The sequence below is a fragment of the Adlercreutzia sp. ZJ138 genome, assembly GCF_011038935.1.
Taxonomy (GTDB): Bacteria; Actinomycetota; Coriobacteriia; order Coriobacteriales; family Eggerthellaceae; genus ZJ141.
The window spans coordinates 1-57,671 of sequence record NZ_JAAKEA010000009.1 but is presented as its reverse complement, the minus strand read 5'-3'; the positions used below and the strand labels follow the sequence as shown (position 1 = coordinate 57,671).

The following is a 57,671-nucleotide window of genomic DNA, read 5'->3' as shown; positions in this document are numbered from 1 at the left end:
AACAGCCATCGTGTGATCGAAATCCTCAACCGTCTGTTCGGCAAGATCCTTCGTGGGAGGAAGCGAACCGGCGTTGTTGACAAGCACGTCAAGCTTTCCGTATTCCTCAACCGTTTTCGCAATGAGGTTCTTCACATCTTCTTCGTTGGCAACGTCACAGTTGATGCTAATGGCCTCGCCACCCGCCGCTTTGATGGCGTCGACGGTATCAGCACACGGACGCCGTCCAGCGCATACCACCTTAGCACCAAGAAGCGCGAACTTCTTGGCCGTCGCCGCACCGATTCCCGAACGGGCACCGGTCACAACAACAACTTTTCCGTCATAGTTGCACATGCCAGTCATAGCTTCATGCTCCTTTTCCCAAGCCCTACCGTTGATCGACAACTCTCAGTCGGGAGGCTTGCTGCCCGACGCCCGAACCTTCCCACGCACCGGTTCGCAAAAACACCCGGCAAAAGAGCGAAATGGAACATTATCGTTCACGTCAATTCGATGATTTTGCTTCTAACCGGAATCCAATGAGACGATTGACCTGGTGTTTTTCATCTTTACTCAGATTGTGAGCAAACGAATCATCACAGTAATGACACTTCCCCAATTACAATAGAGCCATGCTTAATTGTGTTTAGCCCCCTTCCGCACCGCTCATATGCAACACACCGAGAACCGAGGTGATTTAACGTGTCACCCACACAAGATCGGCACGAACAGAAGCGCTCGTTTGCAGACAGTGCCCTTGCATTTCCCTCGTCTCTCTACTGGGCATGGGCGATTCTTTCTCTGTTCTGTCCATTGCTGTTCGAAGGATCTCAGCTCAATCCCCGCGAGTGTGAAGCGTACTTCATCGTTTGTGCGCTTACGGGAAGTGCCACTGCTTTTGTGTCGTACAAGAGCTCTAAAATCGCGCTGGGTTTTCTCTCGTCGCTCAAAACAGAGGTAGCTGTCGTTGGAGCAGCTTCCCTTGGTTCGGCGCTCATGCTCGCGGGCGTGTTTATACACGCATTCCCTTTGCTCATAATCGGCGGTGTCATTATCGGCTGCACAAACGTGTGCTTCGCTCTTGCATGGGGTCGCATGTACGCACAACGCGGGTCGGAAACTTCGAGCATTGTTTTGTGTCTCGCACTCGCCATTGGCATCGCGATCGCCGGATTGGTTACCCTGTTACCATTTCCCGCTGCTGCTGCCTGCACCATAATCATGCCCGAAGCAATTGTCGGACTGTTGGTGACAATCCGCTCGATCGTCAGCGTATCTGACAAAGACAGTGATGCCCAAGCATGGGAACAAGGCGAATCGATCGGCGGATCGGCCATATTCATTACGCCCAAAAGCGAGACGTATGGAACGAGCACGGCCGAGCAGATTTTCTGGAAAACGTCGCGTCTAATTCTGGGTATGTCTCCTTCGTTGGCGTCGGCATGTGTGCTCATAGGAGTTTGCGTCGGTTTCCTCAATGGGCAGATCATCGCTTTGAGCGAAAGCTTTTTTGCATCGGGTACATTTACCGCACTCGATGCATTCACCCCTGTTCATCTTGTTGTCCTCAGCGTTGTTGTGCTGGCTTTTTGGGCAAGCATGTTCTTCGCGCCTCGCATCGCCTCATCAGCACTCATGGTTGTTGCAGTCGTGGGCTTAGCGGGGTATCTTTGCGCTCCCACCGCCGAATTGACGGGGCTTCTCATCCTTTCCTACCTGCTGACGCTTTTAGGACTCGCCGGGCTTTTCGTGGCAGTTTGGCTTGCCATGACGGAACTATCCTACCAGGTGGGAAACGATATCGCGGTTGGCTTGGGCGCCGGCTTGGCACTGGCCGCACTTGGCACAGCGCTTGGCACAGCTTTACACATCGCGCTTGGATTAGCCCCGGTTACTGCCGTAGGAACAACCCTCGTGAGTAGCGCGACAGGGTTGCTTTACGCCTGCTCCATTTTGCTGCTTTTCGTGGGAAACTCCGAATTGTGGGGTCTTGTCAAAGAGTACGCATTCATGACACCCCGCTCCGCCAACCCCAACCACAACGATCTGACGGGATTCCGTCCCGACTTCGCGAACCGAATCGGACGTCTTGCCGAAGAGCATGGGCTAACCGAACGCGAAAAGGAAGTTTTGTCTCTTTTGCTAACAGGACGTAGCCGACCACGTATCGCCGAAATACTCGTGCTGTCGGAAAACACCGTGAGTTCGCACATTCAGCATATCTATCGCAAGTTCAACGTGCACAGCAATCAAGAGCTGCTCGACGATATTCTAAACACGAAGTAGCCGAAGCCTGGAAAGATACCGGGCACAGTGATCCCTTTGAAGTACTGATTAATTCCGTCAGCCTTGCTCTGACGGAATTAATCAGTACTTCCCTGGGCAGAGCGCATGACTGCGTAACGTGAAGGTGCGCTGGTGGTTCTATCGGCGCTTCCTGAGCTACGTTTTTCGTTAGACGCGCCCTTTGCGATCATCTTGGATTCGCCTTTTGTGATCGCTTTGGGCGCACCTTTTACGATCGTTCTGGGAACGCCTTTTGCGATCGGTTAGACCTCTTCGTAGATTTCTATAGCAGGCTCTTCTTCAAGCATCGACCCCATAAGAGGCGCGTACTTCTTGAAATGGCTGGTTTCCATATGCGCAGCCAGCGCCTCTTGACTTTCCCACATTTCAAGGATGACGAACACATTCGGATTCTGAACGTTCCGGTTGAGCGTATAGTGTACGTTTCCAGCATCGTTTTGCGATATCTGGATCATTTGCTTGCCCGTTTCAACAAACTCATCGATCTGCGATTCACGAACCACATGACTCGCTACAACTTTGACCATTGTCGACCTCCTGTCCGATGTCTACAAAACAGGTTTCAGAGTAGTCGACAGCGATCTGTAACGCATCCTCTTAAACCGATGAACTTGCGCCTTATACCGATGATCCTTGCCACGCTGTACGGCTACTCACGTGATCCGAATGCGCAAGCGAACGTACCTGCATTTCGCACACCTGATCGCATTTTCTCTGCTCCGTCGGAACGTCTTCCCCTATTGCATTCCCTCATCATTGGTTTTCAATGAGAAACACCCCACCAAAATAGAGTGGCATCATGCGACATAATTGCTTGTTTCGAGTCGCTTCATATTTCGGACGATCGCATGTCAGACGTTGTAGCATTGCCGCAAATGAGTTTTCGTAGAGTTTCAAGTAAGATCAAGTGAGAAAGCAGCAACTCAGGAGCAACCCCAAAACAAGACGAGCAGGCACAAAGCTGGCGCAAAAGCTGACAGATCCCAGCTGCCAACGTACAAGAAATAGCATGTGATTTGCTAGATTCCCGAAAGAAATGAGATGAGCAGTGCAAGAAATCCGATACTTCTTACGTAAGGTCAACCGCTATGCTAACAGCCATGAGTTATTTCGTGACACATAAGACAGCATGCGAGTTTTGGCACGGAAAAGGAAGTCTCCCTTCTTCGGAGAAGTTCACGACCGTGAAATATCGGCCAGTTTCCCATGGTCTACATGTAAGCAAAAGCGAAGCTTGCAATATCTGCGATATGTTGGGGCTTTCGCAAGAGCACCCCATTCACACAGCGGTTTCCAGAGCCCAAGACCGACGTCCTTCGCGCTTTTTTTGCCCACACGTGTTGAATCTCGATTTACCCCGTGGCAGTTTCGTTGAAGTGGCGAAAGGGATCAACGTCGCAAGCCCCGAGCTGATGTTTGTCCAGATGGCGGAAACTTTGTCTCTGATCGAAACCATCCAGTTGGGTTACGGGTTATGCGGTTCATACGCAACGCCAACCGAAGAGTCGACCCTTTCAGATGACGACGCAGAAAGAGGCTTTGTTCGCCGAAAGCCACTTACAACACAAAAAGATATCCTCCGCTTCATTGATCTTGCATCCAAGCTGCGAGGAAGTCGAAATGCGCTACGAGCGGCAAGGTTTGTGCGCGACAACTCGGCATCCCCTATGGAGACGAAGCTCGCGCTGTTGCTATGCCTACCTCGCATGCTCGGAGGGTACGGAATACCGTTTCCCGTAATGAATGCGGATGTTTTTGTTCCTTCTGGAAACTACAGTAACGCGCAACGAACACAACGGCGACGCTGCGACCTGTATTGGCCAGATGCACGCTTGGCGTTGGAGTATGACTCTGATGCTTGGCATGCAAATGACAGAAGCCGCCAGCTCGATTCTCGGCGAAGAGTGCGCTTAAATTCCGCCGATGTGTTTGTAGTGACGGTAACGAAGGGGCAGCTTTACGACGCGAACGAAACAGACGTGATCGCGCGATTTGTTGCTCGTCGGCTAAACGTGCGGCTTCACTCTTCAGTGAAGGGAGCAATGTCAACTCGCTATGCCTTGCGATGCGAACTACTGGGAACGAAATAAGGATTTGAGAGCAGCCAATCCCGTCCGCTACCACTTTTTTTACGAAATGCGCGATTGAACAAAGTTAGCCGTGTCTTCTGCCCTTTTTTCTACGAAATGTACGAACAAAGGATTGTTTCCAGAGGACGGTAAGTGTGAGGGAAAATCAATGTTCATTCCTGAACAGGGGAAACGTGGTTATTGTCTGAGCGGAGAAGGAAAGCGTGTCGTTTTCGCCCCACTTTCGCGTGCTTCGATTCGTGCATTTCGTGAAAAAAGTTCCCGAAGACACGGCTAACTTTGTTCAATCGCGCATTTCGTAAAAAAGTGGCAGTTTATAGAGCATTCGAGTGAACCTATAAGGCAGAAGAATAACTCGAGACGTCACTTCTTGCCCGAGTCTACACACCAAGCACGATCACCTGTACAGCGGGTGGTTTTCCATCTTTCGCACTTCGCTTAGAGCTGGATGGCACTCAGCACAAAAGAGACGAGCCCTCACTGGACTCGCCTCTTTTGGAAACGTTCTTTGCGCTTGCTCTTCGCGAGCTATTGTTTGTCTCTTGCTTACTCGGCAGCAAGCGGAGAAGGTACGCTGTATACGCGCGCTGCATTCTCGCGATCCAGGTCGTAAAGCGCCTTGGTGTCGTTGCCGAACAGCTTCATGCGAGTGACCATGGTGTCGGCGTTGTCTTCCTCTTCCTGCTGCTCTTCGATAAACCAGTCGAGGAACTTGCACGTACGGTAATCCTTAACCTCCACGGCGGCGGCATAGATGTCGTTGATGAGGCCGGTCACGTAGCGCTCGTGCTCAGCTGCGGCCTCCAGCGGCTCCAAGAAGTTGGAGAACTGCTTGTCGGGCTGATCGATGGCCAAAAGCTTCACCGCGCAACCATTCTCGTGCAGATAGTTGCGGAAGATCATCGCATGGTCGCGCTCTTCCTGCGCCTGGATTTCATACCAATTTGCAAAACCGGACAGGCCCTCTTCCTCGTAGTAGTCGGCAAACGACAAGTATAGGTATGCCGAGTACAGCTCTTTGTTGATCTGGTCATTCAGCAGTTCGTAGACACGATTGTCCATGATAGCCTCCTTCTTCGCCGGCAAGCCCTTTCGCTTACAAGCATTGTTTCGTGCTCATTCATAATACCCTTCATCAACAAGCGAATAGCAGGCAAACGGAGATTCACCAAAGATGCGCGACCCTTGGGTTCTCAGCCGCTCGAACGCTCGTCCGTTCGGCGCGCAGCCCCCCCAGCGCGTAGCCCCCAGTGCGTGGCACCATCTCCTTCGATCGCTCGATCCGCGGCTCACAGCCGCTCAGCCGCTCGATCCACTCGGATACTCGCCGCCCACTTGACCCCAACGCACCCCAGCGCACCTGCTTTCAACGAACCTGCCTTCGCATTACAAATAGAAAACAGTTTCACGACATCTATCACATTCTGCCTGATAGATCTATTCCCTTACACTTCGTAACGATTTACCGCCAAAATCCGTGCTAGTATTCCCCCAAACCACTCGGGACCTTGCGGTCGCGCCTTCTCCTACGCCATGTTCTGCATCGCGCTTAGGGGCACGTGTGTCGCCTGTGCCCGCGCTCGCCAAATGAGCCGCCAAGGAGGCAGCACATGCTTAGTAGATTCAGCGTGAAGAAGCCGTTCACCATTGTCGTATGCGTGATCGTCGCCCTTATCCTCGGGGCCGTATCGCTCTCAAAGACCAAGATCGACTTGCTTCCCGAAATGGACATCCCCTATCTGACAGTCATCACCACCTACCCGGGCGCCACAGCAGAAAAGGTCGAAGACGAAGTAACCGACGTACTCGAAGGAGCCTTGAGCACCGTAAATGGCGTGACAAGCGTGATGTCATCGAGCGCCGAAAACTTCTCGATGATCTTCCTGTCGTTCGAAGACGGTACCAACATGGATTCGGCACTCGTGAAAGTGTCATCGGCCGTAAACGAAATTGCGTCGACGCTTCCCGATACAGCTGGCACCCCCAACTACATGGAAGTTAGCATGGACATGATGGCAACCCTGTATGTTTCTGCCACCTACGATGGGAAAGACATCTATGACCTGTCGTCCTTTGTCGAAGAGAAGGTGATGCCCGAATTCGAGCGTGTGAACGGTGTGGCCGACGTATCACCGCTCGGCAGCGCTGAGCGAACCGTGGAAGTTCGCTTGTCCGACAGCAAGATAGAGGACATCAACAACCGCCTTTTGTCGAATGTGAACAGAGAGCTTTCTAACGCCAAAGCATCCATCGAAGAAGGCGAGGCGCAGCTCAACGAAGCCGACGCCCAAATTGAATCGCAGTTAGAAGCGATGCAAAACGCCGAAGGCACAACGTCTGACCAGCTGGGCGAGGCGTCTTCGGGGCTGACGCTGGCCATTGCGGCAAAAACCTCAGAAATATCGACCCTGCAGGCCCAACTCGATTCGGGAGCTGCCGAACTGGCAAGCCTCGGCAACCAACTGCAAGGCTACGGCGAAGAAATGGCGCAGCTGCAGGAGAAGATGCAAAGCGGTGTCCCCTTAACCGAAGACGAGATGAAACGCTTCGCCGAGCTGCCCCAACTGATATCCGATACACAAGCGAAACTGGAAAGCGGCCAAGCTGAGCTTGAGTCTGTGGGGCAAAAGCTGCAAACCGCCGCAGCCGAGCTGCACGAATACCAAAGCCAGCTCGCGCAGGTGCAGTCGGGCAGCGTGTCTGCCGCTAGCCAGTTCGGCGGTGCGACAGGACAGCTGGCAGCCGCACAAGGCTCGATAGCAGCCAACCGCGCACAGCTTGCAGACGCTCGCGCCCAGTACGAAAACGCACGCACAAGCGCCATCGAGCAGGCCAACATTGATGCGCTTGTGGACAAGAAAACGCTCGCACAGCTGATTATGGCGCAGAACTTCCAAATGCCCGCAGGCTACCTGAATGCCGGCGACAACTCAGATGAGCAGTGGTTGCTGCGTGTGGGCACCAACATCACCAGCCTTGAAGAACTCGAGCGGCTGCTGCTGGTAACTATTGATGGCGTGGGCGACGTGCGCTTGGCCGACGTGGCCGACATCACCGTTGTCGACAACGTGGGTGACGCCTACATGAAAACCAGTGCTGGCGAACCAGCACAAAACGCCGTGATGCTGTCGGTGTTCAAAACCTCCACAGCCAACACAAGCGAGGTGTCGGCTTTGTGCCACGACACTATCGACAAGCTGCAGGAACGCTACCCCGGCTTGCACTTGAACGTTATGAGTGACCAAGGCTCAGTCATCTTGCTGTTCATTGAGTCCATCCTGAAATCACTCATCATCGGCGCGCTTTTGGCCATGATAGTACTCGCCGTGTTCCTGCGCGACTGGAAGCCAACGCTGGTGGTGGCGTTCTCTATTCCCTTCTCGGTATTGTTCTCGCTCGTGCTCATGTACTTCAGTGGGCTAACTATCAACATCATGACCTTAGGCGGCATCTCGCTTGCTATCGGCATGCTGGTTGACAACTCCATCATCGTACTTGAGAACATCTACCGCATGCGAGCAAAGGGCATGCCTGCACCGCGCGCCGCCGTACAAGGCGCCAAGCAAATCGCCGGCGCCGCCATAGCGTCCACGCTTACCACCATCTGCGTGTTTTTGCCCGTAGTGTTCACCGACGGATTGGTGAACCAGCTGCTGCTGCCCTTCGCGCTCACGATTGCGTATGTGTTGGCGTCGTCGCTGCTCATAGCGCTGACGCTTGTTCCCACCATTTCGTCGTTCATTTTCAAAAACTATCGCCCGCGCAACACCGCCTGGTTTGAACGAGCGCAAAACGTCTACGGTCGCAGCCTCAGATTTTTCCTGCGCCATAAAGCGGCGCCACTGCTGGCTGCGCTCGCACTGCTGGTTGCGGCCATTATTGGCGTAGTGAACATGGGTATTGTGCTTATACCAACCATGACGGCCGACACTGTTGAAATGAACCTCGCTATGCCCGAAACCGTTAAGAAAGAGCAGATGTTTGAAGCAGCTGACGAAATGCTTGTGCGCCTGGCCGGTATCGAAGGCGTCGAATACGCAGGGGCCATGGACGCAACGAGTTCTTTGTCGCTTCTCTCGAGCGATGCAGCAAGCGGTGCCGACAATATGGAAAGCAGCATGCTTACTTTATACCTGCAAACCGACGATTCCGTAACCACGGAAAAACAGGTGCAGGCCATCATGAAGAAGGCCGCCGACATTGTTGTTGAAGTGTTCGGCGGCATCAACGAGGAAACCGCCGAACTGGCAAAACAAATAAGCAGCGACGCATCGGCAACCGACGCCATGAGCTCAATGCTAGGCACGGGGCTATCGCTTACACTGTCGGGCGACGACCCCAAAGTGCTCGACGAAATTAGCCAGCAGGTGATGGATGCAATCGAAAGCATTGAGGGCTACACCGAAGTTGACAATGGCACGAAGAGCCTCGACAAGCAGATAAGCCTGATCATCGACAAGGACAAGCTCACTCAAAAAGGCTATACCGTCGCGCAGCTGTACGCCGACTTGTCCGACCGCCTTACCACTGAAACGGATGCCACCGAAGTCACCTTCGACGGAACCGACATGAAAGTGAAGATCATTGACGAAACCAAGGTGATCGACGCTGATAAGCTGTTAGACACCAAGGTGAACATCACTGACGCTGCTGGCAAAACCAGCACCGTGAAGCTGGGTGACATAGCAACCACCGAAGAGGGTACTGCCTCGGCCGCTATATCGCACACCGACGGCAGCCGCGTGATGACCATTACCGCCGAAGTGGAAGACGGCTACAACAACGCACTACTGTCGCGCGATCTAACTGACAAGCTTGACGCCATTGAGCTGCCCGACGGTTACAAGCTGTCGTTTGGCGGCGAAATAGAGAATATCGACACCATGGTGAACCAGATGCTGTTGTTATTGCTGCTGGGATTCGTGCTGATTTACCTGGTGATGGTCGCGCAATTCCAAAGCCTACTGTCGCCGTTTATCATTCTGTTCACCGTGCCGCTTGCCTTCACCGGCGGCTTGTTTGCCCTGGTAATAGGCGGCGAACAATTAAGCATGCTAAGCCTTATGGGTTTTGCGGTGCTCATGGGCACCATCGTGAACAACGGCATTGTGTTTGTCGACTACGTGAACCGTCTGCGCATCGGCGGCATGGACAAGCGCGAGGCACTGGTGGCAGCGGGCAAAACCCGCATGCGGCCTATTCTGATGACCGCGCTCACCACTATCTTGGCCATGATGCCCATGGTGTTAAGTGGCGCGGTGGGTGCATCAATGCAACGCGGCATGGCCATGGTGGTTGTGGGTGGCTTGCTGTACGCCACGTTCATGACGCTCTACATTGTGCCTATCATGTATGATATTCTGTACCGTAGGAAGCCGAAAAACATCGACGTTGGCGACGACATCGATGACGAGGTTGACGACGCCGCCGATTTCTTGGCGCAGCTTAAACGAGAAGCGAATGAGACAGGCGTTGTCGATAAAACGGCCGCAACCCGTGTGTAAACAGCCCTTTCGTAAGCGCAGGAGCACCAATTATGTTCTTTGTCCGACTCTCGAGAATCGTGCCTCTGCTGATTGCGCTCGCTCTTCTGGCAGCCATCGTATACCTTGTCGCGCGCGCGGTGACCTCTCCACCGCGCGCGAAGGAAATTCTCATTCGGCTGTTCACCTGGATCACGCTGGTTCTTTCGGCTGTGTTCGGCCTGTTCAGCTTGTACGCGCTGTTTGAGCACAACGCCCCCGTGCTCGACTTGGCAGCAAGCTTTTTGATAACCGCGCTTATTGGGCTGGCAGCCATTCGCATAGCCAACCACGTGTTCTTAAAGCACAACCCCGGCTACCGCTCAAAGCCTATGCGTGCAAACACGAAGTGGCGCTGGCCCTGGCAGCAACGCTAGCGAAGCGGAAGCACCGCTGCTCGCGCACCACCGAACGCCGTAGTGCGCGCCCACCAGCCCTTTCGCTTCGCTGCTGCCGTCAATGCGCATGCCGCTTCAAAGCTATCGCACACAGCAAACGTGGTCGCGCCGCTGCCGCACAATAGCACATCGGTCACACCGGGAAAGCCCGCCGCCCACGTGCGAACTTCCGCAAGAAGAGGCATCAATCGCTCTGATGCGGGTGCCAAATTGTTAAACAAAGGAACGCTGGCAGCTTCGCACGCCGCATTCACGCGATCGAGCAGTTCCTCATTTATTTCCTGCGGGCATTCGTCAAATGCAGCATAAGCCTGCGCGGTCGACACGCCCCCTTCGGGCTTGATGAGCGCCACGTTTTTTGTCATGGGCTTTAAGCTGCGAACGAACACATCACCTGTGCCCTCGTAAAGCCCGCACCCGCCATACAGGAAGAAAGCAACATCGCTACCGAGAGAGCGGGCCGCGGCCTCCAATGCGGGGTTATCCGCATCGACACCCCACAGCCGTGCCGCACCAAGCAGCGCCGCCGCCGCGTCGGATGACCCGCCGCCCAGCCCTCCCTCATAGGGAATGCTTTTCTCTATGCGAAGGTCGAGCGCGCACGCCTCGGTGTAGTTCAGCTTGCGCGCGAACGCGTCAACCGCCTTTGTAACCAGGTTCTTCTCGGCCGGAATGTCGAGCTCAGGCACGCCACCACGCGGTATGGTGCTCACGTGCACCGAAACGTTGTCGCAAGGCCCCACCACTGCAGCGCACGCCCGGCCCTTCCATCCTGCCGATTCGGAAAGCGGCACGCGCCCTATATGCAGCACATCGTGCAGGTTGAGCGCGTGCATGAGACTTATCGCATCATGGTAGCCATCAGCACGGCGGCATCCTATGCCTAAGAACAGGTTCACCTTCGCCGGCGCAATGACACGCAGGTACCCAAGCGACTGCAACGACCGCGCATCGAATTGCGAGGTGCGTGCAGTGCCCACCATGTCAACCAGCTCGCCGCGAGTGCGCGGGTCATCCTGTAGCTCTACCATGCTGTTCTGCATTGCTATTCCTCGTGTTTTCTCGTTGTCTCTCGTTGTTTCTTGTTGTTCTTTATTTCTTTCCCCTGCGTTCGGCGAAAAAGCGCTTCAGCTCGCCGGCGCATTCTTCCGCCAGAACGCCCGACGTAACTGCAAACGTGTGGTTGAGCCGACTGTCGGCATGCACGCTGTACAGCGTGCCCAACGCACCGGCCTTGCTGTCGGGAGCACCGTACACGCACCGGCTCACGCGCGCTTGATGCATAAGCCCAGCGCACATGATGCACGGCTCAAGCGTCACGTACACCGTACAATCGGTCAAGCGCCATGCGTCAAGTTCACGCGCTGCTTGCTTCATAGCCAGAAACTCGGCGTGCCCAGCAGGGTCTTTCGTCGATTCGCGCAGGTTACACGCCCGCGCGATCACGCGAGGCGCGGCCAACGACTTGCGCGTTCCCCTATCTATTGGCTCATACACCACCACAGCACCAATGGGCACCTCACCCAAAGATGCTGCGCGACGAGCCTCCGCAAGTGCCATTGTCATGTAGTCTTCATCAGTCATGCCGCCATTATATGGTATCCTGCACAGTGCGTTTGTGTAGCTTAACAAACCGCGAACGAAGCGCATGCATGCGTCGTTCCTGAAGCTAGCAAACGACATCCTGAAGGTGGAGGCGTGGCCGAGTGGTTGAAGGCGGCAGTCTTGAAAACTGTTGACGTTCACGCGTCCGTGGGTTCGAATCCTACCGCCTCCGCCATTGTACGCACAGAGCCCCAACAGTGGGGCTCTTTTCATTGCTGAAAACCTCTCAGAGGATTCGAACCGCAAGGTCGGGCGCCGTTCAGAAAACAGCCCCGTGGGCTGTTTTTAGGCGACCGCCCGAAGGCGCTTGCGCCGAGGGGGAAGAGCGTTCGCCGAAGGCGGACGCGGGAATCCTACCGCCTCCGCCATTGTACGCACAGAGCCCCAACAGTGGGGCTCTTTTATTTTCGTGAGTTCCCTGTCACTGCATCCAAACCTTATCAAGTCGTTTTATCGTATCCACGAAGTCTGCGGGCAGGAAGGCGTTGATGCCGTTTTTCTCCACCATGTCCTGACACCACTGCGGCCACCGTATCCCAGGCTTATCAAACGACTCCGGCGAATTCCCCTGCCCACTTTCAAGCCTGAAGCGATAGTACGACCAGGCGATCGATCCCGCGATAGCCGCCTGGGTGTCGGCATCACCGCCAAGCGAAATAGCGCCTCTGATGGCGTCCTCATAGCTTTCCGCTTCCAGGAAAGCAACGATAGCCTGCGGCACGGACCCTTGACACGTCTCGTTAAAGCCGTAACCCGCACGAATCTCATCAAGCGTAAAGTCCAGATTGTAGTAACCGCCCTGCACAAACGCGCGTATTTCCTCCTTTGTGTGCCTGGTTTTCGCAAGGAACACCGCCCCCGCAACCGCCTGCGCTCCCTTTATCCCTTCGGAGTGGTTGTGCGTGATCTCCGCCGAAGCGCGAGCAAGATCGAGCGCCTCTTCCAACGTCACCGCTATAAGACCGCACGGGCTCACGCGCATAGCCGACCCGTTGCCGAAGCTTCCGTACGGGGAGGGGTCGGCGCTTCCAAGCCAGGTAGCAAACCTGCCGCCATAGCCCGCATCGGGATACGCCAATGCCATGCGCCGCATCTCGGGCACAAGCAGCTCCTTGAACGACGCACCTGTCTTTCGAGCCTCAAGCAAGGCATTTGCCACAGCAACGGTGAGCACCGTGTCGTCAGTGAAGCGGCTGCCTTTCGCAAACAGCGGCATATCCTTCGTCTTCACGGGATAAAACTCGTACCGCGATCCTGCTATGTCTCCGATTATGGCTCCGTACATGACCGACCTTCCTTCCACTTTGAACCGCCGAACAGCATAAATCATACGCGACAAAACCGCACAGCAGGTAAACCGCAAAGGGACATCGCCGCAACACTCTTCCTTCCTTTTCCCACAATCCTGATGGGCGCAAAACACTCTTGTCTACCGAGATGACAAAAGAGTCTTTAGAGTTAAGTAGGGGGTATAAGTTCGAACGGCGGACTGCCAACCTGTCGGCAGACCCGAGTCCTATCTACCTGCCGCCATCCTGCGAATACCTTGAATACTCGATGCTTCTTCGAGTATCACGATGAGGTCGGCTGCTTGGTAGAAAGCACCCCTTTTGGCATTGCCCAACTTCGATAAGATACCCCGCTCGCAAGCGGCTTCAATGAGGTTGCGAGCAGCTCTGTCCGTAATCGCAAGCCCCTCGGCAACGTAAGCTACATTCACGACCGGCCGCTCCATCAAAAGCGCCGGCAGGCGATGGGCGGCAGAACCCTTTCTCTCTTTTGTGATTTCGCGCCATCTCGCGAACACGGTATCCACGCTCACCGCGATGCGTGCACCCACAACAACCGACAGCTCAAGAGCGTCAACCATACACTCAATGATGGGCTCCACCTGGCCGTCATGGTAGGCGGAAAGCGCCTCTGTATACCGGTTGACATCGTGCAACAAACCCGCCGACAGAGGCAGTGTCGCATGAGGCAGCCTGCCCAGAATTGCCGAAAAGACGACATGGGATTATCGTCTGACTACCAATTAGATTGTCACTTCGCGTAACCTTACAGAAGCCCGGCCATATACAGCGGCAGATACGTGCGATTACCCTCCACTCGAAGTTGCTTGGGGTGGAGCACTATCTCGCCGCCCACACGTTTGGCGTACTTCCCTCACTCGCGAACTTAAAACGCTTTGACGCAGTGGAAAACTGCCCAGGGATCTTACTCTCATTCGTCGAACGAAATGGCGTCCAGCTTAAAGCCAGACAAGCTCCCTTGTTCCGACAGCAGGCGCATGGCCATGCATAAGGTCAGATAATACACGGACTTGCCGCTTTTCTCGCCTTGGCTCATGCTGGCTTCGGAAAGAGCGTACTTATACGGTGCACAGAATTCCCCGAAATGTACGATTCGGAAAGCAACACCCCCACCCACTGCCACTTTTTTCCCGAAATGTACGATTTACGAGCTATTCGGAAGATCAGCCTGAGTCACCGAGAATGAACACGTGCGTTTGAACAGGGGAAACGAGAAACACTGTTTTCAAATAGAGAACAACAATCCCCGTTTTGGCCTCCAGAATCGTACATTTCGGGAAAAAAGTGGCAGAAGAGGCGGCTAACTTTACAAAAACGCGCATATCGTGAAAAAAGTGGCAGTGGCGAACTCTGGTTTTGCTCAATCGAGCATCTCGTACTTGAATCTTCACACCACATGCAACGCCCGCAAAGGACAGCGAACACACGGTCACGGGTAGTCTTCGCTGCCCGTTGCACGAGAAGAGACCGGAATGGACTGATGGACGCTCCTTACGAAAGAGAGCGAAAGGGATTGGAGGGCGGCACTACTTGCCGAGCTTTCCGTAGAGAAAGCCGTGCTTTCGTGCCGCCATGTCCGCTTTGATTGGGGCTGCCCACGAAGCGTCAACGTGACCTGTTTGGCGCGCCATGCAGGTGGCGTCGGCCATTGCGGCATAACCGGCGTGCGTACCCACCCCATCTGCGCAATAGGTGGCAGCGTGATCTGCGGCAATGCCGATGCGAGAAGCTTCCGCCGCAGCGTCGATATTCGCACCCATGAAAATGAACTCCCAACCCTTCTTCTTTTTCTTCTCGATCATCTTCTTCACGTCTGCGTAGCTGTACTTGCAGCTCGCGTTCTCAAGGCCGTCGGTGGTGATGACGAACACCACGTCCTTGGCGCGGTGGCTCTTCGGCAGAATCTTCTGCACCTTGGACACATGATCGATTGCGCCTCCCACCGCATCGAGCAGCGCCGTGCAGCCGCGCACATAGTACTCCTTGCCGGTAATCGGCTCCACCTCGCGAATATCACGCCGATCACAGATGACGTCGGTTTGGTCGTCGAAGAGCACCGTGGAAACGACAGCATTGCCCTCCATTTCTTGGTGCTTTGCGAGCACCGAATTGAATCCGCCGATGGTGTCGGCCTCAAGCCCCTGCATCGATCCGCTGCGATCGAGGATAAACACGAGTTCGGTATAGTTCTTCATGGTTGGTTCCTTTCGTCTCTGGATTACCTGACGAAAGGAACTTTACGCGCTTGCGGTGCGCGGTAGGTAAACCGCGAAGCGACATCGTGCGCGGCAGGGTGCACGGCTCTCGCAACGCACGACAAGGCACACGGCTCTCGCAACGCACGACCTACGCGACGGATTGCACGGTAGCACACTTGCGACGAATGGAGGCGCAGGTCGCAAAGCTACCCAAGAATCGGCTGGTCGTAGGCGAAAAGCGCCTCGTTTACCTGGAAGATGTCGTGAACGTTGTTCACGAGAAAGTACTCCACAATGACATCGAACTTTGAACTGTGCGAGAGTGCGAAGCCGGCTCGCGCAAGCAACGCCACCGCATCGTCGCGATTAAGCCCAAGCGCGAACGCAAGCGCACAGGCAGTCTTCTTCGTGGGCCGATAGTTGTCATCCTTGCGTATTTTCGCGAACAGCTGCCGACTCATATTCGCACGCTTATACACTTCAACGTCGGTCATGCCGCGCTCATCTATAAGGCGCAGCACCGTTTGCGCAAACGACTCATCCAGCCGTTCGAGCCGCTTCGCCAAGCTTTCCGGAGCGGCGGCACCAACGCGCGCAACCCCATCGAAGTGCCTCGGCAGGGCGCTTCCGAACGCAACTTCCTCGAGCGAGACATCCTCAAACGCGGCCATATCCTCGAGCGCAGCAGCATCCCCCGCCATCGCCGGCTCTTGCTCACGCTCTTCCCGAGAAGATGCCGGAGGCTTAACCTGCGACATATCAAGCCGTGCATCAGGCCGTGTGTCGCCGCCACGAGTTCTTCGCCTTCCAAAAAGGCCCCGGCCTTTGTCCCGGCTCTTGAGTCTGCCCCCGCGCTTCGATTCGGGTAAAGAAGTGGAAGGTGATGCCGAAGTCGGCATCGTCGGCAAAGTCTCGCGGTCTGCACTTTGCGCAGAGCGTACGCTCCGTGCTGAAGACATGCCCGGTATTGAAGGCACACCTGGCGCGAAGCCTCTGTCGAACCCTCTAACCTGCGGCGGATAACCGTCGAGCGCTGCGGTTCTCTCAAACGCGTGATCTCCAACATACACGTCATCGATGTACTCGGCAATCGAGTCAAATAGGGCCCGGCCCATGCGCATGGACTCTCGGTCGTAAAGCACCAGCCAAACGTCGATCTCATTGCTGTCCAAGAAGTCCTGAATCGCGCGGGTTTCGATGTCGATAGCATGCCCCACCGGGTAGCCAAAGGCACCTGTCGCCAAAAGCGGCATCGCGATACTTTCAGCACCCGCAGACACCGCCACTGCAAGAGCCGCGCTCACACACGAGCGCAGAGCACCTGCCTCACCAGAGTAGCCTCCCCTCCATACGGGGCCCACCGCATGCACAATCATTTTTGCAGGAAAGTCGAACGCAGGCGTGACCACAGCCTCACCAATCGCGCACCCGCCTATCGTGTCGCAGGCATCCTGCAAGCGACCCATTCCCGCAATGCGCGCTACGGCTTCGCCAGCACCCCCACCAATGAGCAGCATCGTGTTGGCAGGCACGACAATCGCGTCCGTGCGCATATTCGCTATGTCATCTCGCACGATGTGCAGCGGCATATTTGTTCACGCTTCCGCTCGACAATATTGCTGGGTGAATCATAGCTCGCAACGCGAACCTTTGCACAGGAAATCCTTCGTTTACGACAGCAGCTCTAACGCAGCCTTGTATTTCGCAATGCGCCCTTCGCCAACCTCGTCTGGATTATCGAAACGCCCTCGCTCCATGTTGTGCTTCAAATCGGCAAGCTTGACCTTCACCGCAATCGGGTTGTTCGCGATGTTGGCAACGTAATCCATATACGGCACGTCGTCTTCATGCGTGAGGTAGCGCACAGCCTCCACCACTTCGTAGCTTATTCCCTGTGCCAGCAGGTCGTCAAAGGTGGCGTCGGTGTCTTCTACCACATCGTGAAGCAGCGCAGCGCATGTTGAGGTCTCGTCGTCCATCTGCTCTGCCAGATGGAACGGGTGGAAGACATACGGTGCACCTGCCTTATCTACCTGGTCCTTATGCGCGTCGAAGCAAATCTTCAGCGCCTTGTTCGTCATGGGCGTGTAAATCATGTGATTGGCTCCTTCCCTCTTCCTTCCCGCTTTTCCTCTTTCTCGCTTATCGGCAAGCTTACGGCAATCTGCCGAGCAAAACCAGCAGAACTGCTTCGACAATCAGAGGTAAAACAGGTTCACCGAGCACACGAAACGCCACGTACTACAAGACCTTAAGACCTTCTTCAACCGTGACAACAAAAGGTCTTACGCATAAGTAACTAACTTGTGTGTAAGACTTCTGGCAAGCATCTGCTCAGTACGACAAAGTCCCACACCAAACAAACCTTACAGCAGACCAATAACCTTACCTAAAGATACATGCCCTCGGGCCAGCTTGGTGCCGTTGGCAAAAACATGCTGTGGTCGCACTTGTTCAAGCGGCGTAACCACAAAATCGCGCTCTAAGATGCGCGGATGCGGCAGCGTAAGAACAGGATCGCTACTCACAACGCCCTCGTAGTCCAAAATGTCCAGATCGATGGTACGCGGCCCGTTTGCCTCATGTCTTACACGACCAAGATCGTTCTCGATATCGTGCAACACATCCAGCAATTCCATCGGTTCAAGTGAGGTCTCAATCACTGCAACTGCGTTAGCGAAGACGGCCTGGTCTTCTTTGTAGGCAGGTTCGCTTTCAACGTAGTCACTGACGCTGCAAACCCGTACACCAGCAATCTTTCGCAAAGCGTCAACGGCAGCGTCCATCTGCTTGCGACGATCACCCACATTAGAGCCTAAAGACACAAGAGCTGTTTTGGGACTCCGTATAACCGCGCCCCTATCGTTCTGTGTGTCTTTGACAACCAAAGACACATCCTGTGCACGTTCAGCCGCCCTAACAACATGCAGCGCCAAGATACTTGAAGAAACTACACCGACTCCCCCCGGAACAGGGGTGATTGCATCTACGATTGGTTCAGCTTCGTCAAAGCGAACATCTCCAGCAATAGAATTGCTTTCCTTGCTGCATCCTATGCCCACATCAATCACTGTTTGGCCCGGCTTGAAGCACTCTTTCCCAAAGTGTTCGGTGCAACCCGTAGCGAACAAAACGACATCTGAACTCTTTATAATCCGAGCAATGTCCGCTGTGCGATCATTGCAAATAGTGACAGTCGCACCTGCATTGCACAATGTTAGCCAAAGTGGGCGGCCAACAGAAAGACCATCTCCCACAACAGTTACGTTGCGCATGTCCACCTGAATATCGTAATGTTCTAAAACTGCAAGTGTTGCCTCCACAACGCAAGGAACGAAACCTTGAACGGCTCCACCGCACACGAACAAAATCGACTCCGGGCTCATGCCGTCAACATCCTTGACAACGGGGATACTACGAGAAACGTCCGTCCAATTGGCAACGCCCGTGAACGGCTTACACACAACAATGCCGTGAATATTGTTGTCGTTCGCGAAGTCAGAGATTGCGAGCATGAGTTCCTTTTCAGAGGAATTGCCCGAAAGAACGCGCTCTATTGTCTGAATGCCCAGCCTTTTGCAGCATTTCTGCGTACCACGAGAATAAGCGTTAGCGTCCTCTTCACCGTCCGCCCTGATTATAGCAAGTGTAGGAATAACGCTCTTCTGAGTTAGTAACGCAACACGATTTTCCGTTTCTTGATCAATGGCCGCAGCAACTTGAGCCCCGTCTAAGATGAACGCCATTCCTCCTCCTTCTTGGAAATCACAGCAAAGCCGCTCTAAACACAATGGGACGTATTTGAAGACCATTACTATAATTCAATATTATATCTAATTATTTAGTGAATGATTGAATCTCGGTTACATTTCGTCCTAGTTATATCGAAGTTCTTTCGAATTAGTTATTATAATTTATATTGATTAACTAATTGATACCGAGATAACGTCAGGCGAGCTTATCGTAGAAGTCTCCAGAAGGGGTTTAAACAATGGCTTCAGAGTCAAAGCAATCTGTTGACAACGTTATATCCGAAATGCATCGACCTACCAAATTCGCTTCTTTCTCAATCGCATCGAGCACTGATGCACGAGGCGATACTATTACGGCTACTCCGAAAAAACGAAAGAGGGGCCGCCCACGGAAAACGAACGAGGGAACTTTTGACCAGTCGAAAGTAATCCTGAACGCAGCGATAGAGCTTTTCGCAAAGCAAGGCTATCAAGCCACCACGATGAGCCAGATTGCAGAAGCAGCCGGGTACAATCAATCTTCCCTCTACTATTGGTACAAACGCAAGGAAGATCTTCTCAACGCTATTCTGGAGAAAACAGACTTCTCGCTACGAACGGCATCTCGAATCGCCTCGCTCAACGGCGACAAGATAACGCAGCTCTACTCGGTTTTGTATTCCGATGTTTACATGATGTGCTCTCTCCCCTGCGACTTCCATAATTTGGAAGATGTAGCGGTTGACACCAAAGGGGCCCTTGACGGCTTTTTCACGAACTACCAACAGCTCGTTAGCGCCATTCGGCTCATTATTGAAGAAGGAATATACCAGGGCGATTTCATTAAGGTCGATCCTGCTCAAGCGACCTTTAACGCCCTTTCGCTCAACGAAGGAATCCAGCACCGTTATCACTACACTCAACGTTATCCAGACGCGAAACGCTCTATGATCGATGGCTCCGTTATGCCAATGTTCCTCGAAAAAGAACAGCTGGCACATCACGCGGCCTCATCAACATTGAGTCATCTTGCCCCCAACTGCAATCCAAACAAGATACGCATCCAGGCCCGAGACAACAACTGGATCTAAGCAAACACTAATCAGTAGAACTTTCACGATCGTTGTGGGACACCTTGCCACGCAGCCCGGCGCCCCACAACGTATGCAGCACATCAGCAGCACATCACCTGACGGCGACGACCCCGCCCCCAAGCCCGATAGCTCCCGTTATGCTTTCTGACGTCCGTAGGCAGCCCAATACATAAGCCCAATGAGCACCGCGCCGCCCACGATGTTACCCAGCGTAACAGCCGAGATGTTGCTCAGCAGCCCCATCATGGTAAGCGCCGACACGTCAGCCGCACCACTGTACGCAAACCCACTTGCTTGCGTGATCATTCCCATGGGAATAAGGAACATATTGGCAACACAGTGCTCAAACCCGCAGGCAGCGAAGGCAAAGACGGGAAAGATCGACGTAAACATCTTGTCCACAACGGTGCGTCCCGCAAAGCCCATCCACACAGCGGCGCACACAAGCGCGTTACACATGATGCCGCGGAAAAACGCTACACCCCACGGCAGCGCTGCTTTGCCAGCGGCAACTGATATCATCGCATCGCCCACGCCGCCGCCGTTCATACCGGCAAAGTTCGCAAACAGCAAGATAACTACCACCAAAAGCGAACCAACCAAGTTGCCCACATAGACTATACCCCAGTTTTTCAGCATCGCACCCCACGACACCTTCTTGTCAGCCACGGCAGCAACCATCAGGTTGTTTCCGGTGAAAAGCTCAGCGCCGGCAATAATCACGCACACCAGGCCCACCGAGAACACAAAGCCGCCCAGAAGCTGCGATGCGGCAAATCCCAGCTCAGCATCGCCTTTCACCAGTAACATAAACGTGCCACCAAACGCGATGAACACACCTGCCAATACCGAAAGCGCGAAGCAGCGCAAAGGCGCCATACCGGCCTTGCCCACCGCAATGCCCTCGGCCTTCTGAAGCAGAGCAGCCCCCGACACACAGTCGGGCTTGGCCGCCAACACATCCTCTTTCTCGATCGTCATATTCCTTTCTCCTTCTTCCTTGTTCCTTCCCGTAACAATACAGATTTGTCGAACCCCAAGCAGAACCTAGGGCTTTCTTCAGAAACGAGTCGCATTTGACCTGGTCAAATGCGACAGAAACGATCGACGCTCTCCTAGTGAAACGCTCTCCTAGGGAATCAAAACGTAGAACACAAGGTAGCCGATCAGCATGAAAGCAACTCCTAAACTAAGGCAGATGTTCGGGATAATGCTGCCCGGAACTTCCGGCGGCTCCGTTTGACCCTTGGGAATAAGATCCTGATAAAGACCTTCGGGGAATGTGCCTTTGTCAACCACATAATGGCGGAACAGGTAAAGCGGGATCGCCAAAAGCGCGAGCGCCAAGCCAATGAAAAGCACATATGAGCCCCAAACGTTGGAACCAGCCCCAACCAAGAACATGTTAAAGAACGCGAGCAGCACGCATACAACAAGCAACGTGTCGGGAATCTTAATCGTACGTTCGATATCCGGGTTATCCATCCTATGAATCCATGCACCCGTGAGCACCAGGAAGTGACACAAAATGTAGTTCATCGCCGTAATGGCCAGCAAGAACAAATAGTCGTTGAACATAAGCAAGATCAAATCGACTACAAAATTGAACCAGATGGCCGCCGTCGGAGATCCGTTCTCATTCGCATGCGACAGAAACTTAGGCAGAATTCCATCCTTGGCACCCTGATAAAGCGTGCGCGCAGTATCGGCCATTGCAGTCATGGAGCCAAGCATCAGGGTAAACACGAGCATGACCACTACCACGCCGCAAAACAGCGGGTTAGACGTAACCATGCCAGCCATTGCTTCACCAACACCTGCCCCAGAAACAATCTCGGGACGCATCATATACTCGGTGCCTAAGCAACCTTGGAAGATCAAGGGCACCATAATGAAGAGAACAATCGCTATAAGTCCAGAAACGAGCACTGCCTTGGGAGCATCAGAGGGACTCTTCATCTCACTCATATAGCATGCAGCCGTTTCGCTACCATAACTTGCCCACGCAGCCATAAACACCGCGCCGAAAAACAGCTTTATACCCTCTGCATCCCAGCTACCGTTTACGGGAGCGAACGGCTGGAAGTTATTTAGGTGAACTTCTCCGGTAAATATTGGCACCATGACAATGACAAGCAAGGGAATAATGCCGCACAGAGCCATAATGATCTGAGTTTTCGCAGACGAAGAGGCACCACCCTTTTGAATAAACACGACAGTGGTCATCAGCAAGGCAGCAATAACAAACTGCGCATTGATTCTTAAGAGCAATCCATCCTGGATAAAGTCAAGATCAAGCAAAACAATTTGCCACGTTGCGAGAACACTATCGTCGGGAACGAACAGGCCCATGAGATAGCTAGCAGCGAGCGCAACACCAATGGGCAGAATGGGAATCCATGCCACCCAATGCGACCATGGCGCAATAACACCAATTTTCGGATAACGCCACATCCATGCTGTAGACCCATAGATGGAGATACCCCCCGTTTTACTGGGGTGCATGCTTGCGATTTCTATATATACCGTGCATTGAATAACGCCGATGATAACCGAGACCGCCCAAGCAAGGGGCGCAGCCGCACCCAGAATAGACGAAACACCGCCCATATTAAACAAAACAAGCGCAGGGGCTCCAAGAGCTAAAAAGACCACCTGCTTCCACGACAACGTACGGGTCATTGAGCTTTGCGAACCCGCCGTTGTATCATCGACATTCTGGGAAACCGAACTACAATCCACGCCTTCCATTTGACAGCCTCCTCACCCAAACAAACCAGTTCCAACATTTCAACTGCACGAAAGCAGACAACAAAAAGACGCGGGAGAGAACATCGCCCTCTCCCGCCAAAAGTTCTCAACTCAAACAAGCTACCGAAGCTTATGAATCAGCGTTTGCAGAATCCGTAGCCACACTGACCTCACCAGCACTTCTTTCGCTTACACCACCGTCTTGCGAGGCAGCTTCCATGTCTTCTGACATCTCGGGAGAGCCCTTCATGTACATCATCAAAACAGCGAAGACGACGAACATCATAAAAAGCATCGACACGAAACTGGGATCACTCAGGCTCAATGCAGGATGGTTGAAGAAACACCACATGAGCGCAAACACGAGCGTTGCCGCAAGGCAAAAGAGCAATCGAGTCACTGGGGTTCCCATCGGAGCCCGACGCATACGCCCTGGCCTCTGATGCTCCTGAGACGCAACGTCCGCAGCGCAAGAAGCATGAGATGCATCAGTTTGGCAGTTTTCACGCGTAGCCGGAGTGCCGAAGAAAATACCAATCGGCGTTATCGTGCGCGGAAGACTATGGTACAAATCCACCTGTTCGCGCGAGTTCTCTTTGTCATCAGTGTTGTTACCGGCATTGCGTTCGCATGAATCACTCTGAGTCATAACATCCTCTTCTGCCAACATTCGGGCGTATTCGTCGAGGGAAAACACTGGTTCATTTCCCTCAAGCTCAGTCTTAAGCAGCGTCTTCTCCTGATTTCTGCCCCGTTTTCGCGAGTTTACGTGCCTTTTTCTCTTCCTTGTATGCAGCGATTTGCTCAAGAGAGAAGTCGACAAACGCATTTTCGCGTTCAGGATCATCGGACGTGAAGAACTGGTTGCCAATGAGCAGAGCCGCAATCGAAGCAATCAGCGCAACGATAACGGGATCGGCCCAGGTAAGATAGCTCTCCGGGAAAGCGACGATGCAGAAAATGGCGGTAACGGCACCGACGATCATCGAAACCAGTGCAGACTTCGCGCTTGTCTTCCTCGAATAGAAGGCCGCAATGGTAATAGGAGCAATTGCAGGAACGAAGATTCGATAGCAATGGTAAGTCAGATCCATAAAGCCAGGCAGGACAATGGCCAACGCCATACCCACAACACCTACGGCAAACGTGAGGATCCTCGACATCTTCAGCAGTTGCTTCTCACTCGCCTTCGGATTGATTGCCCTTTGGTACAAATCCCTCGCAAGAATGGAAGAGCAGACAACCAGTTCAGGCACTGCGCCAGAAATAGCAGCGGCCATCAAAGCAACAAGAATGATGCCTGCAAGTCCCGGAGGAAGCAAATGACGGATCATCCAAGGCATCGACATTTCATGCTCGATGTCGGGATTAAGAACGTTCGCGCACATGCCAATCAAGGCAAGCATAATCGCACCAACAACGATCAGCGCGGTAACAGCATAAAGAACGTTCTTGGCGGTTCTGTTGTCCTTTGCGCACCAAACGCGAATATAAACATCGGGGCCAACAATGCCCGTCATGCCGGTTACAACCAGCGTTGCCACGATATAGCCCAAACCTTGGAACACTGTAAAGGGCTCGCCGCCAACAGATGTTGGGATAAGCGAGAACATGCCCGGATCAAGGCTCTCATACAGGCCACTGAAGCCACCAACCGCACTAATGGAGATGGGGAAGAGAATAACGAGGCCGCCAACAAGAATGACAAACTGCACGAAGTCGGTCATGGTAACCGCCCACATGCCGCCTACGCTCGTATAAACCGTGAATATGCCCGCAGTCACCAGAATGGACACCCAGAGCGGCCAACCGAGCAACACCTCAACAACGCGAGCGCCCGCCACGACAAAAGCCGCAAAGAAGAACACCCACGCGAAAAACGTGATGATGGAAGAAATAAAGCGCACTCTTTCGCCATACCTGCGAGCAAAAATGTCGGCAACGGTATATTCGTTCATCGCCCTCAAGGGAACCACAAAGGTCAAACCCAAAGCGGTAAAGCCGATGCCGTAGGCGACATAGTACCAAATGGCACCAATGCCGTAGTCATGGCCCATACCAGCAACACCAATGGCGCTACCGCCAACAAACAGTGCCGACATTGTGCCAACGGCAAGCGGGAAACCAAGGCGACGGCCAGCTACAAAGAAGTCATCGAAGGTTTTAATGAAGCGAGCGCAGTATATGCCCAAGCCAAGCATTGCAGCCAAGTAGATGATCATGATGATCGTATCGAGATTTAAAAAACCCACAAGCTACCCCAACCTTTCTACCTTTCGTCTTCAAACGAGCCTGCGCTCTTTCCAGAACGTTTCTTTACTGCATGAGAGACAAGCCTATTCTAGAAACTGCGGCGATTTTTTTCAATAGTTCTTTCCATATTGTATTGACAAATAGGCAAAAAAATCAATTCCTTATTGAAGAATGCGAGCACACGAGTGCTCACAGCTCAAGATTCAGTATTGAGAATTGAGAAACATTCGAAAAAACCTACTAAACGATCTCTACCGTAGGCAGCTTGATATCGTGCGGTTCGCACGGAACATTTTCGAAATACTGCTCTTCGAACGCCACGCCAAATACCTTTGCGTCGGGCCTTAGGCCACAGAAGAACCTGTCGTAGTTGCCCCCTCCATAACCAAGGCGATTACCTTGGCCGTCAAAAGCAACAAGCGGAGATACAACAACGTCCATTTCTTTCGGATTTACACGAACATACGCTTGAATACGAGGGTCGCCCTCATCAATCAAGCGCGAAGGGTTTTTCAGAAAAGGTGCACGGCGCTCTTCGATTTCTCCCCAATCCATTTCGAAAAACACCATTTCGCCCGCGCTTCGTTCAGCACCTTCAGCATGGAAGGAAACCATGCACGGAAGACACACGCGACAACCTCGCTCCCAGGCTTGACGAATAAACATGCGCACATCAAGCTCGCTTCCAAACGGGTAAAACGCAGCAACTACGGCCCCAGGAACAAGTGCCGACTCGTACGTACAAATCAACCGTTCGCATAACTTCTGGCTTCTTTGCGCCCGCTGTTCAAGGGGAATGCTGCTTCGGGCGGCAATAGCTTTTCGACGAGCCTGTGCTTTGCTGTCGGTCATGTTCATGGCTTACTTCCAATACTCGAATCGTGCAACGCTCATACTACAAAAGGGAGTTCACTTAGCGAGGAGCGCTTGCATCATCGGTAACCTTCAAACCAATGACGCAGCAAATCAAAATAACAATCAGAATAATCTTTGCAGCGGAAACAGGCTCGCTGCCGGTGATCATTCCGTAAATGACCGTCAGAGAAGCCCCTATACCTACCCAAACCGCATAGCACACGCCGATGGGCAGCGTTTTCACCGCATACGCAAGGCCTATCATGCTGAGCGCCAAAGCTCCAAGAAAAACAATGGACGGGAGTAACTTGGTAAACCCTTCTGATTGATCGAGCGCCAACGCCCAAACAGTCTCAAGCATCCCAGACACAACAAGCACAGCCCATGCCATAACTACACCTCCAGATAAAAGCCGATCACTTTGTGCGCCGTCTTTTCTTACCTGGTACAGCTGCCCTCGTCAGGATTGATAACCTATGCATCCGCCACGAATACTGCCTTATGAAGCATGTGACGGGTCTCTCCTTACCCTACGGTTTTATTTAACGATTCGGATAGTAGATTGCGCAATTGGTTGCGGTTTCGTACATTTCAACACTTTGAACGGGAAAACCCATCTCCACCAACCTGTCGCTAAAATAGCGGGCAAGATTTTCGGAAGTGCTGCGGAACGGCAACACCGTCATGCGGAATGTCTCGTTTTCCAAGCACGCCATTGTCTTCTGCTCAAGGGAGCCTTCTTCCACAATAAAGGTATGATCGAACTCGTTCGCTAAGCTGCGAAGCGCGCGTTTAAATACGCTGAAATCAACAACCATATCCTTAGACTGCCCCTCGGCCTGCAATTCTTCTTGCTCAATGTAAGCAACAACGCGCCAGCAATGGCCATGAAGATTTTCACACTTTCCGTCGTAATCGGTGAGAAAATGCGCCGCATCAAACTTGGCTTCCGTCCGCATTCCGTACATCTTCTATCCTCCAATTCACGCAATAACGCCCACGTCACATTACATGGACGGGTCATATCGTCTAGGGAAAACACTGCTAGGTGCCGCCTTGTCCTGTACTTGCAGGGTTGGCGACACTAATCAGTAGCTCCCTCGTACTGCCTCATGGCTTCTCTATAGTCCTTAAGCGCATACAAGCTTCCAAACGCGCACACAACGCCCTGCTTCCCAGCGATTTCACGTGCAGTGGTTAAGGCCTGAACTCCGCTACTCGTGCACACCACCCGCTTGCCTTCCGAGCACCCCAACGTATCCCATGCTTTAACAATGACGTTGGCAAGTGTTTTCGCTTCCAACGCACGAGGGTTGTCAGGAGTTGAAACCACGAACGTATCAGACATGGGCGCAACCGTATCCACCATGCTCACATAGTCTTTGTCAGCGAGCACCCCCATTACGAAAACGCACTTTTCACCTGGTAAAACATCATTTAAGGTAGAAACTAGAACCTGGGCACCTTGAGAGTTGTGACCTCCGTCGACAATGGTAAGCGGGTTTTTACCAACCACCTCGAAGCGCCCCGGCCAACGCGCCACAGCAATTCCTTCCTTCAACGCTCGATCAGTAATACTCCAGCCCTTATCTCGTAACGCATAGGCAGCCTCTATAGCCAAAGCGGCGTTGTAGGGTTGATAGGAAGCGAGCAAAGCCGTCTCAAAAGACGTGCCACCATACGAGAACGTGCGCATTGGCAGAGCTTGACCATTCGACGAGCATTGCCCTCTGTTCAACTGAAAATCACACGGCACAATTTGCTCGTCTTCGCAAACCTTCAACGTTGCATGCCTTTGTGCAGCAACAGATCGAAGAACAGACAACACTTCTTTTGTCTGAGAGCATGTTACAACCGTAGAACCCTCTTTGATAATGCCCGCTTTTTCTTCGGCTATAGCTTCAATTGTCGAACCCAGATAATCCGTATGATCCAGACCCATGCGGGTTATCACACATACCTCGGGCGATTCAATAACATTCGTAGCGTCCAAACGCCCACCAAGGCCAACCTCTAATACAACGATGTCGCAATTATTCTGCGCAAACCAGAGCAAGGAAGCCGCGCAAATGAGCTCAAATTCTGTTGGGTGTTCCGGCATCGCATCGGCTGCCTCCTTAATTTTGAGCGTCACCTCACTCAAATCGCGACCATCGATGCATTCTCCGTTGATCTGCATCTGCTCTTCCAAGCGCTCAATGTAGGGGCTTGTAAGCATTCCGACCTTATACCCTGCTTTTTGCAGAATAGACGAGGTGTAAGCGCAAACCGATCCTTTTCCGTTCGTCCCAGCAACGTGAACAAAACGCAACCTATCCTGCGGGCGACCCAACAACTTAAGCAGGCCCTGAATCCTCTCAAGACCAAGCCGAACATTAAGCCATCTGGGTTCCTTTAAATATGAAAGGTAATCAAAAGCCATTGCTCTACCTTAGTTATTCCTCGTTCAAAAGGGCAAAGACACGGGATGTTTTGCATCTTGAGCGCTGGTGCTCACTCATGCAAACATACCGCCGCCATGCGCCACCAGCAGATAACAAAAGTATATTGAGTGGAGTTGTGAAAATCAATACATTATTTAAAAGACTATTTAATTACTGAGCCCGACAGTTCCCCGCTCACAGAATGCTAAACTGCATCCTCGAGCAACGAGATGAGCTATCTGCATGTAGTATAAGGTCATGACACTCCCGTTCATGCATCGAACATGACAAACAGGCGTTTATGGCTTCATGCTTGTCAAGAACTCTCACGTGCTTTGAACAGATTGGAGGATGGCGCATGTCGAAAAAAGATACCGAAACTGCAAAGCCAAGACGTGGTAGGCCCCACAAAACGGATGCAGCAAAAGATGCACAAACGTCGAAAATCCTTGACGTCGCCGTCAAGCTTTTTTCGAAACAAGGGTATCAGCCAACCACTATGAGCCAGATTGCCCAAGCGGCCGGATACAATCAATCGTCTTTGTACTACTGGTTCAAATGCAAAGAGGACATCGTGGCTGCAATTCTGAAAAAGACGGATGCGTCACTCAAGGTAGCCACAGAGATCGCCACGCAGCCAGACGACAAAATCGCCCAGCTTTATGCTGTGCTGTATTCCGACATGGTTATGATGTGCAGCTCCCCTTTCGATTTCTACGATTTGGAAGCCGTCGCATACACATCGAACGAGCCTCTGCAATCATTCTTCATCACGTATCAGCAGCTAACAGAAGCGGTTGAGCAAATATTGCTGGAAGGAATGAAAACAGGAGAGTTCATTCAAGTAAACGCCGCAGATTTTGTTATTGACGCGCTTGCCCTCAACGAAGGTCTCCAGCATCGATATCACATGAACAAGAGAAACGCCTTGTGCTCAACCCATATGATTGGGGAAAAAGCACAGGAGCTGTTCTGTTCTATCGAAAAGCTCGCTTATCACTCTGCACGCACGAGCATCGTGTTGGTCGCTCCTGACTGCGTACCAGCTGACGTACACCAACGAGCAAAAGAAAAAGGCTGGATTTAAGAATCCAGCCCCCATCTGTCAACCGCCACACGAGCAACGCTTCAGCATAGAATGTGTGGAGTAGTTACCTTCTGAAAGACCACTACCCCGTAAAACAATGCCGCACAGCCTTGCTCGTGTGTGCGCGTCGACAGAAAAACCTTTGAACAAGCTGGCAACTACCAAACTTGCAGCAACATCATCAATGAGGGAATCATACCCGTGGTAATGCCCTCAAAGACAAGCAGGCCTGCAGGGAATTTGCCAAGATCCTTCTTGAGCACGTTGGTAACAAACGTACTGCCCCACAGAATCGCCCACAAGATCCATATGACAGCCCAGCGCCAGTCGGCAACAATTCCAAGAGTGGCATTGCCCAAAATACCATCATTGACGGCAAAGACAACGCAACAAACAGCCACGTAGAGCGAGAACCAGCCAATGGGACGCGGGTCAAGATCCAGAAAGCTGTTGAAAACGTTGTACCAATAGGTAGCACTAAAGAGCAGAACGCACGCTGCAGCATAGTAGTTACCCCAAACAACATTAACCATGCAGCAGAACAGCGTAACAGTGCCCGCAAGGATGTTCATAATCGCAAAAGATTTCGAATCTACACCGCTAAGAATGCACACACCATTGCTCAACAGAACAATGCCAACGAACAGCAAGCATACTCCAAGCATCTTTTTTCTCCTTGTAATTATATGGGATTGCGCGGATAGCAATTTGCCCCGCGAATCGCCCGGAGACGATACGAACCGTCTCCGGGCTTACGTTTGGTCGAGCGAGCACAAGCCCACTTGAATAGCTACACGCTATTCGTAAACCTTACCTTCCTCTTTGATTCGCTTGAGAATGTGTTCAGGCGTCAGAGGAATCTCATTGAACTCGATACCGAGCGCATTGGATACTGCATTCAGTATTGCGCCGGCAGGTGCGATGATGGGCGTTTCTCCAACGCCCTTGCAGCCCAGAGGACCATGGGGGTCAGGAGCCTCAACAGTGTGCGCCTCGAACACATCGGGCACATCCAAAGCGGTGGGGGCCATGTAATGGTGCATCGTGCGATGAGCCTGTCGACCCTTGTCGTCGTAGAGGATCTCTTCGGTAGTTCCATAACCGATACCCTGGAGCAAGCCACCAAAAATCTGACCCTCAACGTTAGTGCGATGAATGACGTTGCCAACATCGTGAACGCCAATAGCTTCGTTAATGACGATCTTGCCCGTCTCTGTATCAACACTCAAGTCGATGAAGTCGGCAAACCATGGCGGCGCATTGTAGATCCTCACAGACCCCTTACCCATGAATGCCTGGTTGTTGGAATGGGCGTAGTGAGCAACCTCCGTGAGCGTGACGCTGTTGAGCAACGGCTCTTCGGGGCCAACGGTTGACTGCATCTCGGGATACAGTTGCCTCTGGCGCATAATCGCAGGGAAACCCTTCTTGCCATGAGCAAGCGTAATAATGCCATCGCTTAAGGTCATTTCGTCTGCGTTCAGAACGAACTTCTCCGCCAGCCAATCGAACATGTCCCTCTTGAGGTCTTTGATTGCCTCAGCAGCAGCGCGTCCATGAGCGTACACGGTACGGGTGGAATGCGCACCATAGCCAAACGGGTTCGCATCGGTATCCGCACCATTGATGCGAACGTTTTCGTACGGCATACCCATAACCTCTGCGCAAATTTGAGCCAGCGCAGTATTGCAACCAGTACCCAAATCCGTCGCAGCGGTATGAACGTTAAGCGACCCGTCGGGTTGCAACGACACCATTGCGTTCTCATAATCGACGATGTAGGGCCAAGAACCAGAGAAGTGGCAGCCCATACCCATACCCAAACCACGACGAATCTTGCCAGACTGAGTAGCCAGTTCCTCGCGTTTCTTCTTCCAGTCAATTCGTTCCGCACCCAGCCTCATGCAATCATGAACGGTAGAAGAGTCAACGGAATAGGGGAACAGCGTATCATCGCCAATTTGCGTGGCGTTTTGCAAGCGGAAGTCGAGCGGATCCATGCCAAGTTCCTTGGCCATCATGTCCATGGCACGCTCAACAGTCATATTGCCCTGAGGGTTACCAAAGCCACGGTAAGCGCCGGCAGTAGTGGTATTGGTATAGATGCTATAACCCACAAAATGGATGTTGGGACAACGATAACGAGTAGTGTTCATGATGCCCAAGGTGCCAAAAATCTCAGCACCGAAACTGTAGTACGCACCCTTGTTGAGCTTTGCACTCATGTCCATGGCGGTAAGCGTACCGTCGTTTTTCGCACCGAGCTTAATGTGGACATACCCGCCATGGCGAGTATCGGTAGCGGTCATTTCCTCTTCGCGAGAGAAGACCACACGCACCGGCTTCCTTGCAGCCATCGCCAACGCGACGGCAATAACCTCTGCCTTGGAAGACAGACCGATGCGCGAACCGAAGCCGCCACCAACATAGGGGCCATTCATAACGCGAACTTGGCTTGCCGGAACCTTGAAAACGTGAGCGATCTGGTTGCGAGCAACATGAGTTGTCTGCGTGGTGGAATACACCGTAATCTTCCCACTGCCGTCAACGGATGCAACAGCACCCATCGTTTCCATTTGCTGCTGCTTAACAGGGTGAATAACCATGCTGATTTCGACGGTCTTGTCTGCTTCAGCAAAACCAGCTTCGATATCGCCCTTGTCAAAGACGGCAGGAGTACCGGGCACATTCCTCGCAGACTGCTCTTCCAAGTTTTCCGGATGGATAATGGGAGCGTCTTCCTTTTCCGCCTCGAGCGCATCAAGCACGAAGGGGAGCTCTTCATACTCGACCTTGATGAGCTTGCAGGCTTCCTCTGCGATTTCTTCGGTATCTGCAGCAACAGCAGCAATCTCGTCGCCAATGAACCTGATGTGATCGGTAAAGATAGTCTGGTCCATGATGCAGTGATGACCTTCAGGAATGGCCATCATGCTTGCTGCGGTATTGAATACCGTGTCAATCGTGTTCTCATGAGTGAGAACTGCACGGACACCCTTCAGCGACTCCGCAGCAGACGTGTCAATGGAGGTAATCATCGCATGGGGAACGGTGCTGCGCAAAATCTTGCCGTGAAGCATTCCGGGCATCTCGACATCGCACGTGAATCTCGCGGCACCGGTAACCTTATCGACGGCATCGCGACGCTGTGGGCTCTTGCCTACGTACTTGAATCCATCAGCCATCGTTACTCCCCCTTCCTGCACGTGCACACGTGGCCATGAGCGGCATTTTCGATCGCTTCCTCAATCTTCTTGTAACCAGTGCAGCGGCAGAGGTTGCCAGAAATGGCAGTCCTCACTTCTTCACGAGTCGGATTGGGGTTCTTGTCAAGCAGCGCCTTTGCAGACATAACCATGCCGGAGAAACAGAAACCGCACTGAACGGCACCGTTGTCAACCATGGCCTGCTGAACGGGATGAAGCTTGCCCTCGTCCGCAACGCCTTCAACAGTCTCGATAGAGCACCCGGTTGCCTTAGCAACAGGGATAAGGCAAGAATTAACCGCTTTGCCATTCATGATCACAGTGCAAGCGCCGCAGTCACCAGCACGACAACCGATCTTCGTTCCCTTCAGATGAACGTCGTCTCGGATAACGTCCACCAAAGCGCGATCGGGCTCAACGAACACCTCAGTTTCTTCCCCATTGAGCGTAAACTGAATAAACTTCTTAGTCATGTGAGTTCCCCCTCTCCCTACTGAGCAGCAAGCTGCGCGGTGATGAGCGCACGACGGACGAGGATAGGCAGAACCTCGTGACGATATTCAGAACTGCCACGGACAAGGCTTGAACGGAAGCTAACATTGTCAGTGGCAATTGTTCCGGCCTCGGTGAAGTTCTCGTCAGTGGCAGGCTTGCCCAACAGGAACTCTTCTGCCGCCACAATGCGAGTGGGTCCAGGAGCCAAAGGTGCTGCAACAATTCGGACATCAGAGACAAGGCCATCTTTGACAGACAGCTTCACGGCGGTGCAAATCATAGGCAGCGCCAACGCATTGCGCAGATCGAGCGCGCAGTAAGCACTCTCGGAACCAGCAGCCTTCTTCGGAATCTTAACAAAGGCAAGCAGTTCCTTCGTGCTATCGATCTTTGAGCGACCAATGCCCTCATACACCTCGGTAATAGGCACTTCGCGAACGCCATCTTTACCAACGATGACACAGATGGCGTCAAGGGCAGTGAGCGGTACCGCAGCGTCAGCAGCAGGCTGGGCAGATACGATGTTGCCACCGACAGTGCCCATATTACGAACCTGAACAGCGCCAACCTGAGCAGCGCCTTCTACCAAAGCGGACGCATGCTGAGAAAGCAAATCGTTCGCGACAATATCGGTGAACGTCACCGAGCAGCCGATCTTGATGAAGTCACCATCTTCTTCGACTACATTGAGTTCCTCAACGTCACGCAGGTCAATGAGGTACTCGGGTTTGGGTTCCATCTTTTTGATATCAATGGAAAGATCAGTGCCACCTGCAATAATACGTGCCGCGCCGTTGTATTTTGCAAGCATGTCCACCGTTTCCCCAACGGTGGTTGGGAACAGATAGTCCTTCAACACAAAGCTCCCCTTTCATCTCTCGTTTTCGACATGTCGAATAACTCACTTTTGGGCTAGCTGTTTCACGCTCCTTTCTCGCCCGAAAACGGATTTTCAACATCGTGAATAATAGAACGGTTAAATGTATATTTCAATACTTTATTGACTTAGTTATTGAAATCAATCGCCTTGTTTCCAGACCGGTGTCCTTAAGCCGCCTTACATCTTTACCTGCATGAGATGCATGACGGCTTCCAAGACGCCTCCCGCAACACTTTTGGCCTTATCTGAAATACTGAAGCAGTAATCACGAACATCTCGAGGATCAACATCGGCGATTTTAAGACCCTCCCAAACCTCGCTTTCATCTGCGATCATGCCGCGCAACATGCCCGGAATGGGAGCGAGAATCGGTGTGGTTCCAACATGGGCGATCTCTTCTCCTGCCTCAACATGATCTCCGATGTCGTGAATAAGTTTGATGCGACCCGAAGCCGAAGAATAGACAACGCGCTCGCTTGCATAGCCGCCAATGTTGCCTGGTACACCCGTGTTAGGAATGGCAGATCCGTTGTAAATGACATGACCGAGTGTATGACCCCGCTTCGTCTCAACAACCGCATGGCAATCAACCCCTGCCGTAAATCCAGGACCAAGACACACAACCACCGAGGCGCAATCCTTGGTGGTACCCATGTTGCACTTTGCGAGAATGGCGTCAACAACAATCGCAGGCTTCAGTTTGCCAATCCAATTTCCCTTGGGGTCAGAAAGCACTGGAACCTGACCGTTTTGCAACGCTTGCGCAATCTGAGTGAGTGTTGTGCATTTCACGGCGGTCACTCCCTCAATTTCCACGACACCATCGATGAGCGCCTGCGCATACGAAACGGTACGTCTGATCACCGTTGGTTGCTCTATATCAAGCGCAACAACAAGAAAACCAGCCTGATGTAAACGGTAGATAGAGCCTGAAGCGATATCGCCCGCACCACGAACCACAACCAGCTTCCGATTTCCCAAAAGCATGGCCATGTAGTCGCAGCAGGTATCGACGTCAACGCTTTCCACCTGTGGCACTTCGAAGTATTCAACCGCATCAGGATGCTCTTGAATGATCTGCCTTCCGCCAGTATCTCCCTCAAGCTGACTCAGTTCATCAAAGAAGGCAGCACCAAAGGCAGATGGATGACAAATGCGCCCGTCTTTACGCGCAATAACAATGGCTTCAGGATGCCCCACAGCACGCCTGCAAACCTCTCGGGCAACCTCAATGTCGATCCTGGGCATATCGCCTAAGAAGAACAACGCGCTTTCGCATTCCGAACACGTTGTTTGAATGTGCCTTATCGCATGAGCTATTGAGGCGCCTTGCCCCTGTTCAGGATATTGGTTAACAAGCTCAACCACTCCGTCTGGTAATTCAAGCATCCCTGCAAGCTGCGGGCGAACGACAACCACAACACGATCGCATACCGCGCAAGCCTTTTGCAAAGAGCATGAAACCATGCACTGCCCGTCAATGGGTAAGAGCATCTTGTCTTCGCCCATACGAGTTGACAGACCAGCTGCTAGCAATACTCCGTAGATCACAGGATGTGCCCCCTTGCCTTTGCAATGTTTAGGTATCTGCCTGTTGCTTTATGAGAGAGTCGAAACGTGCTAGAGAGCGGCTCATGCAGCAGATGACGCCACTTGATTCTTCCGGTTCTTTACGCGATCTTGAGCCGCTTGACTCTTCTTCGTACGCTCTTTATCCGACTGACTCTTCAGGTTTCTTGCACGCTCTTGAATAAGTTCTGCCACGATGCTGATGGCAAGCTCTGCAGGAGTCTCCGCCTCAATGGGCAGGCCAATGGGCGTATGAACATCGTCCAAAAGCTCCTTGCTCACACCCTCATTGCGTAACGTTCCGAACAAAAACGCGATTTTTCTCCTGCTGCCCATGAGGCCCAAGTACGCATGAGGCTGATGAATAGCACCACGCAATACATCCAAGTCCTCCATGTGACCTCTTGTACAAATGACGATGTAGCTGTTCTCGTCTAAATCCAAATCATCGAATGCCTGTTGGTAAGACTCCGCCACCACCACACGATCTGCATCCGGAAAGCGAGAGGCATTCGCGAACTCAGGGCGATCATCGACAACCACGGTGCGAAAACCGACCGAACGAACCACGGGCTCAATCGCTGCGCCAACATGACCAGCGCCGAACAAATACGCGGTCGTGATCGTTTCTTCTTCAAGATCAAGATCGGCTGCATTCGAACGATCATAGAGCGTCAAATCTATATGCGCAGAACCGCCACATACCATACCCAGGGCTCCCTTGCCCGCCATACGCAGTGTTACGTAAATGACGCGATTGCGCACGGAAGATTCAAAGAGTTCCTGCGCTTCCTTCATAGCGGCAGCCTCGAACTTCCCTCCCCCTACAGAACCCCAGATGTCACCCTCTTCAGACACAACCATAAAAGAGCCGGCGTGACGCGGGACCGACCCTTCAGTATCGCGAACAGTAGCTACAACAATGCGTTTGCCTGCATCCAGTAATTCATATGCTTTACGCGCTGCGTGATCAGTCATAAGCAGCCTTTCCCTTGATGTTGCCCTATAATAATAGTTGTATTCAATTTTAATTTCAATACTTTATTGTTAAAACTAATGTTCCCAGCTCAACTCTTTCAAGGAGACAACAAAGCAGGCATCGAAATACGGGGCAGCCACCTCTTTCATAGAGCGAGCCGCCTGCTTGCGACCTTCATCCGCCTTGTTGATAATCAGACTTACGCGCCCTTGAAAACCCTTCAATTTAGTCCAAGAAAAGCACTCAATGCTCTGTTCGAATTCATCAAGCGTAAAAAGCTTACCCATGTGATCTTGTGGGCAACGATGAAACAGTTCTGCTGACATTGGCTGATTCAAAATCTCGCTCCCCACAACATGTACAACATGCGTGGTTGTGCGAGGAAGGACCGGCTCATCTTCACGGTAGAACTTGTACGGCTTACATGCAGCACCATCTGCTTCGATCAAAAGAACCGCATCAGTCAGCCGAGAAGCTACGTTGTCTACCGCTGCTGCACCATAGCCGCAAACCTTGTTTTCCTTGGCAAAAGCCGATGCCACGTACAAGCTCTTCACGTCTTCGGTTGCAAAGATGTCCGCCAGACGGCTTATATCATCATCTACAACAACGCGACCAGGGAATTCGTTTGGATAGTACATTTTTGTCGTCGTGGTGGCGAGCACTCGCTTACTTGCCATTCTAAGCTCATTGCACAAATGAAGCATCAGCGAGGTTTTGCCTCCCGCGCCAGTAATTGCAACAACATCTCCCTGTGTGAGGCCAATCTCTTGAAACAATGGTTTTTGCTGTTCAATTTTTGTCACGATATGCCGCCTTTTCACCGCCTAAAACTGCAGCAAGCGCAAACCTTCCTCGCGCGTCTTGAGGTTAGTCTTAAACAGACCCCTCACCGCAGAGGTTACCGTCATCGAACCAGGCTTTTTGATTCCTCGCAACGTCATACACGTATGCTCTGCCTCTACAACCACCAAAACACCTTGTGGCTGAAGAGAATCTACCATCGCGTCGGCAATTTGCGAGGTCAAGCGTTCCTGTACTTGAGGGCGGCGAGCAAAGCCCTCAACGCAACGTGCGATCTTCGACAACCCCGTGATACGTCCCTTGCTGGGAATGTACGCTACATGAGCGCGCCCTGTAAAAGGGAGAAGATGATGTTCGCACATAGAAGAGAAAGGGATATCCTTCACGATGATCATTTCTTCGTTGGTGCCTTCTTGAAACTGCCTCAACAAATGCTCAGCCGGGTCTTCCTGCAAACCACCGAACACTTCCGCACAAGCACGCGCCACGCGAGACGGAGTATCAAGCAATCCTTCCCTGTTGGGGTCTTCACCAATACCAATAAGCAGTTCTCTCACCGCAGCCTCAATGCGAGCCTGATCAACGGCCTGCGGAACGTCATCAAGGGTATTATGGTCAGTCTTAGTCATTTTCTTCTCCCGTCATGGAAGTAATTACCCGGTTTGCAATAGCTCGAGCTCGAGCCATATCGTTTTGCAACATGCACGCGCATTCCTTGTCAACAGCGCTTGCATAAGCGCGATCACGCAACGTTTTCGTGTTCACGTATACATTCATAGCAGCCATCTCGAGCGCAGCGGCAGCCAACGAAGCACCGCATCCAACATCGGAAAGAAGCATCACGGAACCGGCCTTTTCCATTTCCTCGAGCAAATCAATGGACTGACAAATCTCTCGCATCATCTGGAGCGGAGCTTGAAGTGCAGCTTTGGTCGCCACTTCGATGGTCTCCTCACGAGTTGGGTCGTCTTTCGCAATGCCGTACGCGCGCGAAAGCGGTTCGAACGATAGCGCGTCTTCGTCCACAAGCGCCACAAGCCTTTCACGCAAGCGCTCACCTTCAGCAATCATGCGCTTGACGTCTTCCTCAACATCGGCGTACTTCTTTTTCCCAACCGTAAAATTACCAGCCATCGTACAAAGAGCGACGGCGAAAGCGCCGCACAAAGCAGCGGCGCCACCACCACCAGGAACAGAGCGCTTTGCAGCAAGCGCAGCCGAGAAGTCGCTACAGCTCAAATCGACTATTCTCTCCCCCATGATCTCTCCTTATGCTCGTGTTTTTTAGCCATCGCCCAAACATCGTCATACTTACTGGCGATACTTGGGCGATGATGTTGTGAAGACGAGTGGTTCAGCGAGCTTCCGCTCGTCTTCACAACAAAGGGATGCTAGCGGCCCCTTGAGGTGAGCCTTTCCCTCGAAATAGATGCGGGTAAAACCTGGAAGGCTAGAACAACCCGACGATCTTTCCGTCTTCGGTTACGTCAATCTTTTCTGCAGACGGAACCTTAGGCAAGCCAGGCATGGTCATGATGTCCCCAGTCAATGCAACCACAAAGCCGGCACCAGCGCTGATCTTGAGATTGCGGACGGTGATGCGGAAGTCCTTAGGGGCACCGAGCTTCGTTGCATCATCGGTGAAACTGTACTGGGTTTTAGCCATGCAGATGGGAAGCTTGTCAAAGCCCAGCTCGTTAAGCTGTTCGAGCTGCTTGCGTGCGCCAGAGGTGAAGTCAACGCCATCGGCATGATAGATCTCGGTGGCGATAGCCTCGATCTTCTCTTCGATGGACTGATTGACATCATATGCGTACGACAAGGTGCTGGGCTGTTCAGCAAGACGCAAAACTTCCTCGGCTAGAGCACGACCACCTTCGCCGCCCTTCGCCCAAACTTCGGACAAAGCAACGTTTACGCCCAACTCATTGCACTTAGCCTCAACCAGATCGAGCTCTGCTTTGGTGTCAGTGGGGAATGCGTTGATTGCAACGACGACAGGCAAGCCATAAACGGTACGAATGTTGTTTACATGCTGCAGCAAATTCGGAAGACCCGCCTCAAGTGCTTCGAGGTTCTCGTTCGTGAGCTCTGCCTTAGGCACACCGCCGTTGTATTTGAGCGCGCGGACGGTTGCAACCAAAACAACCGCAGAAGGCTCAATACCAGCTGCACGACACTTGATGTCCAAGAACTTCTCTGCACCAAGATCGGCACCAAAGCCGGCTTCGGTAACAACGTAATCAGCAAGCTTCAGAGCAGTAGTAGTAGCCAACACAGAGTTGCATCCGTGGGCGATGTTCGCGAAGGGGCCGCCATGAACAAACGCAGGGTTGTTCTCGAGTGTCTGCACAAGATTGGGCTTGATAGCATCCTTGAGCAAAGCGGTCATAGCGCCTTGAGCGTTCAAATCGCCGGCAGTGATGGGCTTACCACTGCGCGAATAGGCCACAACCATGCGAGCTAAGCGTGCTTTAAGGTCGGCCAAATCGGTAGCCAAGCAGAAGACCGCCATAATCTCAGAAGCGACCGTGATGTCGAAGCCATCCTCACGTGCAACGCCGTCACCGGCGCCACCCAAACCATCAACAATGTTGCGCAGCTGACGGTCATTCATATCGACGCAGCGACGCCAAATGATCTTCTTAGGATCGATATCAAGAGCATTGCCCTGCTTAATATGGTTGTCCAATAAAGCAGCAAGCAGGTTGTTCGCTGCGCCAATTGCATGGAAGTCACCGGTGAAATGCAGGTTGATGTCTTCCATAGGAACAACCTGAGCATAACCGCCACCAGCTGCGCCGCCCTTAACGCCGAACACGGGACCCAAGGAAGGCTCGCGCAGGCAGAGGATGGTGTTCTTGCCGACAAGGTTCAAGGCATCAGCAAGACCAACAGAAGTAGTGGTCTTGCCCTCACCGGCAGGAGTGGGGTTGATAGCGGTAACAAGAATGAGTTTTCCCTTGCGCTGAACATCCTTCAAACTGTGAATATTAACCTTAGCCTTGGTGCGGCCATAGTACTCCAACGCTTCCTCTGGAATACCAGCCTTAGAAGCTATCTCCGCAATGGGGAGCATAGTCGCTTCTTGAGCGATCTCGATATCGGACTTAGGCATGTGGATCAACCTTTCTACGGCAGAACGTAACTCGATTTAAGCGAGGTTATCGTAGGTGTAGGCGTAAAGCTCATCACGCAGAGCAGCGCCCTCTTTCAGAAGAGCTGCAACTTCAGCTTCTGTTGCTTCCTTATAAGCTTCATCCTTGATAACGGGCAGATTAATGCGGACGTTCATGACAGCACCTTCAAGACCCGCATAAGCCATCAACGCACCAACACCAAAATCGCTCATTGCGTTGGTGTTGATCTTGCCCTGCAGAGGACGAGCAACGCGCATCACTTCAACGCACTCACGCGCAGTGGTGAGCGGAGAAGCAATGGCTGCCTTGTAACCTTCTTGGATCGCAGCACTGCGTGCAGCCTTGTCTTCCTCGGTCTCTTTGGGCATCTTGAAGGCAGCCATAACCTGGTTGAATGCCTCAGTGTCAAGGTCAACGCGCTCGGTCAGCTCCGCAGCAAGCTCAGACTCCTGCTTCTGCGCTTCCTTGAGCTCGGCCTCAAAGTCAGCCAAATCGGCGCGGCCAAAGCTGAGGTTGCACACCATGGAAACCAGCTCTGCGCCAAGCGAGCCAGACAGCGCCGCAACGCTGCCGCCGCCAGGAGCGGGAGCATCGCTCCCAAGAGTGTCGTTGAACTCCTTGAGATTCATTTCTACGAGCATGGAAAACTCCTTTCTTGCTCCGTAAAACTACTTTGTTGACAGGATTTTCGATCTAAAAAAGAGAGGCAGGAGTCTCTCAAACTGCCTCTCTCCTTTATTATTTGTCTCTTTTGCAGTAAATTAGCTCGTCTGTTGCTAACAGATTGCTACTAGTCCTCGCTCAAAGCGAGCTCGAGCAGATGGTTCTCGATGATCTGCTTGTCGTAGTCCCAAGGACCGTTGATGGACTCGAGCTTGAGATACCACTCGGCGGTCTTCACGAGCAGTTCTGCGGAAACAGTGCCGCAAATCTCAGAGCACAGAACGTTGACGCCATAGCGAGCGGCTTCGTCGCGAAGCAGGTTGAACACGCGATGGAGCGGCGTCTCATTGGGGTTGGTAATCTCGCAGGAAACCATGACGCAGCGCTTGCCAGTGCGGCGATGAGTCTGAGGCAGACCAACAGCACCCTGGATGTTCTTGAAGCCACCGGTACGACCGCGAACGTAGCTGGCCAGCTTACGAGCGATCTCAAGATCCTCGGTGTCCAGCAAAACGTTGAAGTAACCGTCATGCTCGGTCACGCAGCCAACAATCGTGGCACCAGCAGTGGGATGCAGCTTCTGCGGGCCGTAATCAGGCTTACGATTAGGATCATTGGGAACGTCTTCCTTAGCGCCTTTGTAGTTACCCTTGCGGATGAAGGTCAGACCTTCGTTTTCGGGCTTGCGAGCATTCTGGCCAGTGAAGTAAACGGGAACCTCAAACTGCTCCCAGATCGTCTTGCCCAGATCCTCGCAGAACTCCTTGACCTCGTCGACCGTGGTGTCACCAACGGTGTAGCACTCGATGGTGTCAACGGCACCAATCTGAGGATGACGGCCGGTGTACTTGTTCATGTCAATCTTCTCGTACGCGACCTTGCACGCCTCAAGCAGGGCGGGCTTCAGAGCGTCCATGGTACCCAGAAGCTCGATGGGGAGACGACCGAAGTCGGGATCGGGCTCAGCGGTGAGCAGCTTGATGCCGGGCTTATCGCGGAAGCAAGCAACAATCGCATCAATGGTTTCCTGGTCTGTGCCCTCGCTGAAGTTCGGGTCGGTCATGATGTACTTGGCCATAGCGCAGTTCCTTTCTTAACGGCCTTGACACACGGTCCTACAACTACTCTCAACGCTCAAAACACCTTGGACGTTTGAGATGTTTTGGATTATAGAAGCGTATTATCTTTTTGTAAATACATTATTTAATATTTAATTTATTTTTCTATTTAAATGAACAATCTCACTCAGATCTCTGGAACGTAAGTACTATTGAACAGCAAGCGCTCTATCATTTTGGAAAGACGACCATTTCCACCCATAATCGCCAGCCGAGGGGTAGCTATTATGTAGGTTTCTGGTTCACTTTATGTGTGTCACAACCGAGCCAACCCCCATGAGGAGGAACCATGAATCAGATGTCTATTGGAAACTACATCGCCCTCAAGCGCAAGCAGAAAAACCTCACGCAAGGCCAGCTTGCAGAAATGCTCAACGTTTCGAACAAAACGGTATCGAAATGGGAAACCGGAAAGTGCATGCCCGACTACGCCACCATCCCGATCCTTTGCGAAACGCTCGGGATATCGGTTGCAGAGCTGCTCGATGGCGAAGATGCGGAACCAAACAGCGTGCGGCTCTACGACGACAAGCAAACGCTCGAGCTTATTGCCGCCGCTCAAACGAGAACAAGCCAAGGCTCCCTGCTTGAAGCAGCACACTCGATCATGATCGGCATCGCCTTTCTTGCGATATCCCTTGCGCTCATAGATTCAGACCCCATGATAGCGAGCTTCGTGACGGGACTTACCCTGGTGATAATTGCTCTCGGGGTGTACTCGGTAATCGACGAGGTGCGGTTTGCAGCGAAGTCAAAAAACCACGTGTAAAGACTATCCCGGTTTAACCCTCGTGCAAAAAAAATAGACAGCCACGTCTGAGCTGTCCTGCGATTTCTTATATGGTGCGGGCGAGAGGACTTGAACCTCCATGGGGTTGCCCCCATACGGACCTGAACCGTACGCGTCTGCCAATTCCGCCACGCCCGCACATAGTTGCTTCCTTGCGAAGCGGTTGTCTATATTAGCGGAGTACCCGATCGAATGCAAGGGCGAACTCGCGATTATTTCAGCTTTTTCACGCGAGGTTGGTTACCGTACACGGGTTCGCGGGTTCGCGGGTCAGCCGCGGGTTCGCGAGTCAGCCAGCAACAAGGAAGGCCCTCGAACCCGAAGCGGAGAGGGGATGTGCTTCGAGTTCGGGGGCCTTCCTCAAAAGATTGAAGCCTTCCTTATGAAGGGCGGCTTAAGCTCTGCGCACGCCGCCCTTCCGCGGTTGCGATGGCCTGCTGTGTTAACGATGCAGGCCATCGCGGTTTAACAGTGAAGCTAACAGTGAAACGCGTTAACGCTTAAGCAACGCCAAGCTTGGCGAGACCTTCGTCAGCGGTGCTTTCCGCCATGTCGAGGCATGCGCGGGTAAGCGTTGAATTATGGGCTCCCTCGGAATTTTCATTCATGGCGAAATCCCAATAGAACTGCGCCACGCGCTGTAGCCTCTGCAGTTCGCCCAGTTCGCCGGCGGCGTACATGCCAGCGGTACCGGCGTCAGCGGCCGCCTGGAATTCAGCGATTTCTGCGGAGTACTTCTCAGCCGTGGTGTTAATGAGCAGCTCGATCCGCTCGGACACCTGCTTTGTGCGTCCGTTCTCACCATCGCCCAACTCGTCGGTGATTTCCTTCACCTGAGAGACGAGGTCATCGTGGCAATCGCTGCACACGTTCTCGATCAGTTCGGGGTTGTCCAGCGGGCTTTGCAGTTTGTGGTTCGAGAACTCGGTGCCGTCCTCGGCCTTGGTTGCACCCATGTGGCAGTCAGCACAGGTGTAGCCCAACTTACCCATGTACGAACCCTTGCCGCCGTACATCGTTTCAAACTCGGGATGCTGCACCTTGATCATCGGCGCGCCGGTGAGATTGGAAGCGAAGTCTTTGTACTCATGTTCGTCGTAGTACGCCAGAATGGCTTCGGGCGTCATGGCCTCAAGACCCTCATAGGGGTTCGTTGCAACCTTGTTCTCGCCACTGAAGTAGTACTCGTTGTGGCACTGGCCACACGTTTGCGCTTCAACGGGAACCGCAGTCGCGTCGGCGCCTATTGATTTCGCCCAGTACGCGCTCGGAACTACAACCTCTTCGGGGTTATTCTCGTGGCAGCTGTAGCAGCTGATAGGCTCGGTGTAGTTACCAATGATGTCGTTGAACTTTTCCAGATTCACGGCTTCATCGCCACTGTTCACCTGCGCGGTGAACTGCGGGGTCTTGCACGTGATGCAGTTTCCGTTCTGTTCCTTTTCCTGCGTACGCGGCGTTTCGGCCACGTCAGTCAGCGAATCCAGATGCCCGTTCGGCTCAGCATAGCCAAGCGAGAAGGCATAGCCAGCGTACATGGTCTTCAGTGCCGGATACACTTCCAGATAGTCGTGCTTTTCCCCATCGTTTTCGCCCATCGCCTTGTACGTTGCGTACTGGTTCGGGTACACCTCAGACCACCCATCAGCGGTGATCACACCGTACTCGAAATTATCAGGGTTGGGAACTTCTGCGGACGTTGCCGTCGAAGCCTTGTCTGAATCGGTTGATGAATCAGAAGACGAGCTTGTAGGAGTACATGCTACGAGGCCTGCGATCAGTGCAACGGTGCAGACTGCGCTCATGCCCACAAGAGCTTTCTTTCTTTTCATAAACCATCCCTCCTTTCACATTCCTCCCTTTAGGGAAACGCTGATTCATCCCGCCATTCCTACATTTGCAGCAGTGTTTCCCTAGAAAGCACGGGCGACGCTTCGGCACGGTGCGCAGAAACCATCCAAAGTGCGTCCGCAATTCTTTTTTCAGCATAGTTGGGCAGAAATTGAGCGTAAAGGGACGGTTGACGAGTATTATTAGGTGACGATTTCATGAAGATCCACGAAATGGACGCGCGAGGCAGCGAAAACAAAGGCATGTTGCGACGAGAAAGAAAGCGGCAGCAAAAGCGGAAGGAACTGCATGATCCATCTCAACCAGCGGTCATCGACTCCCCTTTACGAACAGATATACACGCAGCTTTCTCGAGACATTCTGCTGGGCGTGTATCCGCCTGCGTCGAAACTTCCCTCCATTCGGGAACTTGCCGAGGAACTCCGCTGTTCGCGTAACACCGTTGATGCGGCGTACCGCCTGCTCGCACAAGAGGGCTTTACGGCGAGCAAACCGGGCTCGGGTTTCATCGTTGAAGACATGAGTGGCGAAACGGCCGTTGCAGCCCGCGCAGCAACGTGGCGTGAAGAACAACAAGTGAGCGAGCCAACGTTGCCCTCGATTGATCTTGCGCCGGCGCGCTACGATTTCACGTATGGGAATTTGGAGCCAGGGACCTTTCCCGCAGCAGCGTGGAGGTCGATCTTAAACGACATTCTGCTCGAGCCCGATCTTGTACAGGCCAGCAGTTACGACGATGACAAGGGAGAATGGGCGCTTCGTTGCGAAATCGCTCGTCGGGCACAAGCGAGTCGCGATATTCACTGCAGTGCCGAAAACATCATTGTGCAAGGGGGCACGCAGCCCACCCTGCAACGGTTGTGCTTGCTGTTCGACACAGCAACCGATGCCGTTGCCATGGAAGAGCCTGGTTACGATGGGGCACGGTCGGTCTTCGAGGGAAACGGGTTTCCCATTCGGCTCATTCCCGTAACACAGGGAGCCGATGCGATGATGGCAGCCCTTCACGCCAGCGACGCAAAATTGCTGTACGTAACGCCCGCCAACCAGTTCCCCACCGGAGGCACCATGTCGCCCGAAGTAAGGGAGGGTATTCTCACGTGGGCGAAAGACACCGACGCTTACATTATCGAGGACGACTACTGCCATGAGTTCTGTTATCGGGGCGAGCGTCAGCCAGCTTTATTTGCGCAGGACAACGCCGACCGCGTGATATATCTGGGTACATTTTCCAAGGCGCTGTCGCCGGCGCTTCGTATAAGCTACATGATTCTGCCGAAGGTTTTGCGCCATCAATGGGACGAGAAATTCTCGAACGCCTACCCGGCAGTTTCGTGGTTGATGCAGGAAGCTTTGGCGCGTTATTTGGCAAGCGGACAATGGGACCGCCATTTGCGGCGGTTGCAAGCGCGCAGCCGTCGCAAGCACACTGTACTGATGGACACCATCAAGCGAACTATGGAAGATAAGGTGCGCGTGCTTGAGCACGGTTGTGGTCTGCATGTGTTGCTTGAGGTTCTTGATGGGCGCAGCCAAGGCGAACTCATCGCACTGGCGCGCGAAGAAGGCGTGCGCGTGTACGGCACGGATCGCTATTGGACAACCGACGGTCACGCACTGGGAAGCTGCGTGCTGGTGGGGTTCTCGGCTATCCCCGAGCAGGATATCGAACCGGGCATCGAGGCGCTGGCTCGCGCTTGGTTTACGAACAGGCGGTGATCGGCCATGGAATCCTACACAACCATAGAAGGGCGCGCCATCAGCGAAATCGAAGAGAAGAAAAGCCGCTTTATCGCGCAGATCGCCCATGTGGAAACCGAAGAAGAAGCGCTCGCATTTCTGGAAGAAGTTCGCGCGGCAAACCGCATGGCACGGCACAACGTGTACGCCTACGTGCTGCGAGCAGGTGGCGCAGGCGAGGCGGGACGCGTGCGGTATTCCGACGACGGCGAGCCGCAGAAAACCGCAGGGCTTCCCACACTCGAAGCAATTCGTCATGCAGGGCTTACCGATGTGTGCGTGGTGGTGACGCGCTACTTCGGCGGCGTACTGCTGGGCACGGGCGGCTTGGTGCGTGCATACACGCAGGCAACGCAAGCGGGCATTGCAGCGGCGCACCTGGTGGTGGTGTCTCGTTGTGTTGACGTGACGTTGCAGCTTCCGTATGCCAACTACGACCGCATGATGGCGGTCGCGGCGGCATGCGGTGCGAAAACGATTGACGTGAGCTACGCCGAAGAGGTAACGCTGGTGCTGCGCATGCTCGACGGCACGCAAGATGAGCTGTTGTGTAAGGTGACCGAACTCATGCGCGGACGCGAGAACGTGCGGGTAAGCGAGCCGGTAGACGCCGCGTTCTAAGGAGCGCAGGAGCAACTTGGCGGTGCGCGGGCATAATGCGAGTGCAATGCAGGCGCAACTCAGGTGCAACGATCGCAACGCGGGCACAACGGCGCACGGACACGCGGTCGCAACGACACGCAGGCATGCGGGCGCAACGGAGCTCCTGTCGGTGTCATTGATAAGAATTGGATAAACTGCGAATTCATCCCCTCGTTCGACGCTTCTCGGCCGGGTAATCAGGCACGATGCGTTACCATAGGCGCACTCGACAACATGACGCGAGGCGATTCTCCGCTTGTGCGCATATGAATAAGAGGCTGTTTGCCCACCGCATCAAGTTGTTGCGGTGCGCTTCGGCTGCGCTCGACGGAGTTCGCTCGCATGGGAGGATTCGCATATGGCTGAAGCGTGGCGCGCGGGCAAACAATACCGCGAGATCATTTACGAAACATGCGATGGTATTGCCAAGATAACCATCAACCGCCCGCATCGCCGGAACGCTTTCACGCCGCTTACCGTAAACGAGCTGTACGACGCGTTTAGCATTGCTCGCGACGACGCCGAAATTGGGGTGATCATTCTCACAGGCGCAAATCACGATGGCGCCCCGCAAGACCAGGCGTTCTGTTCTGGCGGCGACCAGAAAATTCGCGGCAACGGCGGATACGTAGGCGAAGACTCCATTCCGCGCCTAAACGTACTCGACTTACAGCGCCTCATCCGCGTGGTTCCCAAGCCGGTGATCGCCATGGTAAATGGCTACGCCATCGGCGGCGGCCACGTGCTGCACATTCTGTGCGATCTATCCATTGCGGCGGAAACGGCGAAGTTCGGGCAAACGGGTCCGAAGGTCGGCAGCTTCGACGCGGGCTATGGCGCGGGGTATTTGGCCGCGATGGTAGGGCAAAAGAAAGCGCGCGAGATCTGGTATTTGTGCCGTCAGTACACGGCGGCCGAGGCGCTTTCAATGGGCATGGTGAACAAGGTGGTGCCCTTCAACGATTTGGAGGCCGAATGCGTGTCATGGGCGCGCGAGATGATGCAGTTTAGTCCCACAGCCCTGCGCTTCATGAAGGCGTCGTTTAACGCCGCTACCGACGGACTTGCGGGCTTACAGCAGCTCGCCGGCGATGCCACGTTGCTGTATTACACCACTGACGAGGCGAAAGAAGGACGCGATGCGTTTAAGGAAAAGCGCGCACCCGACTTCAGTCGCTTCCCTAAGTTTCCCTAAGAAAGCTGCAAGGACTCGAGCGTCTTTCAGCACAACTCCCCCATTTCGGCGGTGTTGTGGAGGGAAGTTCCGAAAGGCGCAGTTAATAGCACGGTGAAACCACGTTGGCAAGGAAAGGTAGGACGAACACGCGATGATCAGCGCGTTCGAGAACATGGCTCGGCAAAATCCGCTTCGCACGTTTTTCACGGACGTTGAGCGAGCGGATAAGGAAACCGCATACTCGTATCGCGAGGTGCGCCTGTACGCTGCTGCGCTGGCGAAGCTTCTCCGAGACAAGGGAGCTCGTCAGGGCGACTGCATTGCTGTCGATGTCCGCAACCGCGCTGCTGGCGTATTCCTTCTGCTTGCCGCTGGATACGGCGGGTATACACTCATTGCCATAAACAACCGCTTAAGCGAATCTGAAAAGATGCATCGCCTAATGGAAGTTGAGCGCGATCCTGGCGTTCACGTGGCGTTTCGTATTGATGAGAACAATATCGAAGCCATCATGGATCGAGTCGAAACGTTTTTGGGCGGCGAACTGCATCGGGTTCGCTCGGGCGCGGCGCAAGCGGCCGCAAACGAGCGGGTGTCGCGCACGTCGTTTGTTACCCGCACGAGGGTGGAAACCGCCGACGTCCGCACGAGCAAAGCACTCGGGCGTGCAACGGGTGGTCGCGACTCGCTCATTCGCCGCGAAGAAATGGCCCGGCAGGAAGCGTTGGAAAACGCCATCAACTTCGCAGACCACGCGAAGCACGTGTTCGATCAGAGTGCTCGCGCGGTCATCATGTTCACGTCGGGCACAACGGGCCGACCGAAAGCAGTGGCGCTGTCGTGGGCAAATTTGAGCCAAGCGGCTTTAGCGGCAAATGCGGTACTGGGTCGTCGCGGCGAAGGCATGTGGCAAGCGGTGCTGCCTCTTTACCATATCGGGGGGCTGCAGGTTGTGGTGCGCAGCATCTTAAACGGCACACCGTTTCTGCTGTACCGTCATTTCGACGCCGACAAGGTGCTGGCCGACGCATCGCGACGCAACGCGACACACATCGCCGTTGTAGACAAGATGCTGCAGGATATGTGCGAAAGCGAGCGGAGCGCCGCATTGAAGCGCTACACCTGCATTTTGCTGGGCGGCGGTGCACCGAATTCGCGCACGCTGGAAGTCGCATGGGGCAAGCAGGCGCGTGTGTACGTGAGTTACGGCATGACGGAAACGTCGAGCCATGTGGCAAATGCCCTGATCGATATGAACTACAAGGGCGGATTGAAACTGTTGCCCGGCTATCAGGCGCACATCGTGGGAGCGGGAAGCGACGGCTTCGGCCGTTTAGCGGTGAAGGGTCCCGGTGTGTTTTCTGGCTACTTGAACGCCCATGCCGCATGGACAGTTGACGGGTTTTTCCTCACCGGCGACATCGGCGCTATTCACAACGGACTGCTGTACGTAAAAGAACGCGTGAGCGATATGTTCGTGTCGGGTGGCGAGAACATCTACCCCGAAGAGGTTCGCCAAAAGCTGTTGGGCATTCCCGGCGTTGCCGATGCGTTCGTGTTCGGAGCACCCGACAAAACATGGGGACGCCGCCCGATCGCTTTCGTGGTACGCGAGCCGCGCCGCGTTGAGTCGTTCCCACAAACGCCCGATGGAACCAATAGGTCCACCGATCACCAGCATGCGCTGAAGATGGCGAACATGTCCAATACGCGCTTCTCCCTCGCCGTGAAAGAAATGGCTGCAGGCAGCATGTCGAAGCTTCATCTGCCGAAGCACGTGTGCGTAATCGATGAAATGCCGATGCTCGGCACGGGCAAAATCGACCGGCAAGCACTGCTTCGTCGTTTCGACGAACGCATCCAGGTTGAAAACGTTGTTGTTCGCCGTGTGAAACTGCCCTCATCGGCACATGGTGCTTATCCCTTAGGAGAACATGCGAACGCACGTGAAACAGCACGCGAAACGCTGATCGTAGAAGTGATTGATCATCAGGGGCGCAGCGGCATTGGTGAGCTTGCCGTTTCCACGGGCGGATGGAACGCTGCAGGCGATGTTGCCCAAAACGAAGCAGTGCTCAAAGAGGTGCTCGCACCGATCGTGCTTTCTCACGTGTTTTTGCATCCGTCCGAAGTAAGCGATGTGTTCGCACTAAACGCACAGGCCGTGCAGCATCCCCGTGCGTGCGGTGCCATCGAGCCGGCACTGTGGGACCTGTACGGCAAAATTGTCGGCGCTCCTTTATGGAAGCTGATCGGCGGCAATTCAAACGGGCGCGTACCTGTAGCCGCCCTGGTTGACGAAACGGATCCGGTAGCCGCAGCTCGCGTTGCAGTGGCGCAAATGCGAACTGGAAGCCCCTGCGTGCGGTTGAAGGTTCACCCCGGCAGTGCGAGCGTGTGTGCGGTGGCGGTTGCCGATGCGATTGGTGCTACGAAGCTGATCATCGACGCAGGACGAAGCTTCACTGAAACCGATATGGACGAACTGCGCACCATTGACTCGCTGGGTGTTGCGTGGATTGAAGAGCCACTCGACCCGCGCAAGGTTCCGCTTACGGTGCATGGGGACATCTTCGATCGCACAGCCCGTTTGCAGCGAGGTATGCGCACTCCACTGGGAATGAGTGAAGCGCTTGCTGTGCCGAAAGACGCATTGCGAGCGCTCAGGAACCGAGAGCTCAAGCACCTGTCTGTAAATATTGGCAGAATGGGAGGCGTGCAGCCGGCGCTGGAGTTCGTGCGCCTGTGCCGCACCCATGGCGTGACGGTATGGGTCAGTGCGGGAGCAAGCACTGATGCGTCGAAACGACTGCACGCCACGTTTGAAACGCTACCCGGCGTGGTACCGGCGGGCGATCTTGGACTTGTGGGGCGCGAAGCGACACGTGGCGTTACCACACCGCCACTTTCCGCAGAGCGCGGCATGGTAACATTGAATCGTACGGGGTTCGCAACAGGCTTAGGTTGTGTGCTCAATCCAGCAGCGCTTGAGGACACCGCAGCTACGCGTAACTCTGAGAATAACGGGAATAACGGGATCGTTTTGTAATTCCACAATGGCGTTTCCCGGTTGCGTGGAGTTGTGCAACCGTTACACTGTAATGATGCACGTATATGTTGTCGGCGCATCGAATGCGATGCGCTGCGGAGGGGAGCAACCGTCCTTCCGCTTTACGAGCTTTCTAGGAGGATCGCGTCTGCCATGCCCGTTGCGCTCAGCTTGATTCTGGTTGTTTTGTTCCTGCTCATGAATGCGTTTTTCGTCGCCGCCGAGTTCTCGCTGGTAAGGGTGAGAAGGTCGCAGCTTGAACTTGCCATCGAAGAAGGAAAGCTCGGTGCTCAGGCGGCAAAAACCGTCGCCGATAACGTAAACGCCTACCTTTCGGCATGTCAGCTGGGCATTACGTTGGCATCTCTTGCGTTGGGTTGGTTGGGAGAGCCGGCGTTTTCCGAGCTTATTCGCCCCGTGTGCGCTTTGTTTGGACTGCCCGACGCTGCGGTGTCGGCCATTGCGGTTGGCTTGGGCTTCTTCCTCATGACCACGCTGCACGTAGTGGCAGGCGAGTTGATCCCGAAGTCGTTTGCCATTTTCTCCACCGAAAAATTCGCTCTTGCCACAGCCAGCCCACTCATGTGGTTTTACCGCATTACGTACCCCATCATGGTGCTGTTCAACGGCATTACCAACGCGGTTGTGCGCATGGCAGGGCACGATCCCGCGAACGAGCACGAGGTATATGCGGCCGAGGAAATTCAACTGCTGATTGACGAGAGCACGGAAAGTGGCCTGGTCAGCGTCGAGCAAAACGAATACGTGGACAACATCTTCGACTTGGGCGACAAGGACGCCGCCACTATCATGACGCCGCGTACCGATGTGATCTGCCTCGACTTGGAAGACTCGCTGCAGGAAAACCTTGAAACCGTGCAGCTGTACAAGTACACGCGCTACCCCGTGTGCCGCGGCAGCAAAGACCGCATTGTCGGTTTTGTGCACGTAAAGGACCTCTACACGATGCCCGCGGGCGCGAGTATCGACGACTTGCCTCTTCACGAACTCATTGGCGTGTCCGAAAACATCCAGGTGGCGCGGCTTTTGCAGACGCTGCAGGAAGAGAAGACTAAGATCGCCGTGGTCGTCGACGAACATGGCGGTACAGCTGGCGTGGTCACGATGAGCGACATCATGGAGCAGATCGTTGGGCGCATCGACGACGAGTACTCGCACGGCAGCATTGAAGGCGCACGGCAGCAGGCCGATGGCAGCTATCTGGTTGAGGGATTGATGCCCGTTGATGATCTGATCGATCTGATGGGATTCAAACCCGCCGAGGCAGAAGAATGCGAAACGGCGGCCGGCATGCTTCTCGACGTGCTTGATCGCATTCCCGCAGTAGGCGACGTTGCCCAGCTGACCGACAGTCATGGCTGCACGGTGACGTTTATCATCGAACAAATGGACCGTTTCCGCATTGACACGTTCCGCATGACCATCGATCGCGTCGAGAAAGAAGCCGGGGAAGAAGGCTAAAGAAGGCTTGACTTCGAAACGGCTAAGCCACGCTGAATGGCTAAGCCACACTGAACCCGAGGAACCGAGGAAGAAAGCTAAAGAAGGCTTGACTTCGAAACGGCTAAGCCACGCTGAATGGCTAAGCCACACTGAACCCGAGGAACCGAGGAAGAAAGCTAAGCCACACTGAACCCGAGGAACTGCTCGGCATTGTGCCAGAACAGCTGGTCTTTCTCGTCGTCGGTGAAGGGAAGGCTGTCCAAGAAGTCGTATTCGGCAACAGGGCTCCACATAGGATAGTCGCTCCCAAGCATCACGCGGTCGGTTCCCCACAAGCGAATAAGCTCGCAAGCGTGCCGCTTACCGAGCCAAAACGATGAGCTCGATGCATCGACGAACACATTTTCGAAACGATGCAAGATGTCGAAGCCTACGTCGAACTTCGACCAGTTGCCGAAGTGCGCGGCGTCGACCACCAAGTTTGGAAACGCTTTAAGAATGCGAGTAAGGCGTTCGGGGTTCGAGTAATCGAAGCGGAAATCACCGGTGTGCATGACAAGCCGCATGTCGTTCGCCTGCATGATTTCGTAGACATTCATGAGGCGCGGGTCGTCCATGTTTACCGCCTGCGAGTCGGGATGCAGCTTAATACCGTGCAGGCCCAGACTGATAGCGCGGTTGATTTCGCGCTCGGGGTCGGCGTAATCGGGGTGCATGGTGGCAAAGCCGATGAACTGCGAGTGCAGCCGGCACTGCTCGGCGATGAAGGTGTTGATAGATTCCACGGCGTGTGCGGTGGTAGCAACGGAATGCACAATGAAGTGCGTAATGGGCGATTCGTTCGTTGCGCGAAGCAAATGATCGGCTGTGCCGCGGTCGGGACCGTCTGCAAACATGGGCAGGGAATAGAAGCAACTCACGGAATCGACGGCACGCGCGGCGATGCGCGCGGGGTATATGTGAGCATGTGCGTCGATAACGGGCATGAGAACTGCTCCTTTCGTGCTGTCCTTAAAGATTTACCGCCTGCGCAGCTTACACGACGTGCATGACTGTTCGAATTACGTGACGTGCGCGATTGTACGTCAGCTTGCTGCCAATGGAATACAAATTTGCAAAGGAATCGCAATGCGCAGATAACGTGCGCTGGAACGAGCACTACGGAGCTGTGTACGGAGCTGTACGGAGTGATGCGGAGCAGTACGGAGCAGTACGGAGCAGTGTGCGGAGCAGTACGGAGCAGTACGGAGCAGTGTGCGGAGCAGTACGGAGCAGTACGGAGAAAACGCTCTTTTGAAGGAGGGTGTTCGGCTAGCCTCGCAAATTGACTTTCGGGTGAGAGCGGTGCGCGTTTATGTGCATTTTATGGTCGTGCAAGAAACAGTTTGCATGACGTACGTGTTCCGAGTATTATGAATTCTTGCCGTTAAGGCGTCGAACATAGTGCGGGGTGGAGCAGTCTGGTCAGCTCGTCGGGCTCATAACCCGAAGGTCGGAGGTTCAAATCCTCCCCCCGCGACCAAAACATCAGCAGGTTGGATAATTAAAAAAGGTTATCTGACCTGCTTTTTCTTTCTCCTTTCTTAGGTCGCTTGAATAATCGCTTTATCACGTGACCACCAAATGACCACCTAGTTGACCACCATTTGACCACCTAAATCAGATTGTACAACATGTAGACAAGCGGATAATGAGTGAGTTTTGCACCGCTGCTACCACTACGCCGAAAGCATTTCTGAAAAGGTTTCGCGTTACCGAAAGCAACACTTCGCTGTGGCGGTACCTATGGTTGCGCCCTACCGATAGTAACTTGCCTTGTTGCTGTCGCTGTGCCGGAAGCGTAAAAAAGTAAAAATAGATGGGCATTAAGCTTAAGGATCTTTTGACACGCACTACGCGGGTGAGGTCGTTACGCTAAGCGCGCCCCAAACGCAAAGAAAGCGCCGGAGGTAGGTGTATTACACACCGTTCGGGCGCTTTGCTGACTGTATAGTACCCGATTCCAACTTGACGTCAATCGCTTCGATGTGACGGTTCACGAAATCAGATGCCGTATGCTGAGCTGCTCGGCCACGCTCTTGCGCACCAAAGCTGCCACAACATGTGGCGCTATACCAATTCACCACACGGCAAACTGGTAGAATTCCTATCGATATGATTGGAGCGCCATGGAAGAACCGATAGAAGCCACCGAATTACGGCATAGAAAACCGCTGTTAACCGTAGACCAGCAAATCGCCCGCTTAAAGGCAAAGGGCATCACATTCGATTTGCTCAGCGAAGAGGAGGCGGCTGACCTTCTCGCTAACGGTAACAACTACCTGCGCATAACGTCGTACCGTAAGCTCTACGAACGGAAAACGGGAGGTCCCGAAGCCGGGAGCTATATCAACCTCGACTTCGGTCACTTGGCCGTGCTCTCGTCGCTCGACAGGCAACTGCGCGACGCCTTCCTCGCCGTGACGGTGGATGTGGAGCATTTTGCCAAGATGAAAGTATTGGCAGGCGTCGAAAACCATGGCGAGGACGGCTACGGCATCGTTGCCGATTTCTATGCCAGACTGAACCATGCGGGACGCAACGCCATCCAGGGCGCGATGCGCGCCAGGAGCCAAGCGGGCGATAGGCGCAACATCTATACGGGCGACCTCATAGCGCATCACATCGAAGACATGCCTGTCTGGGTGCTCCAGGAGGTCATCGACTTCGGTACCTTCGTGGACTTCTACCTGTTCTGCGCCGCCCGCTGGGAAGACGACGTGATGCTGCAGGAGCACTACGTTCTAAAAAGCGTCAAGGCGCTCAGGAACGCTACTGCGCATAATCACTGCATAGCAAACGGTTTCACGCAAGCAGCTGAGGCGGCGGGCTACCCAACGAACTCCCTCATAATCGAATCGCTCAATAGACATGGCATTTCCAGAACGAAGAGCCGCCGCTCGAAGCTATCGAACCTACGGATAGCCCAGATGGCCGCCGCCCTCTATGCTTTAAACGCACTCTGTAAGCGCGAGCCAGCCATGCACAAGAATGCCGAGCGCCTGAACGCCCTGCGTAAAAGCTACGAAGTTGCGCTTCCCCAGCTCAGCAAGAACAGCACGGTTGTGTCGTTCTTCGACTTCCTCTTCAAGCTCGTTGACATTTGGGTTCCCATGCCGTCATAATGAGCTTACATGTTAAAGCCTTCGGGTTTTGTAGGGGCGGGGTCGCGAAAGCGGTCTCGCTCCAGTTTTTTAGCACCCGTGCCTGTGCTTAAAGAAGACCTTCCAGATCGCGCAGAAACGTTTATAATGCCTGACTTCCGAGTTTCGATTTCATTTCTGGTGCTAAGAATTCGACATGGTTTGTAGGTACACTTCGCTTTGTCTTTTAAACGTTGTATACCCAAGTCATCGGTGCCATCAGGTGGGTCGTTTCGTCCTTCGAACGTGCTTCGGTATGCAGCACTACTGAACATTGGGTATGTTGAATTGACAGTTGACGATGGAATCGATTTGTCCTTTCGTAAGGTAGTAATTGCCCAGCGGCAGCCCCGTCATTTTCTCCAGCTCGTCGATGATGGGTAAGGACTTAGAGATGTTGACGTATTTGCGCTCAGAGACCTCAACTACACGATAATTGTGGGCAAGTCTCATTATCTCTTCAGTGCAAAAGCGCCCATCTAACACTTTTAGCTGTACGAGCCGCTCAAGCAGCACCGATAGGTAGCAGATAAGAAAATGTCCGGTGATCGATTCGGACTTTTGCAGATACACAGGTCTCGCGTCAAGTTGGGACTTCATCGCCTTAAAGGATTCCTCTATGCGCCAGAGATTATGGTAGGTCGAATAGATATCAGCATCACTCATTGACGCCTCTGAGGTCACAATCATGTTGTAGCCTGCCAGACGGCGTGCCTTCTCGATGGCTGTGTGGTTTAGTGTTGCCACTACCTTTGCATCAGGTTCTTCTCCATTTGAGTCAACTGCACTAAAGGTCACAAACTTAGCACAGTCACCATACTCTGACTTTTTGGCCTGCGACAGGCGCAAGCGACGCGCCTTTTCTACCTGCCGGTCAATCTCGGCACGTTGTTTGCGGGCAAGTTTAGGGTTAAACGTGGCAACCCTTTTCTCTTCAACTGGAACTGCCTTTTTACCTCCAGAATCTGTAGTGACTTTGTATTCGAAGTCTGCGACACAGGACTTCACCCGGTAGATAATCTCGCCGTCTTTATCTGTGATGTCTAACCAGCCCTCATCGGATAATACCCACGAAAGCTCTGTTGTGGGTAGCTGCTTTACCGACTTTGAGAAGATATAGCCATCACCAGACAAAATGGCATCGCTAACGTTATCGGCGCAGTTTAGCCCCTTGTCAGCTACACGCACGGTACGCCCGTACATATTGTTGCGTCGCTTTGTTTGGGATATAACCTCGCGAATTACCGGCTTTTCTGACTCATTGCCAGGATAGATAACCATGCCAAGTGGGATACAGTCAGCATCAAGTAAAAGAC

The 57,671-nt window shown here is 53.4% G+C and carries 47 protein-coding genes and 3 tRNA genes (1 of these 50 running past the window's edge); 14 read left to right on the top strand and 36 right to left on the bottom strand.

Annotated features, from left to right (window positions below; all coding sequences use genetic code 11):
- Nucleotides 1-345 carry the 5' portion of an SDR family NAD(P)-dependent oxidoreductase gene (locus G7Y43_RS05515; protein WP_165044893.1) on the bottom strand. It extends 414 nt beyond the left edge of the window, so 345 of the gene's 759 nt are visible here — the first part of the coding sequence; it begins with the start codon at nucleotides 343-345; its stop codon lies beyond the left edge, outside the window.
- A gap of 339 nt (nucleotides 346-684) precedes the next feature.
- Between G7Y43_RS05515 and G7Y43_RS05510 the strand changes: the two genes are divergently transcribed.
- A complete protein-coding gene (locus G7Y43_RS05510) occupies nucleotides 685-2,268 on the top strand; it encodes a response regulator transcription factor (RefSeq protein WP_165044891.1) in 1,584 nt (527 codons plus the stop codon).
- 263 nt (nucleotides 2,269-2,531) lie between these two features.
- Here G7Y43_RS05510 and G7Y43_RS05505 read toward each other — a convergent pair whose 3' ends face one another.
- Complete coding sequence (locus tag G7Y43_RS05505; RefSeq protein ID WP_165044889.1) at nucleotides 2,532-2,816, bottom strand: putative quinol monooxygenase; 285 nt, start codon at nucleotides 2,814-2,816, stop codon at nucleotides 2,532-2,534.
- 2,109 nt (nucleotides 2,817-4,925) lie between these two features.
- Nucleotides 4,926-5,441, bottom strand: coding sequence for a ferritin (locus G7Y43_RS05500; RefSeq protein ID WP_165044887.1), 516 nt, complete (start codon nucleotides 5,439-5,441; stop codon nucleotides 4,926-4,928).
- Nucleotides 5,442-5,989: 548 nt separating this feature from the next.
- Here G7Y43_RS05500 and G7Y43_RS05495 point away from each other — a divergent pair.
- Together G7Y43_RS05495 and G7Y43_RS05490 are read left to right on the top strand one after the other, a co-directional pair.
- Nucleotides 5,990-9,883 carry an efflux RND transporter permease subunit gene (locus G7Y43_RS05495; protein ID WP_165044885.1) on the top strand — a complete coding sequence of 1,298 codons (3,894 nt, stop codon included), beginning with the start codon at nucleotides 5,990-5,992 and terminating at the stop codon, nucleotides 9,881-9,883.
- Between the two features lie 32 nt (nucleotides 9,884-9,915).
- Nucleotides 9,916-10,278 (top strand): guanylate cyclase, encoded by a 363-nt coding sequence (locus G7Y43_RS05490; RefSeq protein WP_165044883.1) that lies wholly within the window; start codon nucleotides 9,916-9,918, stop codon nucleotides 10,276-10,278.
- On the opposite strand, the gene G7Y43_RS05485 is transcribed toward G7Y43_RS05490, so the two are convergent.
- Nucleotides 10,275-11,342, bottom strand: a complete 1,068-nt coding sequence (locus tag G7Y43_RS05485; protein WP_241158166.1) for a 4-(cytidine 5'-diphospho)-2-C-methyl-D-erythritol kinase — start codon at nucleotides 11,340-11,342, stop codon at nucleotides 10,275-10,277. The genes G7Y43_RS05490 and G7Y43_RS05485 overlap by 4 nt on opposite strands.
- A gap of 49 nt (nucleotides 11,343-11,391) precedes the next feature.
- Entirely contained in the window at nucleotides 11,392-11,883 is a 492-nt protein-coding gene (locus G7Y43_RS05480) for a nucleoside deaminase (protein ID WP_165044947.1), read from the bottom strand.
- Between the two features lie 108 nt (nucleotides 11,884-11,991).
- Here G7Y43_RS05480 and G7Y43_RS05475 point away from each other — a divergent pair.
- Nucleotides 11,992-12,079 (top strand) — tRNA-Ser (locus tag G7Y43_RS05475).
- Between the two features lie 246 nt (nucleotides 12,080-12,325).
- Here the strand turns inward: G7Y43_RS05475 and G7Y43_RS05470 are convergent.
- The 7 genes from G7Y43_RS05470 to folK all read right to left on the bottom strand — a co-directional run bounded on the left by G7Y43_RS05470 (nucleotide 12,326) and on the right by folK (nucleotide 19,158).
- Nucleotides 12,326-13,189, bottom strand: coding sequence for an ADP-ribosylglycohydrolase family protein (locus G7Y43_RS05470; protein WP_165044881.1), 864 nt, complete (start codon nucleotides 13,187-13,189; stop codon nucleotides 12,326-12,328).
- Nucleotides 13,190-13,420: 231 nt separating this feature from the next.
- The gene (locus tag G7Y43_RS05465; protein ID WP_165044879.1) at nucleotides 13,421-13,849 is read right to left on the bottom strand and encodes a hypothetical protein; all 429 of its coding nucleotides are present in this window, start codon (nucleotides 13,847-13,849) and stop codon (nucleotides 13,421-13,423) included.
- Between the two features lie 275 nt (nucleotides 13,850-14,124).
- On the bottom strand, nucleotides 14,125-14,250 hold the full coding sequence (locus G7Y43_RS10720; protein WP_255464323.1) for a hypothetical protein: 126 nt from the start codon (nucleotides 14,248-14,250) through the stop codon (nucleotides 14,125-14,127).
- Nucleotides 14,251-14,740: 490 nt separating this feature from the next.
- Nucleotides 14,741-15,409 (bottom strand): VWA domain-containing protein, encoded by a 669-nt coding sequence (locus tag G7Y43_RS05460; protein ID WP_165044877.1) that lies wholly within the window; start codon nucleotides 15,407-15,409, stop codon nucleotides 14,741-14,743.
- Between the two features lie 209 nt (nucleotides 15,410-15,618).
- Nucleotides 15,619-17,001, bottom strand: coding sequence for a macro domain-containing protein (locus G7Y43_RS05455; RefSeq protein WP_165044875.1), 1,383 nt, complete (start codon nucleotides 16,999-17,001; stop codon nucleotides 15,619-15,621).
- Between the two features lie 81 nt (nucleotides 17,002-17,082).
- On the bottom strand, nucleotides 17,083-17,508 hold the full coding sequence (locus G7Y43_RS05450; RefSeq protein WP_165044873.1) for an HD domain-containing protein: 426 nt from the start codon (nucleotides 17,506-17,508) through the stop codon (nucleotides 17,083-17,085).
- Between the two features lie 270 nt (nucleotides 17,509-17,778).
- Nucleotides 17,779-19,158, bottom strand: a complete 1,380-nt coding sequence (gene folK / locus G7Y43_RS05445) for a 2-amino-4-hydroxy-6-hydroxymethyldihydropteridine diphosphokinase (protein WP_165044871.1) — start codon at nucleotides 19,156-19,158, stop codon at nucleotides 17,779-17,781.
- A gap of 245 nt (nucleotides 19,159-19,403) precedes the next feature.
- On the opposite strand from folK, the gene G7Y43_RS05440 reads away from it, so the two are divergent.
- Entirely contained in the window at nucleotides 19,404-20,234 is an 831-nt protein-coding gene (locus tag G7Y43_RS05440; protein ID WP_165044870.1) for a TetR/AcrR family transcriptional regulator, read from the top strand.
- A gap of 138 nt (nucleotides 20,235-20,372) precedes the next feature.
- Here the strand turns inward: G7Y43_RS05440 and G7Y43_RS05435 are convergent, their stop codons facing one another.
- The 8 genes from G7Y43_RS05435 to G7Y43_RS05400 form a co-directional block, all read right to left on the bottom strand.
- Nucleotides 20,373-21,218: a formate/nitrite transporter family protein gene (locus G7Y43_RS05435; RefSeq protein ID WP_206215093.1), complete on the bottom strand. Its 846-nt coding sequence runs from the start codon at nucleotides 21,216-21,218 to the stop codon at nucleotides 20,373-20,375.
- A gap of 150 nt (nucleotides 21,219-21,368) precedes the next feature.
- A complete protein-coding gene (locus G7Y43_RS05430) occupies nucleotides 21,369-22,988 on the bottom strand; it encodes an APC family permease (RefSeq protein ID WP_165044868.1) in 1,620 nt (539 codons plus the stop codon).
- A 130-nt stretch (nucleotides 22,989-23,118) separates the two neighbouring features.
- Nucleotides 23,119-23,637, bottom strand: a complete 519-nt coding sequence (locus tag G7Y43_RS05425) for a hypothetical protein (protein WP_165044866.1) — start codon at nucleotides 23,635-23,637, stop codon at nucleotides 23,119-23,121.
- Between the two features lie 73 nt (nucleotides 23,638-23,710).
- Entirely contained in the window at nucleotides 23,711-25,240 is a 1,530-nt protein-coding gene (locus G7Y43_RS05420; protein ID WP_165044864.1) for a sodium:solute symporter, read from the bottom strand.
- A 241-nt stretch (nucleotides 25,241-25,481) separates the two neighbouring features.
- Nucleotides 25,482-26,093, bottom strand: a complete 612-nt coding sequence (locus G7Y43_RS05415; RefSeq protein WP_165044862.1) for a 5-formyltetrahydrofolate cyclo-ligase — start codon at nucleotides 26,091-26,093, stop codon at nucleotides 25,482-25,484.
- Nucleotides 26,094-26,154: 61 nt separating this feature from the next.
- Entirely contained in the window at nucleotides 26,155-26,487 is a 333-nt protein-coding gene (locus G7Y43_RS05410) for a multidrug efflux SMR transporter (protein ID WP_165044860.1), read from the bottom strand.
- A 151-nt stretch (nucleotides 26,488-26,638) separates the two neighbouring features.
- On the bottom strand, nucleotides 26,639-27,064 hold the full coding sequence (locus G7Y43_RS05405) for a 6-carboxytetrahydropterin synthase (protein ID WP_165044858.1): 426 nt from the start codon (nucleotides 27,062-27,064) through the stop codon (nucleotides 26,639-26,641).
- Nucleotides 27,065-27,180: 116 nt separating this feature from the next.
- Nucleotides 27,181-28,518 (bottom strand): folylpolyglutamate synthase/dihydrofolate synthase family protein, encoded by a 1,338-nt coding sequence (locus tag G7Y43_RS05400; RefSeq protein WP_165044856.1) that lies wholly within the window; start codon nucleotides 28,516-28,518, stop codon nucleotides 27,181-27,183.
- Nucleotides 28,519-28,877: 359 nt separating this feature from the next.
- Between G7Y43_RS05400 and G7Y43_RS05395 the strand changes: the two genes are divergently transcribed.
- Entirely contained in the window at nucleotides 28,878-29,606 is a 729-nt protein-coding gene (locus G7Y43_RS05395) for a TetR/AcrR family transcriptional regulator (protein WP_165044854.1), read from the top strand.
- 158 nt (nucleotides 29,607-29,764) lie between these two features.
- Here G7Y43_RS05395 and G7Y43_RS05390 read toward each other — a convergent pair whose 3' ends face one another.
- From G7Y43_RS05390 to ftcD, 12 genes are all read right to left on the bottom strand, one after another.
- Complete coding sequence (locus G7Y43_RS05390; RefSeq protein ID WP_165044852.1) at nucleotides 29,765-30,271, bottom strand: AmiS/UreI family transporter; 507 nt, start codon at nucleotides 30,269-30,271, stop codon at nucleotides 29,765-29,767.
- Nucleotides 30,272-30,403: 132 nt separating this feature from the next.
- Nucleotides 30,404-32,791: a xanthine dehydrogenase family protein molybdopterin-binding subunit gene (locus G7Y43_RS05385; protein ID WP_165044850.1), complete on the bottom strand. Its 2,388-nt coding sequence runs from the start codon at nucleotides 32,789-32,791 to the stop codon at nucleotides 30,404-30,406.
- Between the two features lie 2 nt (nucleotides 32,792-32,793).
- A complete protein-coding gene (locus tag G7Y43_RS05380; RefSeq protein WP_165044848.1) occupies nucleotides 32,794-33,285 on the bottom strand; it encodes a (2Fe-2S)-binding protein in 492 nt (163 codons plus the stop codon).
- Nucleotides 33,286-33,302: 17 nt separating this feature from the next.
- On the bottom strand, nucleotides 33,303-34,166 hold the full coding sequence (locus G7Y43_RS05375) for a xanthine dehydrogenase family protein subunit M (protein WP_165044846.1): 864 nt from the start codon (nucleotides 34,164-34,166) through the stop codon (nucleotides 33,303-33,305).
- A 198-nt stretch (nucleotides 34,167-34,364) separates the two neighbouring features.
- A complete protein-coding gene (gene yqeB / locus G7Y43_RS05370; RefSeq protein ID WP_165044844.1) occupies nucleotides 34,365-35,738 on the bottom strand; it encodes a selenium-dependent molybdenum cofactor biosynthesis protein YqeB in 1,374 nt (457 codons plus the stop codon).
- An 81-nt stretch (nucleotides 35,739-35,819) separates the two neighbouring features.
- The gene (locus G7Y43_RS05365; RefSeq protein ID WP_165044842.1) at nucleotides 35,820-36,734 is read right to left on the bottom strand and encodes an XdhC family protein; all 915 of its coding nucleotides are present in this window, start codon (nucleotides 36,732-36,734) and stop codon (nucleotides 35,820-35,822) included.
- Nucleotides 36,735-36,809: 75 nt separating this feature from the next.
- Nucleotides 36,810-37,541 (bottom strand): selenium cofactor biosynthesis protein YqeC, encoded by a 732-nt coding sequence (yqeC, locus tag G7Y43_RS05360; RefSeq protein ID WP_165044840.1) that lies wholly within the window; start codon nucleotides 37,539-37,541, stop codon nucleotides 36,810-36,812.
- Between the two features lie 21 nt (nucleotides 37,542-37,562).
- Complete coding sequence (folE, locus tag G7Y43_RS05355) at nucleotides 37,563-38,168, bottom strand: GTP cyclohydrolase I FolE (protein ID WP_165044838.1); 606 nt, start codon at nucleotides 38,166-38,168, stop codon at nucleotides 37,563-37,565.
- Entirely contained in the window at nucleotides 38,161-38,799 is a 639-nt protein-coding gene (locus G7Y43_RS05350) for a cyclodeaminase/cyclohydrolase family protein (RefSeq protein ID WP_165044836.1), read from the bottom strand. The genes folE and G7Y43_RS05350 overlap by 8 nt, the downstream gene beginning before the upstream one ends.
- Nucleotides 38,800-38,989: 190 nt before the next feature.
- Complete coding sequence (locus G7Y43_RS05345; protein WP_206215092.1) at nucleotides 38,990-40,657, bottom strand: formate--tetrahydrofolate ligase; 1,668 nt, start codon at nucleotides 40,655-40,657, stop codon at nucleotides 38,990-38,992.
- A gap of 36 nt (nucleotides 40,658-40,693) precedes the next feature.
- Nucleotides 40,694-41,320: a cyclodeaminase/cyclohydrolase family protein gene (locus tag G7Y43_RS05340; protein WP_165044834.1), complete on the bottom strand. Its 627-nt coding sequence runs from the start codon at nucleotides 41,318-41,320 to the stop codon at nucleotides 40,694-40,696.
- Nucleotides 41,321-41,469: 149 nt separating this feature from the next.
- On the bottom strand, nucleotides 41,470-42,420 hold the full coding sequence (ftcD, locus tag G7Y43_RS05335) for a glutamate formimidoyltransferase (protein ID WP_165044833.1): 951 nt from the start codon (nucleotides 42,418-42,420) through the stop codon (nucleotides 41,470-41,472).
- A 329-nt stretch (nucleotides 42,421-42,749) separates the two neighbouring features.
- Between ftcD and G7Y43_RS05330 the strand changes: the two genes are divergently transcribed.
- Nucleotides 42,750-43,229, top strand: coding sequence for a helix-turn-helix domain-containing protein (locus tag G7Y43_RS05330; RefSeq protein ID WP_165044831.1), 480 nt, complete (start codon nucleotides 42,750-42,752; stop codon nucleotides 43,227-43,229).
- Between the two features lie 72 nt (nucleotides 43,230-43,301).
- Here G7Y43_RS05330 and G7Y43_RS05325 read toward each other — a convergent pair.
- A tRNA-Leu gene (locus tag G7Y43_RS05325) sits at nucleotides 43,302-43,388 on the bottom strand.
- 362 nt (nucleotides 43,389-43,750) lie between these two features.
- Nucleotides 43,751-45,082 (bottom strand): ammonia-forming cytochrome c nitrite reductase subunit c552, encoded by a 1,332-nt coding sequence (locus G7Y43_RS05320; RefSeq protein WP_165044829.1) that lies wholly within the window; start codon nucleotides 45,080-45,082, stop codon nucleotides 43,751-43,753.
- A 307-nt stretch (nucleotides 45,083-45,389) separates the two neighbouring features.
- Between G7Y43_RS05320 and G7Y43_RS05315 the strand changes: the two genes are divergently transcribed.
- The 5 genes from G7Y43_RS05315 (at nucleotide 45,390) to G7Y43_RS05295 (ending at nucleotide 53,191) form a co-directional block, all read left to right on the top strand.
- Nucleotides 45,390-46,820: a PLP-dependent aminotransferase family protein gene (locus tag G7Y43_RS05315; RefSeq protein WP_165044827.1), complete on the top strand. Its 1,431-nt coding sequence runs from the start codon at nucleotides 45,390-45,392 to the stop codon at nucleotides 46,818-46,820.
- Between the two features lie 6 nt (nucleotides 46,821-46,826).
- On the top strand, nucleotides 46,827-47,462 hold the full coding sequence (locus tag G7Y43_RS05310) for a YigZ family protein (protein WP_165044825.1): 636 nt from the start codon (nucleotides 46,827-46,829) through the stop codon (nucleotides 47,460-47,462).
- Between the two features lie 379 nt (nucleotides 47,463-47,841).
- Nucleotides 47,842-48,678 (top strand): 1,4-dihydroxy-2-naphthoyl-CoA synthase, encoded by an 837-nt coding sequence (gene menB, locus G7Y43_RS05305; RefSeq protein ID WP_165044823.1) that lies wholly within the window; start codon nucleotides 47,842-47,844, stop codon nucleotides 48,676-48,678.
- Between the two features lie 133 nt (nucleotides 48,679-48,811).
- Nucleotides 48,812-51,709 (top strand): AMP-binding protein, encoded by a 2,898-nt coding sequence (locus G7Y43_RS05300; protein WP_165044821.1) that lies wholly within the window; start codon nucleotides 48,812-48,814, stop codon nucleotides 51,707-51,709.
- A gap of 153 nt (nucleotides 51,710-51,862) precedes the next feature.
- Nucleotides 51,863-53,191 (top strand): hemolysin family protein, encoded by a 1,329-nt coding sequence (locus tag G7Y43_RS05295; protein ID WP_165044819.1) that lies wholly within the window; start codon nucleotides 51,863-51,865, stop codon nucleotides 53,189-53,191.
- Between the two features lie 158 nt (nucleotides 53,192-53,349).
- Here the strand turns inward: G7Y43_RS05295 and G7Y43_RS05290 are convergent, their stop codons facing one another.
- On the bottom strand, nucleotides 53,350-54,159 hold the full coding sequence (locus tag G7Y43_RS05290; protein ID WP_165044817.1) for an amidohydrolase family protein: 810 nt from the start codon (nucleotides 54,157-54,159) through the stop codon (nucleotides 53,350-53,352).
- Between the two features lie 458 nt (nucleotides 54,160-54,617).
- On the opposite strand from G7Y43_RS05290, the gene G7Y43_RS05285 reads away from it, so the two are divergent.
- Both G7Y43_RS05285 and G7Y43_RS05280 read left to right on the top strand, forming a co-directional pair.
- Nucleotides 54,618-54,695, top strand: a tRNA-Met gene (locus tag G7Y43_RS05285).
- 646 nt (nucleotides 54,696-55,341) lie between these two features.
- Nucleotides 55,342-56,337 carry an Abi family protein gene (locus tag G7Y43_RS05280; RefSeq protein WP_165044815.1) on the top strand — a complete coding sequence of 332 codons (996 nt, stop codon included), beginning with the start codon at nucleotides 55,342-55,344 and terminating at the stop codon, nucleotides 56,335-56,337.
- Between the two features lie 282 nt (nucleotides 56,338-56,619).
- Here the strand turns inward: G7Y43_RS05280 and G7Y43_RS05275 are convergent.
- On the bottom strand, nucleotides 56,620-57,671 hold a 1,052-nt coding region (locus tag G7Y43_RS05275), incomplete at its 5' end, for an IS1634 family transposase (protein ID WP_165044813.1).

Excerpts from the sequence above, each read along its gene's own strand:
- G7Y43_RS05505 (WP_165044889.1), bottom strand. The coding sequence starts at position 2,816 with ATGGTCAAAGTTGTAGCGAGTCATGTGGTTCGTGAATCGCAGATCGAT.
- G7Y43_RS05500 (WP_165044887.1), bottom strand. The coding sequence starts at position 5,441 with ATGGACAATCGTGTCTACGAACTGCTGAATGACCAGATCAACAAAGAG.
- G7Y43_RS05495 (WP_165044885.1), top strand. The coding sequence starts at position 5,990 with ATGCTTAGTAGATTCAGCGTGAAGAAGCCGTTCACCATTGTCGTATGC.
- G7Y43_RS05490 (WP_165044883.1), top strand. The coding sequence starts at position 9,916 with ATGTTCTTTGTCCGACTCTCGAGAATCGTGCCTCTGCTGATTGCGCTC.
- G7Y43_RS05485 (WP_241158166.1), bottom strand. The coding sequence starts at position 11,342 with ATGCAGAACAGCATGGTAGAGCTACAGGATGACCCGCGCACTCGCGGC.
- G7Y43_RS05480 (WP_165044947.1), bottom strand. The coding sequence starts at position 11,883 with ATGACTGATGAAGACTACATGACAATGGCACTTGCGGAGGCTCGTCGC.
- G7Y43_RS05470 (WP_165044881.1), bottom strand. The coding sequence starts at position 13,189 with ATGTACGGAGCCATAATCGGAGACATAGCAGGATCGCGGTACGAGTTT.
- G7Y43_RS10720 (WP_255464323.1), bottom strand. The coding sequence starts at position 14,250 with ATGAGCCAAGGCGAGAAAAGCGGCAAGTCCGTGTATTATCTGACCTTA.
- G7Y43_RS05460 (WP_165044877.1), bottom strand. The coding sequence starts at position 15,409 with ATGAAGAACTATACCGAACTCGTGTTTATCCTCGATCGCAGCGGATCG.
- G7Y43_RS05455 (WP_165044875.1), bottom strand. The coding sequence starts at position 17,001 with ATGCCGCTGCACATCGTGCGAGATGACATAGCGAATATGCGCACGGAC.
- G7Y43_RS05450 (WP_165044873.1), bottom strand. The coding sequence starts at position 17,508 with ATGATTTACACGCCCATGACGAACAAGGCGCTGAAGATTTGCTTCGAC.
- folK (WP_165044871.1), bottom strand. The coding sequence starts at position 19,158 with ATGGCGTTCATCTTAGACGGGGCTCAAGTTGCTGCGGCCATTGATCAA.
- G7Y43_RS05440 (WP_165044870.1), top strand. The coding sequence starts at position 19,404 with ATGGCTTCAGAGTCAAAGCAATCTGTTGACAACGTTATATCCGAAATG.
- G7Y43_RS05435 (WP_206215093.1), bottom strand. The coding sequence starts at position 21,218 with ATGACGATCGAGAAAGAGGATGTGTTGGCGGCCAAGCCCGACTGTGTG.
- G7Y43_RS05430 (WP_165044868.1), bottom strand. The coding sequence starts at position 22,988 with ATGGAAGGCGTGGATTGTAGTTCGGTTTCCCAGAATGTCGATGATACA.
- G7Y43_RS05425 (WP_165044866.1), bottom strand. The coding sequence starts at position 23,637 with ATGACTCAGAGTGATTCATGCGAACGCAATGCCGGTAACAACACTGAT.
- G7Y43_RS05415 (WP_165044862.1), bottom strand. The coding sequence starts at position 26,093 with ATGACCGACAGCAAAGCACAGGCTCGTCGAAAAGCTATTGCCGCCCGA.
- G7Y43_RS05410 (WP_165044860.1), bottom strand. The coding sequence starts at position 26,487 with ATGGCATGGGCTGTGCTTGTTGTGTCTGGGATGCTTGAGACTGTTTGG.
- G7Y43_RS05405 (WP_165044858.1), bottom strand. The coding sequence starts at position 27,064 with ATGTACGGAATGCGGACGGAAGCCAAGTTTGATGCGGCGCATTTTCTC.
- G7Y43_RS05400 (WP_165044856.1), bottom strand. The coding sequence starts at position 28,518 with ATGGCTTTTGATTACCTTTCATATTTAAAGGAACCCAGATGGCTTAAT.
- G7Y43_RS05395 (WP_165044854.1), top strand. The coding sequence starts at position 28,878 with ATGTCGAAAAAAGATACCGAAACTGCAAAGCCAAGACGTGGTAGGCCC.
- G7Y43_RS05390 (WP_165044852.1), bottom strand. The coding sequence starts at position 30,271 with ATGCTTGGAGTATGCTTGCTGTTCGTTGGCATTGTTCTGTTGAGCAAT.
- G7Y43_RS05385 (WP_165044850.1), bottom strand. The coding sequence starts at position 32,791 with ATGGCTGATGGATTCAAGTACGTAGGCAAGAGCCCACAGCGTCGCGAT.
- G7Y43_RS05380 (WP_165044848.1), bottom strand. The coding sequence starts at position 33,285 with ATGACTAAGAAGTTTATTCAGTTTACGCTCAATGGGGAAGAAACTGAG.
- G7Y43_RS05365 (WP_165044842.1), bottom strand. The coding sequence starts at position 36,734 with ATGACTGATCACGCAGCGCGTAAAGCATATGAATTACTGGATGCAGGC.
- folE (WP_165044838.1), bottom strand. The coding sequence starts at position 38,168 with ATGACTAAGACTGACCATAATACCCTTGATGACGTTCCGCAGGCCGTT.
- G7Y43_RS05350 (WP_165044836.1), bottom strand. The coding sequence starts at position 38,799 with ATGGGGGAGAGAATAGTCGATTTGAGCTGTAGCGACTTCTCGGCTGCG.
- G7Y43_RS05345 (WP_206215092.1), bottom strand. The coding sequence starts at position 40,657 with ATGCCTAAGTCCGATATCGAGATCGCTCAAGAAGCGACTATGCTCCCC.
- G7Y43_RS05340 (WP_165044834.1), bottom strand. The coding sequence starts at position 41,320 with ATGCTCGTAGAAATGAATCTCAAGGAGTTCAACGACACTCTTGGGAGC.
- ftcD (WP_165044833.1), bottom strand. The coding sequence starts at position 42,420 with ATGGCCAAGTACATCATGACCGACCCGAACTTCAGCGAGGGCACAGAC.
- G7Y43_RS05330 (WP_165044831.1), top strand. The coding sequence starts at position 42,750 with ATGAATCAGATGTCTATTGGAAACTACATCGCCCTCAAGCGCAAGCAG.
- G7Y43_RS05320 (WP_165044829.1), bottom strand. The coding sequence starts at position 45,082 with ATGAAAAGAAAGAAAGCTCTTGTGGGCATGAGCGCAGTCTGCACCGTT.
- G7Y43_RS05315 (WP_165044827.1), top strand. The coding sequence starts at position 45,390 with ATGATCCATCTCAACCAGCGGTCATCGACTCCCCTTTACGAACAGATA.
- G7Y43_RS05310 (WP_165044825.1), top strand. The coding sequence starts at position 46,827 with ATGGAATCCTACACAACCATAGAAGGGCGCGCCATCAGCGAAATCGAA.
- menB (WP_165044823.1), top strand. The coding sequence starts at position 47,842 with ATGGCTGAAGCGTGGCGCGCGGGCAAACAATACCGCGAGATCATTTAC.
- G7Y43_RS05300 (WP_165044821.1), top strand. The coding sequence starts at position 48,812 with ATGATCAGCGCGTTCGAGAACATGGCTCGGCAAAATCCGCTTCGCACG.
- G7Y43_RS05295 (WP_165044819.1), top strand. The coding sequence starts at position 51,863 with ATGCCCGTTGCGCTCAGCTTGATTCTGGTTGTTTTGTTCCTGCTCATG.
- G7Y43_RS05290 (WP_165044817.1), bottom strand. The coding sequence starts at position 54,159 with ATGCCCGTTATCGACGCACATGCTCACATATACCCCGCGCGCATCGCC.
- G7Y43_RS05280 (WP_165044815.1), top strand. The coding sequence starts at position 55,342 with ATGGAAGAACCGATAGAAGCCACCGAATTACGGCATAGAAAACCGCTG.